General features: G+C 42.6%; 61 protein-coding genes, 1 other RNA gene, 1 riboswitch and 2 other annotated features (2 of these 65 cut by a window edge). Of the genes, 53 read left to right on the top strand and 9 right to left on the bottom strand.

Annotated elements, in window-relative coordinates; translation table 11 throughout:
• From ASE42_RS15740 to pheA, 20 genes are all read left to right on the top strand, one after another.
• On the top strand, positions 1–662 hold the final stretch of the coding sequence (locus ASE42_RS15740; RefSeq protein ID WP_056768101.1) for a valine--tRNA ligase. Its footprint begins 1,981 nt before the window's first position; the window shows 662 of its 2,643 coding nt (coding positions 1,982–2,643); its start codon lies beyond the left edge, outside the window; it ends in the stop codon at positions 660–662.
• Positions 663–727: 65 nt separating this feature from the next.
• The gene (locus ASE42_RS15735; RefSeq protein WP_056768014.1) at positions 728–2,032 is read left to right on the top strand and encodes a bifunctional folylpolyglutamate synthase/dihydrofolate synthase; all 1,305 of its coding nucleotides are present in this window, start codon (positions 728–730) and stop codon (positions 2,030–2,032) included.
• Between the two features lie 147 nt (positions 2,033–2,179).
• Complete coding sequence (locus ASE42_RS15730; RefSeq protein ID WP_034621130.1) at positions 2,180–2,911, top strand: prepilin peptidase; 732 nt, start codon at positions 2,180–2,182, stop codon at positions 2,909–2,911.
• A 157-nt stretch (positions 2,912–3,068) separates the two neighbouring features.
• A complete protein-coding gene (locus tag ASE42_RS15725) occupies positions 3,069–4,085 on the top strand; it encodes an SPOR domain-containing protein (protein WP_029706176.1) in 1,017 nt (338 codons plus the stop codon).
• A gap of 177 nt (positions 4,086–4,262) precedes the next feature.
• Positions 4,263–4,832, top strand: coding sequence for a Maf family protein (locus tag ASE42_RS15720; RefSeq protein ID WP_024423165.1), 570 nt, complete (start codon positions 4,263–4,265; stop codon positions 4,830–4,832).
• Positions 4,833–4,879: 47 nt separating this feature from the next.
• Positions 4,880–5,554, top strand: coding sequence for a RadC family protein (gene radC / locus ASE42_RS15715; RefSeq protein ID WP_034667393.1), 675 nt, complete (start codon positions 4,880–4,882; stop codon positions 5,552–5,554).
• An 89-nt stretch (positions 5,555–5,643) separates the two neighbouring features.
• Positions 5,644–6,663, top strand: a complete 1,020-nt coding sequence (locus tag ASE42_RS15710) for a rod shape-determining protein (RefSeq protein WP_007501538.1) — start codon at positions 5,644–5,646, stop codon at positions 6,661–6,663.
• A gap of 27 nt (positions 6,664–6,690) precedes the next feature.
• Positions 6,691–7,590 (top strand): rod shape-determining protein MreC, encoded by a 900-nt coding sequence (gene mreC / locus ASE42_RS15705; protein WP_024423163.1) that lies wholly within the window; start codon positions 6,691–6,693, stop codon positions 7,588–7,590.
• Positions 7,587–8,105, top strand: coding sequence for a rod shape-determining protein MreD (gene mreD / locus ASE42_RS15700; protein WP_024423162.1), 519 nt, complete (start codon positions 7,587–7,589; stop codon positions 8,103–8,105). The genes mreC and mreD overlap by 4 nt, the downstream gene beginning before the upstream one ends.
• A gap of 54 nt (positions 8,106–8,159) precedes the next feature.
• Complete coding sequence (gene minC, locus ASE42_RS15695; protein ID WP_024423161.1) at positions 8,160–8,843, top strand: septum site-determining protein MinC; 684 nt, start codon at positions 8,160–8,162, stop codon at positions 8,841–8,843.
• Positions 8,844–8,845: 2 nt separating this feature from the next.
• On the top strand, positions 8,846–9,649 hold the full coding sequence (minD, locus tag ASE42_RS15690; protein WP_017358134.1) for a septum site-determining protein MinD: 804 nt from the start codon (positions 8,846–8,848) through the stop codon (positions 9,647–9,649).
• Positions 9,650–9,868: 219 nt separating this feature from the next.
• On the top strand, positions 9,869–10,660 hold the full coding sequence (locus ASE42_RS15685) for a M23 family metallopeptidase (protein WP_034621125.1): 792 nt from the start codon (positions 9,869–9,871) through the stop codon (positions 10,658–10,660).
• Positions 10,653–11,522: a M50 family metallopeptidase gene (locus ASE42_RS15680; protein WP_024423159.1), complete on the top strand. Its 870-nt coding sequence runs from the start codon at positions 10,653–10,655 to the stop codon at positions 11,520–11,522. The genes ASE42_RS15685 and ASE42_RS15680 overlap by 8 nt, the downstream gene beginning before the upstream one ends.
• A 66-nt stretch (positions 11,523–11,588) precedes the next feature.
• Positions 11,589–11,661, top strand: a sequence feature (ribosomal protein L21 leader region).
• Between the two features lie 12 nt (positions 11,662–11,673).
• The gene (gene rplU / locus ASE42_RS15675) at positions 11,674–11,982 is read left to right on the top strand and encodes a 50S ribosomal protein L21 (RefSeq protein ID WP_003216781.1); all 309 of its coding nucleotides are present in this window, start codon (positions 11,674–11,676) and stop codon (positions 11,980–11,982) included.
• Positions 11,983–11,996: 14 nt separating this feature from the next.
• Complete coding sequence (locus ASE42_RS15670; RefSeq protein WP_034279847.1) at positions 11,997–12,335, top strand: ribosomal-processing cysteine protease Prp; 339 nt, start codon at positions 11,997–11,999, stop codon at positions 12,333–12,335.
• Positions 12,336–12,347: 12 nt separating this feature from the next.
• On the top strand, positions 12,348–12,632 hold the full coding sequence (gene rpmA, locus ASE42_RS15665; RefSeq protein WP_003216586.1) for a 50S ribosomal protein L27: 285 nt from the start codon (positions 12,348–12,350) through the stop codon (positions 12,630–12,632).
• A 256-nt stretch (positions 12,633–12,888) separates the two neighbouring features.
• Positions 12,889–13,482, top strand: coding sequence for a sporulation initiation phosphotransferase B (locus ASE42_RS15660; protein ID WP_024423157.1), 594 nt, complete (start codon positions 12,889–12,891; stop codon positions 13,480–13,482).
• Between the two features lie 21 nt (positions 13,483–13,503).
• A complete protein-coding gene (obgE, locus tag ASE42_RS15655) occupies positions 13,504–14,790 on the top strand; it encodes a GTPase ObgE (RefSeq protein WP_024423156.1) in 1,287 nt (428 codons plus the stop codon).
• A gap of 55 nt (positions 14,791–14,845) precedes the next feature.
• On the top strand, positions 14,846–15,289 hold the full coding sequence (locus ASE42_RS15650) for an ACT domain-containing protein (protein WP_008342790.1): 444 nt from the start codon (positions 14,846–14,848) through the stop codon (positions 15,287–15,289).
• Positions 15,290–15,307: 18 nt separating this feature from the next.
• Positions 15,308–16,186 (top strand): prephenate dehydratase, encoded by an 879-nt coding sequence (gene pheA / locus ASE42_RS15645; protein ID WP_056768011.1) that lies wholly within the window; start codon positions 15,308–15,310, stop codon positions 16,184–16,186.
• Positions 16,187–16,210: 24 nt separating this feature from the next.
• Here pheA and ASE42_RS15640 read toward each other — a convergent pair whose 3' ends face one another.
• Together ASE42_RS15640 and ASE42_RS15635 are read right to left on the bottom strand one after the other, a co-directional pair.
• Positions 16,211–16,753, bottom strand: coding sequence for a transcription repressor NadR (locus ASE42_RS15640; RefSeq protein ID WP_024423154.1), 543 nt, complete (start codon positions 16,751–16,753; stop codon positions 16,211–16,213).
• Between the two features lie 3 nt (positions 16,754–16,756).
• The gene (locus tag ASE42_RS15635; protein ID WP_200956600.1) at positions 16,757–17,899 is read right to left on the bottom strand and encodes an IscS subfamily cysteine desulfurase; all 1,143 of its coding nucleotides are present in this window, start codon (positions 17,897–17,899) and stop codon (positions 16,757–16,759) included.
• Between the two features lie 97 nt (positions 17,900–17,996).
• Between ASE42_RS15635 and nadB the strand changes: the two genes are divergently transcribed.
• The 5 genes from nadB (at position 17,997) to ASE42_RS15610 (ending at position 23,863) form a co-directional block, all read left to right on the top strand.
• Positions 17,997–19,568 carry an L-aspartate oxidase gene (gene nadB / locus ASE42_RS15630; protein WP_082580790.1) on the top strand — a complete coding sequence of 524 codons (1,572 nt, stop codon included), beginning with the start codon at positions 17,997–17,999 and terminating at the stop codon, positions 19,566–19,568.
• Positions 19,550–20,413, top strand: a complete 864-nt coding sequence (nadC, locus tag ASE42_RS15625; protein ID WP_056768004.1) for a carboxylating nicotinate-nucleotide diphosphorylase — start codon at positions 19,550–19,552, stop codon at positions 20,411–20,413. Before nadB ends, nadC begins: the two co-directional genes overlap by 19 nt.
• On the top strand, positions 20,400–21,509 hold the full coding sequence (gene nadA, locus ASE42_RS15620) for a quinolinate synthase NadA (RefSeq protein WP_056768000.1): 1,110 nt from the start codon (positions 20,400–20,402) through the stop codon (positions 21,507–21,509). The genes nadC and nadA overlap by 14 nt, the downstream gene beginning before the upstream one ends.
• A 131-nt stretch (positions 21,510–21,640) precedes the next feature.
• Positions 21,641–22,912 carry a SafA/ExsA family spore coat assembly protein gene (gene safA, locus ASE42_RS15615; RefSeq protein WP_056767997.1) on the top strand — a complete coding sequence of 424 codons (1,272 nt, stop codon included), beginning with the start codon at positions 21,641–21,643 and terminating at the stop codon, positions 22,910–22,912.
• 333 nt (positions 22,913–23,245) lie between these two features.
• On the top strand, positions 23,246–23,863 hold the full coding sequence (locus ASE42_RS15610; protein WP_024423149.1) for a YhcN/YlaJ family sporulation lipoprotein: 618 nt from the start codon (positions 23,246–23,248) through the stop codon (positions 23,861–23,863).
• 45 nt (positions 23,864–23,908) lie between these two features.
• Here ASE42_RS15610 and ASE42_RS15605 read toward each other — a convergent pair whose 3' ends face one another.
• The gene (locus ASE42_RS15605) at positions 23,909–24,541 is read right to left on the bottom strand and encodes a LysE family transporter (RefSeq protein ID WP_056767994.1); all 633 of its coding nucleotides are present in this window, start codon (positions 24,539–24,541) and stop codon (positions 23,909–23,911) included.
• A gap of 235 nt (positions 24,542–24,776) precedes the next feature.
• Positions 24,777–24,885: riboswitch (TPP riboswitch) on the top strand.
• Positions 24,886–25,011: 126 nt separating this feature from the next.
• On the opposite strand from ASE42_RS15605, the gene thiC reads away from it, so the two are divergent.
• Positions 25,012–26,772, top strand: a complete 1,761-nt coding sequence (thiC, locus tag ASE42_RS15600; protein ID WP_056767991.1) for a phosphomethylpyrimidine synthase ThiC — start codon at positions 25,012–25,014, stop codon at positions 26,770–26,772.
• Positions 26,773–26,807: 35 nt separating this feature from the next.
• Here thiC and ASE42_RS19120 read toward each other — a convergent pair whose 3' ends face one another.
• Positions 26,808–26,954, bottom strand: coding sequence for a hypothetical protein (locus ASE42_RS19120; protein WP_162860219.1), 147 nt, complete (start codon positions 26,952–26,954; stop codon positions 26,808–26,810).
• A gap of 190 nt (positions 26,955–27,144) precedes the next feature.
• On the opposite strand from ASE42_RS19120, the gene ASE42_RS15595 reads away from it, so the two are divergent.
• Positions 27,145–27,327 (top strand): hypothetical protein, encoded by a 183-nt coding sequence (locus ASE42_RS15595; RefSeq protein ID WP_008342761.1) that lies wholly within the window; start codon positions 27,145–27,147, stop codon positions 27,325–27,327.
• Between the two features lie 32 nt (positions 27,328–27,359).
• Here the strand turns inward: ASE42_RS15595 and ASE42_RS15590 are convergent, their stop codons facing one another.
• The gene (locus ASE42_RS15590; protein ID WP_056767989.1) at positions 27,360–28,004 is read right to left on the bottom strand and encodes a serine/threonine protein kinase; all 645 of its coding nucleotides are present in this window, start codon (positions 28,002–28,004) and stop codon (positions 27,360–27,362) included.
• Positions 28,005–28,243: 239 nt separating this feature from the next.
• Between ASE42_RS15590 and ASE42_RS15585 the strand changes: the two genes are divergently transcribed.
• From ASE42_RS15585 to yajC, 7 genes are all read left to right on the top strand, one after another.
• Positions 28,244–28,744, top strand: coding sequence for an intercompartmental signaling factor BofC (locus tag ASE42_RS15585; protein ID WP_073979823.1), 501 nt, complete (start codon positions 28,244–28,246; stop codon positions 28,742–28,744).
• Between the two features lie 148 nt (positions 28,745–28,892).
• A complete protein-coding gene (ruvA, locus tag ASE42_RS15580) occupies positions 28,893–29,498 on the top strand; it encodes a Holliday junction branch migration protein RuvA (protein ID WP_024423144.1) in 606 nt (201 codons plus the stop codon).
• A gap of 11 nt (positions 29,499–29,509) precedes the next feature.
• A complete protein-coding gene (ruvB, locus tag ASE42_RS15575; protein WP_024423143.1) occupies positions 29,510–30,514 on the top strand; it encodes a Holliday junction branch migration DNA helicase RuvB in 1,005 nt (334 codons plus the stop codon).
• Positions 30,507–30,707 carry a DUF2905 domain-containing protein gene (locus tag ASE42_RS15570; RefSeq protein WP_012010741.1) on the top strand — a complete coding sequence of 67 codons (201 nt, stop codon included), beginning with the start codon at positions 30,507–30,509 and terminating at the stop codon, positions 30,705–30,707. The genes ruvB and ASE42_RS15570 overlap by 8 nt, the downstream gene beginning before the upstream one ends.
• A gap of 34 nt (positions 30,708–30,741) precedes the next feature.
• Entirely contained in the window at positions 30,742–31,770 is a 1,029-nt protein-coding gene (queA, locus tag ASE42_RS15565; RefSeq protein ID WP_024423142.1) for a tRNA preQ1(34) S-adenosylmethionine ribosyltransferase-isomerase QueA, read from the top strand.
• A gap of 31 nt (positions 31,771–31,801) precedes the next feature.
• The gene (gene tgt, locus ASE42_RS15560; protein ID WP_024423141.1) at positions 31,802–32,947 is read left to right on the top strand and encodes a tRNA guanosine(34) transglycosylase Tgt; all 1,146 of its coding nucleotides are present in this window, start codon (positions 31,802–31,804) and stop codon (positions 32,945–32,947) included.
• Positions 32,948–32,994: 47 nt separating this feature from the next.
• Positions 32,995–33,261: a preprotein translocase subunit YajC gene (gene yajC / locus ASE42_RS15555; protein ID WP_008360993.1), complete on the top strand. Its 267-nt coding sequence runs from the start codon at positions 32,995–32,997 to the stop codon at positions 33,259–33,261.
• 48 nt (positions 33,262–33,309) lie between these two features.
• Here the strand turns inward: yajC and ASE42_RS15550 are convergent, their stop codons facing one another.
• A complete protein-coding gene (locus ASE42_RS15550) occupies positions 33,310–33,687 on the bottom strand; it encodes a TIGR04086 family membrane protein (RefSeq protein ID WP_024423140.1) in 378 nt (125 codons plus the stop codon).
• A gap of 151 nt (positions 33,688–33,838) precedes the next feature.
• Here ASE42_RS15550 and ASE42_RS15545 point away from each other — a divergent pair, with 151 nt between their 5' ends.
• Positions 33,839–34,501, top strand: coding sequence for a DUF421 domain-containing protein (locus ASE42_RS15545; protein WP_024423139.1), 663 nt, complete (start codon positions 33,839–33,841; stop codon positions 34,499–34,501).
• Position 34,502: 1 nt separating this feature from the next.
• Here ASE42_RS15545 and spoVB read toward each other — a convergent pair whose 3' ends face one another.
• Positions 34,503–36,053 carry a stage V sporulation protein B gene (spoVB, locus tag ASE42_RS15540; protein WP_056767987.1) on the bottom strand — a complete coding sequence of 517 codons (1,551 nt, stop codon included), beginning with the start codon at positions 36,051–36,053 and terminating at the stop codon, positions 34,503–34,505.
• A 116-nt stretch (positions 36,054–36,169) separates the two neighbouring features.
• Between spoVB and ASE42_RS15535 the strand changes: the two genes are divergently transcribed.
• The 8 genes from ASE42_RS15535 to dtd all read left to right on the top strand — a co-directional run bounded on the left by ASE42_RS15535 (position 36,170) and on the right by dtd (position 45,621).
• Positions 36,170–36,466 carry a post-transcriptional regulator gene (locus tag ASE42_RS15535; protein ID WP_003216788.1) on the top strand — a complete coding sequence of 99 codons (297 nt, stop codon included), beginning with the start codon at positions 36,170–36,172 and terminating at the stop codon, positions 36,464–36,466.
• A gap of 41 nt (positions 36,467–36,507) precedes the next feature.
• Positions 36,508–38,736 (top strand): protein translocase subunit SecDF, encoded by a 2,229-nt coding sequence (secDF, locus tag ASE42_RS15530; RefSeq protein ID WP_024423137.1) that lies wholly within the window; start codon positions 36,508–36,510, stop codon positions 38,734–38,736.
• Between the two features lie 187 nt (positions 38,737–38,923).
• Entirely contained in the window at positions 38,924–39,412 is a 489-nt protein-coding gene (locus ASE42_RS15525; RefSeq protein ID WP_024423136.1) for a cation:proton antiporter regulatory subunit, read from the top strand.
• 101 nt (positions 39,413–39,513) lie between these two features.
• Complete coding sequence (locus ASE42_RS15520) at positions 39,514–39,864, top strand: lipopolysaccharide assembly LapA domain-containing protein (RefSeq protein ID WP_024423135.1); 351 nt, start codon at positions 39,514–39,516, stop codon at positions 39,862–39,864.
• A gap of 81 nt (positions 39,865–39,945) precedes the next feature.
• Complete coding sequence (gene recJ, locus ASE42_RS15515; RefSeq protein ID WP_056767985.1) at positions 39,946–42,270, top strand: single-stranded-DNA-specific exonuclease RecJ; 2,325 nt, start codon at positions 39,946–39,948, stop codon at positions 42,268–42,270.
• A 23-nt stretch (positions 42,271–42,293) separates the two neighbouring features.
• The gene (locus ASE42_RS15510) at positions 42,294–42,806 is read left to right on the top strand and encodes an adenine phosphoribosyltransferase (protein WP_024423133.1); all 513 of its coding nucleotides are present in this window, start codon (positions 42,294–42,296) and stop codon (positions 42,804–42,806) included.
• 142 nt (positions 42,807–42,948) lie between these two features.
• Complete coding sequence (locus ASE42_RS15505; protein WP_024427858.1) at positions 42,949–45,159, top strand: RelA/SpoT family protein; 2,211 nt, start codon at positions 42,949–42,951, stop codon at positions 45,157–45,159.
• Positions 45,160–45,177: 18 nt separating this feature from the next.
• Complete coding sequence (dtd, locus tag ASE42_RS15500; protein WP_024427859.1) at positions 45,178–45,621, top strand: D-aminoacyl-tRNA deacylase; 444 nt, start codon at positions 45,178–45,180, stop codon at positions 45,619–45,621.
• A gap of 97 nt (positions 45,622–45,718) precedes the next feature.
• Here the strand turns inward: dtd and ASE42_RS15495 are convergent, their stop codons facing one another.
• The gene (locus tag ASE42_RS15495) at positions 45,719–47,299 is read right to left on the bottom strand and encodes an SH3 domain-containing protein (protein ID WP_024423130.1); all 1,581 of its coding nucleotides are present in this window, start codon (positions 47,297–47,299) and stop codon (positions 45,719–45,721) included.
• Positions 47,300–47,436: 137 nt separating this feature from the next.
• Between ASE42_RS15495 and ASE42_RS18990 the strand changes: the two genes are divergently transcribed.
• From ASE42_RS18990 to ASE42_RS15480, 5 genes are all read left to right on the top strand, one after another.
• Positions 47,437–47,607 (top strand): YrzK family protein, encoded by a 171-nt coding sequence (locus ASE42_RS18990; protein ID WP_003216250.1) that lies wholly within the window; start codon positions 47,437–47,439, stop codon positions 47,605–47,607.
• A 58-nt stretch (positions 47,608–47,665) separates the two neighbouring features.
• Positions 47,666–47,904, top strand: a binding site (T-box leader).
• 73 nt (positions 47,905–47,977) lie between these two features.
• The gene (gene hisS, locus ASE42_RS15490; protein ID WP_056767982.1) at positions 47,978–49,252 is read left to right on the top strand and encodes a histidine--tRNA ligase; all 1,275 of its coding nucleotides are present in this window, start codon (positions 47,978–47,980) and stop codon (positions 49,250–49,252) included.
• Between the two features lie 18 nt (positions 49,253–49,270).
• Positions 49,271–51,049 carry an aspartate--tRNA ligase gene (aspS, locus tag ASE42_RS15485; protein WP_024423128.1) on the top strand — a complete coding sequence of 593 codons (1,779 nt, stop codon included), beginning with the start codon at positions 49,271–49,273 and terminating at the stop codon, positions 51,047–51,049.
• 77 nt (positions 51,050–51,126) lie between these two features.
• Positions 51,127–51,307, top strand: a non-coding RNA gene (ssrS, locus tag ASE42_RS18825) — 6S RNA.
• 92 nt (positions 51,308–51,399) lie between these two features.
• Complete coding sequence (locus ASE42_RS15480; protein WP_024423127.1) at positions 51,400–52,164, top strand: ThiF family adenylyltransferase; 765 nt, start codon at positions 51,400–51,402, stop codon at positions 52,162–52,164.
• Between the two features lie 33 nt (positions 52,165–52,197).
• Here ASE42_RS15480 and ASE42_RS15475 read toward each other — a convergent pair whose 3' ends face one another.
• Positions 52,198–53,463 carry a replication-associated recombination protein A gene (locus tag ASE42_RS15475; protein ID WP_056767979.1) on the bottom strand — a complete coding sequence of 422 codons (1,266 nt, stop codon included), beginning with the start codon at positions 53,461–53,463 and terminating at the stop codon, positions 52,198–52,200.
• A gap of 208 nt (positions 53,464–53,671) precedes the next feature.
• On the opposite strand from ASE42_RS15475, the gene cymR reads away from it, so the two are divergent.
• From cymR to ASE42_RS15450, 5 genes are all read left to right on the top strand, one after another.
• On the top strand, positions 53,672–54,091 hold the full coding sequence (gene cymR, locus ASE42_RS15470) for a cysteine metabolism transcriptional regulator CymR (RefSeq protein WP_024423125.1): 420 nt from the start codon (positions 53,672–53,674) through the stop codon (positions 54,089–54,091).
• Positions 54,092–54,109: 18 nt separating this feature from the next.
• On the top strand, positions 54,110–55,252 hold the full coding sequence (locus ASE42_RS15465; RefSeq protein WP_044331688.1) for a cysteine desulfurase family protein: 1,143 nt from the start codon (positions 54,110–54,112) through the stop codon (positions 55,250–55,252).
• 94 nt (positions 55,253–55,346) lie between these two features.
• A complete protein-coding gene (mnmA, locus tag ASE42_RS15460; protein ID WP_024423123.1) occupies positions 55,347–56,465 on the top strand; it encodes a tRNA 2-thiouridine(34) synthase MnmA in 1,119 nt (372 codons plus the stop codon).
• Positions 56,466–56,524: 59 nt separating this feature from the next.
• Complete coding sequence (locus tag ASE42_RS15455) at positions 56,525–57,178, top strand: tetratricopeptide repeat protein (RefSeq protein ID WP_056767976.1); 654 nt, start codon at positions 56,525–56,527, stop codon at positions 57,176–57,178.
• Between the two features lie 19 nt (positions 57,179–57,197).
• Positions 57,198–57,671, top strand: the 5' end (the start) of a protein-coding gene (locus ASE42_RS15450) for an ATP-dependent RecD-like DNA helicase (protein WP_056767973.1). The gene runs 1,911 nt beyond the window's last position; the window shows 474 of its 2,385 coding nt (coding positions 1–474); the start codon lies at positions 57,198–57,200; its stop codon lies off the right edge, out of view.

Raw genomic sequence — 57,671 nt, 5'->3', positions numbered from 1 at the left:
AAGACGAAGCAGCGAAGAAAACAACTCGTTCGATCCTTGCGTATGTATTAGATCAAACGATGAGACTTCTACATCCGTTTATGCCGTTCTTAACAGAAGAAATCTGGCAGCATCTACCGCATGAAGGTGAGTCTATTACTGTAGCGGCATGGCCTGAAGTGAAGCCGGAGCTTTCCAACGAACAAGCTTCTGCTGATATGAAGCTGCTTGTTGAACTAATTCGTTCTGTTCGTAACATTCGCAGTGAAGTGAACACGCCAATGAGCAAACAAGTTGAGCTTTACATTAAAGCATCTACATCTGATGTTCAGGAACGTTTAGAGAAAAATCGTTCTTATATTGAGCGCTTCACGAACCCAAGTGTTCTTGAAATTGGCACAAATGTCCCAGTTAGTGATAAAGCGATGACGGCTGTCATTTCTGGAGCAGAACTCATTCTGCCGCTTGAAGGCTTAATCAACTTAGATGAAGAAATTGCTCGTCTGCAAAAAGAGCTTGATAAGCTGACAAAAGAAGTGGAACGAGTACAGAAAAAGCTTGGCAATGAAGGCTTTATGAAAAAAGCGCCTGAAAGTGTCGTAGAAGAAGAGCGTGCGAAAGAACGTGATTATGTCGCAAAACGCGAAGCTGTTCAAAAGCGTATTGAAGAGCTGAAAGCATAAGGTTAAAAAGACGGCTCCTAATGAAATGGAGTCGTCTTTTTTGAAAATTTCGTATGAAATGAGAGATGACATTGTTTACAACCTATCATGAAGCGATTGAGTGGATTCACAGCAGACTGGCCTTTGGCGTAAAACCGGGTCTTGAACGAATGAAATGGCTGATGAACAGACTAGGAAATCCGGAACAAAGCATAAAAGCAGTACATGTTGCAGGTACAAATGGTAAGGGATCAACCATTGCGTTTACGCGTTCTGTTTTACAGGCAGCCGGCTATTCAGTCGGAACTTTCACCTCCCCATTTATACTAACGTTCAATGAAAGAATCAGCGTGAACGGAGCGCCTATAGAGGATGAAGAATGGCTGAGTTTGGTGAATGAGATCAAGCCTTTTGTTGATGAATTAGATCAAACAGAGCTTGGCGCAGCAACAGAATTTGAAATCATTACAGCATGTGCATTTGCTTATTTTGCTCAAGTGCACCAAGTAGACTTTGTCCTCTTGGAAACAGGGCTTGGCGGAAGGCTTGATTCTACAAATATTGCTGTGCCTATCTTAACAGCGATTACGTCGATTGGTCATGATCATATGGCCATTTTAGGTGACACACTTGAACAGATTGCAGCTGAAAAAGCGGGCATTATCAAAAAGGGTATTCCGATGATCACGGCAGTTCACCAGCCTGAAGCTCTTGCTGTCATTCAAAACACAGCCAAAGAAAAGAATGCCGAATGTATTTCATTACATGATACTTGTATCTTTGATGAGCAGCAGCCGACAGAAACAGGGGAACGTTTCACGTTACGCACATCAAAAAAGCAGTATCCGCAGCTTGAAACAGGATTAATTGGAACGCATCAAAGGCAAAATGCTTCTCTTGCTGTTTTACTCATTGAATGGCTGGAGCAACAAGGCTATATTAGCGTGACAGAAGAGCAAATATATGAGGGCATTCGGCAGGCAGTTTGGGCTGGGAGATTTGAAAAGATTAAAGATCAGCCTCCAGTGTATTTAGACGGCGCTCATAATGAAGAAGGGATCGACCGTTTAATTGAAACCGTACAAGCTCATTTTTCTAGTAAACAGGTGCATGTATGTTTTAGTGCTTTAAAAGATAAGCCGTACAAGCAAATGATTCAAAAGCTTGATGCTGTAAGTTCTTCTATCCATTTTGTTTCATTTGATTTTCCAAGAGCCGAATCAGCTGAAAAGCTTTATGTATGCAGTCAATTAGACGCAAAGTCGTATGATGATGACCCTCGTACAGTGCTTGAGTTCATTCAGAAAAAAAGTGATGATCCTTCAGCAGTGATTCTTGTGACAGGCTCTCTTTATTTTATTTCAGATATACGAAATCGTATGATCGGGTAACAAAAAAACGCAAATGGCTTCAATGCCTTTTGCGTTTTTTTCTTTTGATACGCAGAAGGGAAGTAAAATCATATTTTTGCTATGTGCACAATGAATACGGTCATGGTAAAATCCGGTCTATCTTATTCTCGGAAGGGGTCACGATATATGATAGGCATTTTTGTGTTTCTTGCGGGCGTCACCATGGGGTCATTCTTTCATCTAGTCGGTGAAAGGCTGCCACTGAAGCGGTCTATTCTTTTTCCTCGTTCTCACTGCACAGCCTGTAAACAGCCGCTTTCCTTGCGCGAGATGATTCCGCTAGTTTCGTATGCATTATTGAGGGGGACTTGTAAACATTGCGGCACTCGGTTGCCAATGCTATATCCACTGATTGAGCTGCTGTCAGGCAGTCTTTTTTTGCTCATGTATAGAATCGCTGGTATTTCGTTTGAAGGTCTTTTTCTTGTGATTCTTTGTAGTTTATTTGTGATTGCTGTCGTGAGCGATCTCCTTTATATGAGGGTGCCAAACGAGCTGTTTCTCTTCTTTTTCCCTCTTTTCGTCATATACCGCACGCTTGAACCTCTTCTTATTTGGTGGGAAGGAGCGGCTTCGCTTCTTTTTTGCTTTCTCTTGTTTTATAGTTTAGATCGTTTCAAGCCAAATAGCATGGGTGGAGCTGATATGAAGCTGTTCGGTGTGCTTGCATTTTGCTTAGGATTCAAGCCATTCCTTCTCATTCTTTTCCTCTCGTGTATCGCTGGAATCGTCTATGCGAAGGTTTTTTCTTTTCGATTAGATGAGCCATTTCCCTTTGTTCCTGCGATCTCTTTTTCTTTTTGGCTGTATCTCTATGGAGTTCATGTCATGCTCCCGTTCGCCGGGTCGATCGGTTGAAAAAATTGGCGAACACTTTTTTTCCGTGCCGACAAAAGTCTTGTTCTTTTTTTTATCCGCTATGTTAAAGTGTGAAACAGAAAGAAGGACGGGTTACATTCGCGCTGATTCATTGGACAAAAAGGTCTTTCTTACAAACAATGTCAGAAAGCGGGGAATGACAGTGAAAAAAAGGCAGGCAAAAAAACAAGGGTTAAAAGTCAATATTAATGGCAAAGAAGAAATGCTTCATGAAGATGACCACCAGCCGCCAAAACAGCAAGAGGATGATCAAGTGACGTTTTCGAATTGGGAGGAAAAAAGGCAGTCAGAACAGGAGACAGCTGCTTCCGAGGAAGAACCGGCTAAACCGAAAGAAGAAGACTTCCAGTGGGATGACGCAGCTGATCATATTTATCATTCTGACCCCAAAGTCGTCACACCTTATCAAAAGAAAAAAGGCTCCTTTGACCAGAAGTTCGGTAAAAACCGCGGCCCGTTTAAAAGAGTGATGACAACGATTGTGTTTGCAGTGGTTCTTGGGACAGGCCTTGGTGTGTTTGCACTTAGCTTAAGTCAAGATGGTACTCAGAATCCATCAGGGGGAGATATCAGCGTTTCAGCGTCCGGAAATCAATCATCAATGAAAGCGGGCGGGGATGCGCCGCCAGCAGATACTGCTGATGAATCAAAAGAGAATAAGGATGAAAAAAGCGCCTCTGGCAGTTTTTCAACCTATGTCGTACAGGCTGGAAAGTTTTCCTCTGAAAAAGGAGCAGATGAATTAGTTGGCAGTTTAAAAGAAGCAGGATATGCGGGGAAAAAGGTCTCGATGGATGATGGCTATTATGTCATTGCCGGGCTTGCGACAGAACAGGGCATGACAAGTGCTGTTGGGAAGAAGCTGATTGATCAGCACTTTGAGGCGTGGGGAGGCAAGGAGCTCTCATTTCAAGTACCGGAGGAACTGACTAGTTTAATAGAAAAGGCATCTGTTTTATCCTCTAAGGTCATTGCAGGGGATGATGTGGATCAAAAGGACGTTGCGCAGCTAATCTCTGAGCTTGAAAGTGCCAAAACAACGGACGCACCAGCTAAAAGCAGTTTGCTGAAAGCGGTGCAGCTGTTAAATGAACCTACTGCTGAAAACGGGTGGAAATCTCAGCAGGCACTGCTTGATCAATTAAATACGTAAAATCATATTTTAAGAAACCAAACTAGTCAAAAAATGACTAGTTTTTTTCTTTTGCATCCAACATAATGATGAAGGAACATGAAAAATGAATTTTCGTAAATTGTCGGTAAGATGTACATTTGATAGGATGAATGGGTATCTTACTTCTTAGGCTAAACCCTGAAAGGATGAACAAACATGAACCAATTGATTCTCGCATCTCAATCCCCTAGAAGAAAAGAATTGCTTGATCTAGCAGGGTTTTCTTATGACATTCAAGCAAGTCAATTAAAAGAAGAAATAAATCGAAACTTTTCTCCTGCAGAGAACGTCCAATGGTTGGCAGAACAAAAAGCAAGTGATATTCAAAGATTATATCCCGAAGCTGTGATTATTGGTGCAGATACGATTGTTGCAATTGACGGCAAATGTCTTGGGAAACCAAAAGACAAGGAAGAAGCGGCCTCAATGCTTCAATTATTGTCAGGAAAGACACATCAAGTCTTGACGGGTGTCACGATTCAGTCAGAGAATAGAAAAGAAACATTTTATGAACAGACAGAAGTGACGTTTTGGACACTTACGCAAAATGAAATAGACCGCTATATCGAAACGGGAGAACCGCTTGATAAAGCGGGAAGCTATGGCATTCAAGGAAAAGGCGCACTGTTTGTTCAAAAAATAGATGGTGATTATTTTTCCGTTGTAGGTCTCCCTATTGCCAAAACAGTTAGAGTGCTCGAAACATTTGGAATCACCCCTTTTTGATGACAGGAAGGAATCTAAAAGGAGTGGGCATCATGAACGATTTCCCTATGTTGCTAAAGCATTTTCCTCAAGATGAAAAGCCGAGAGAACGATTGATCAAATATGGTCCCGGCAGTCTGTCAAACCATGAACTTGTTGCGATTCTTTTAAGGACAGGCACAAAAAAGGAATCAGTTCTTCAAATTTCTGCAAGACTTCTGCAAACATTTGGCGGTCTTCGCTCTGTAAGAGAAGCCTCAATTGAAGAAATGTCGAAGATTCGAGGAGTTGGAAAGGCGAAGGCGGTCTCTCTTTTAGCTGCTTTAGAACTCGGCACTAGATTACACCATCAAACGACGGACAACCGCTATGTGATCCGCACACCAGAGGATGGGGCAAACTTTGTGATGGAAGATATGAGGTTTTTACAACAGGAAAATTTCGTTTGTCTTTATCTCAATACTAAAAATCAAGTCCTTCATAAACATACCGTGTTTATTGGCAGTTTGAACTCATCCATCGTTCACCCGCGTGAAATTTTCAAAGAGGCCTTTAAACGGTCCGCTGCTTCATTTATATGTGTGCACAACCATCCATCAGGAGATCCGACGCCGAGCAGGGAAGATATTGAAGTCACACAGCGACTTTTTGAATGTGGAAAGCTGATTGGAATACAGCTGCTTGATCATCTTGTCATAGGTGATCAAAAATTTGTGAGTTTGAAGGAAAAAGGGTATTTGTAACACTTTTTTTTTCAATGTTTTACGATATAATAGAGTTTATGAGTTTTTCCCTAAGGGAATTTTGGTTTAAGAAAGGAAGATACATACATATGTTTGGAATTGGTACAAAAGACCTTGGAATAGATCTTGGCACAGCGAATACGCTTGTTTTTATTAAAGGAAAAGGCATTGTTGTAAGAGAACCTTCGGTCGTAGCCTTGGAAACTGATACGAAGTCTATAGTGGCAGTCGGAAATGATGCTAGAAACATGATTGGCCGTACACCTGGTAATGTTGTGGCACTACGCCCAATGAAAGACGGTGTCATTGCAGATTACGAGACGACAGCAACAATGATGAAATATTACATTAATCAAGCATTAAAAGGCAAAGGGCTTTTTGCTCGTAAACCTTACGTCATGGTATGTGTACCATCTGGTATTACAGCTGTAGAAGAGCGTGCAGTCATTGATGCAACAAGACAAGCTGGTGCACGTGACGCATACCCTATTGAAGAACCATTTGCTGCGGCAATCGGTGCTAACCTTCCTGTATGGGAACCAACAGGAAGTATGGTTGTGGATATTGGCGGCGGTACAACAGAAGTAGCGATTATTTCTCTTGGCGGCATTGTGACATCACAATCAATCCGTGTGGCAGGAGATGAGATGGATGATGCGATCAGCAGCTACATCCGTAAAACGTATAATCTAATGATCGGTGATCGTACATCAGAAGCGATTAAAATGGAAATCGGTTCTGCGCAGCCTGACGTACATGATGAGATGGACATTCGCGGACGTGACCTTTTAACAGGTCTGCCAAAAACAATCTCTATTACGGCAGAAGAGATTGCAAAAGCGCTTCGCGATACGGTGGAAACAATTGTCGATGCAGTGAAAATGACTCTTGAAAAAACCCCGCCTGAGCTCGCAGCAGATATTATGGACCGCGGAATTGTTTTAACAGGAGGCGGTGCATTACTGCGTAATCTTGACAAAGTCATTAGCGATGAAACGAAAATGCCAGTCATTATTGCAGAAGACCCGCTTGACTGTGTGGCAATCGGGACAGGGAAAGCACTAGAACATATTCATTTGTTCAAAGGAAAATCAAAAGATAATCGATAATCGGGCGTAATTAAAGAGGTGTAAGACATGCCGCAGTTTTTTATGAATAAAAGATTAATGTTGCTCCTTGTCTGTGTCATCGTACTGGTGGCCATGATTGGTTTTTCAGTGAAAAGCGGCAGAGGTGCTTCATGGCCGGAAAAATTAGTGGGGGATACGACAGGCTTTTTTCAAGGTGTCTTTCATAAACCATCACAATTTATTGCCGGTATTTATGGGAACGTACAAGATTTAAAGAACACATATGATGAAAACGAGCGTCTTCGAAAAAAACTTGATGGACAAACTCAATATGAGGCGAAACTTCAAGAACTAGAAGATGAGAACAAAAAGCTTCGCAAACAGCTTGGCTATGTGAACTCTATTCGTGACTACACGCCAATTCTATCAACTGTTATCGCAAGAAATCCTTCTCTTTGGGATAGCTTTGTGATGATTGATAAAGGGAAAAAACAAGGCGTGGAAAAAGATATGGCAGTCACAAATGAAAGTGGCGCATTAATTGGGAAGATTGAAAGTGATAAGCTCAACAATTTTACTTCGACTGTAAGATTGCTAAGCTCTACTGACCAAAATAATAGAATTTCAACGAAAATTTTTGCGAAAAAGGGCAAAGAAGAACTCAATGGAATCATTAACGGTTATGACAGCAAGAAAAAAATGCTGACTATGAATATTCTGAAATCCGATGCAGATGGGGATGTCAAAAAAGGAGATCTTGTTGAAACATCTGGAGCAGGGGGCGTATTCCCGCAAGGCTTAACGATTGGTAAGGTAAGTGAAATCGAGCCAGACCATTACGGCCTGACAAAGATCATTTACGTAGAACCAGCGGCTGAACTCAACAATTTAGACCGTGTGATTGTGGTGAATCGCAGCACAAGTACAGCAGATGCATCTGAATTGACGAAGGAGGAAGGCTCGTGAAACGTGTCCTTCTTGCTTTCGTCATGTTGTTTATCTTCGTATTTGACAGCATTTTTGTTGATTTAGTGAAGCTCCCATTTGTTTCAGAGAATCAAATTTTAGCTCCTCATTTCATTTTACTCGCACTTGTATTTATGACTGCTTTTGTGAATCAAAAATATGGTGTGATTTACGGATTTATCTTTGGACTTTTATATGATATTTCATATACAGGCATACTTGGTGTTCATATGTTTGGCTTTGGGGCGCTTTGCTATTTGTTAGCAAAAGCCTTTAAAGTTCTGCAAACGAATATGTTAGTCGTTGTCTTTCTGTCGATTATTGCTGTTTCCGTGATGGAGTTTTATGTATACGGCGTTCAAGCGACAATTCAACCAGGGATTATGCCGTTTAATACGTATGTCATCGAACGCTTTATTCCAACGATTCTTTTAAATACTGCTGCGTCTCTCATACTTGTTGTGCCGTTTAGGCTCTTTTTCACCCACGTGAAACAAGGACTGATCGACGAATAAAAGCAGGAGTTTGTCCAATTACGGCGAAATGAGTATGTTGTTGAGGTGAGCATCTTGAAAACTCAAAAACAGCAATATGTGACGATAAAAGGTACAAAAAACGGATTAACATTACAGTTAAATGATGACTGTTCGTTTGATGACCTTCTTTCCGGCTTGCGAGAGGTTCTATTACTTGAGCAATATACAGATGGAAGAGAAGGACATAAGGTCAATGTGCATATTAAGCTTGGTTTTCGGTATTTAACAGAGGATCAGGAGACGCGTTTGACTGAAGCGGTGTCTGAAAATGAACATCTCGTCATCCACTCCATTGAAAGTGAAGTCATGTCAACTGAAGAGGCGAGACGATTAAAAGCAGAGGCTGAAATTACATCTGTAGCAAAAATTGTGCGCTCTGGACAGGTGCTGCATGTCGAAGGAGATCTTTTATTAATAGGAGATGTCAATCCTGGCGGAACGATTCGCGCAGGAGGAAATATTTTTGTGCTTGGCGCTTTAAAAGGTGTGGCGCATGCTGGATGTAATGGCAACAAACAGGCTGTTATTGCGGCATCTCATATGATTCCAACACAGCTTCGCATCGCACAAGTTTTTAACCGCGCGCCAGACCAAAAAGAAGATGGAAATGAAATGGAATGTGCTTATTTAGATATAGATGGCAATATGATCATTGAACGCCTGCAGCAATTGGCTCATATAAGACCTAATCTGACAAGGCTTGAGGGAGGAATGTGAAATTGGGCGAGGCTATTGTGATTACCTCAGGAAAAGGCGGCGTTGGCAAAACAACAACATCTGCAAACTTAGGCACAGCACTAGCAATTCAAGGGAAAAAAGTGTGTCTAGTTGATACCGATATCGGCCTTCGGAATCTGGATGTCGTGATGGGGCTAGAAAACCGCATTATTTATGATCTAGTCGATGTAGTAGAAGGAAGATGCAAAATTCATCAAGCGCTTGTAAAAGATAAGCGTTTCGAGGATCTTTTGTATCTTTTACCTGCTGCTCAAACAAGTGATAAAACGGCTGTAGAGCCGGAACAGATCAAAGAATTAATTCAATCATTGAAACAAGACTTTGATTATGTTGTTATTGACTGCCCTGCTGGAATTGAGCAAGGCTTTAAAAATGCTGTATCCGGTGCAGACAAGGCCATTGTCGTGACGACGCCTGAAATCTCAGCTGTGAGAGATGCGGACCGAATCATCGGTTTGTTAGAACAAGAAGATATCGAACCGCCTCGTTTGATTGTCAATCGTATTCGTACACACATGGCGAAAAATGGCGATTCAATGGATGTAGATGAAGTGGTACATCACTTATCGATTGATCTACTTGGCATTGTAGCGGATGATGATGATGTGATTAAGGCTTCAAACAATGGTGAACCGATTGTTATGGATGCTAAAAACAAAGTATCGATTGCCTATCGCAATATTGCCCGCCGCGTACTAGGCGAATCTGTTCCGCTTCAATCTTTTGAAGAAGAAAACAAGGGAATGTTTGCAAAGCTCAAAGCATTTTTTGGTGTAAGAGCATAATCACTGAACCGTGATAGAAAACCTTTGCAGTCTAGGAAAGACGGCTACCTTTACGAAGCGAATTTGACATTCGTGAGTACCGGAGCGCAGACCTGACACCGAATGCGAGGGTTTGTCTGCACGCTGAGACCGATTCGATGAGAATCGGTCTTTTTGTTGCATATCAGATGGGGTTGTCACATAAAATGTACAAACTGTTTGTATGTAAAGGGTGATCTCATGAAAAGAGTGGACGAGTACCGAAAGAAAATCGCGCAGCGCCGCAAAATGATGCAGCCAGCTGCTCCCCCTAAGAAGACGGCTTTCAAGAAAAAAGAAGATATCCCGCCATGGGTTATGCTGACAGAGGAAGAAAAGCATTCTGGCTCGACCTCCTATGAATCGGCGTCCCATCAGCCAAAGAAATATCGTCATCCCTTATTTAACCCGAATACCTTTGTGCTTAAATGCTTATTATCAGCGTCCCTTGTTTTGATTGCAGCCATTTCATTTAAAGGTCAGACAGGTCCGTTTCAACAGCTGAAGCCGATGATTACTCAGACTTTTGAGCAAGATTTTCAATTTGCTGCTGCTAACCGCTGGTTTGAAAAAACAGTTGGACATCCGCTGGCTTTTTTAACAGAGAAAAAAGATGGCCAAAAGGACGTACAAGCGAATCAAGAACTAGCTGTTCCTGCCTCTGGTAAAGTGCAGGAATCCTTTACGCAAAATGGAGCAGGTGTCAAAGTGGAGACATCCGCTGAAGCCATTGATAGTATGAAGGAAGGCTATGTGGTCGAGGTGAAAAAACAAAGCGATACAGGGCTTACCGTTGTAGTGCAGCATGCAGATAACAGCTATAGCTGGTACGGTCAATTAAAGAAAGCCGATGTGGCCTTATACGATTTTGTCGATAAGGGTGAAAAAATTGGCCAGATTTCGCTTGATGATCAAGGGAAGGGCACGTATTACTTTGCCATTAAGCAAAATGAACAATTTATCGATCCTATTCAGGTGATGACCTTTGAATAGATGGCTGCTCATGCTGACGAAAATTCACATCCATCCGCTGCTGTGGATTGTGATGGCGTTTGCGATTCTGTCAGGTCAAATCAAGCCGCTGCTTTGTCTGCTCGTGATTGTTTGTGTCCATGAACTTGGACATGCAGCGGCTGCCTGCTATTATCATTGGCGCATTCGGCGGATTTTTTTACTGCCATTTGGCGGAACGGTGGAAGTAGAGGAACATGGGAACCGTCCGTTAAAAGAAGAGCTGGCGGTCATTTTGTGCGGGCCGCTTCAGCATGTACCGCTCCAGCTCATGGCATGGCTTTTCATGGAGGCTTCTCTTATCTCGCACGATGTCTTTACCATGTTTACCTTTTATAATATGGCGATTTTCCTTGTGAATCTTTTGCCCGTTTGGCCGCTTGATGGCGGAAAATTATTCTTTTTGCTCTTATCTGTTTTTTACCCTTTCCAACGCGCACATGCCCTAGCAATAAAAGGCTCACTTGTCTTTTTCGGTCTATTGACAGGAGGGTTACTTTTATTTGCACCGCTGCAATTCAATGGCTGGGTGCTGCTTACTTTTTTAGCTTATTCACTCGTGATGGAACACAGGCAGCGGCATTACGTCAGGGTTCGCTTCTTACTAGAACGGTATTACGGTAAAAAAGAGCAGAAGGTAGAAAAACTGATTCCGCTGAGAGCAAGTGCAGAGGAAAAAGTATACGAAGTGATGGCACGATTTCAAAGGGGCTGCAAGCATCCGATTATTATTGAAAGAGATGGCGTGAAGATGAGCCAGCTTGATGAAAATGAACTGCTCCATGCGTATTTTTCAGATCGCAGAACCACCTCCTCAATGGAAGAGCTTCTTTTACCGTACTAATAGTGAAAATACATTGACATTCTGCGTCTAGTTTGATATATTTTTTAATGTTATGGATATGTAGCACCCGTGCTACAACCGCGCGGAGCAGGTGTAAAGTGCCTATGGCCCCCTGTATTCGGCGAGTCTGAGTTTATTAGGAGGTGCAGAGATGTACGCAATTATCGAAACTGGTGGTAAACAAGTAAAAGTTGAAGAAGGTCAAACTGTTTATGTTGAAAAACTAGCTGCTGAAGCAGGTGAAACAGTAACTTTCGAAAACGTATTGTTTGTCGGCGGAGACACTGTCAAAGTGGGTAACCCTTCAGTTGCTGGAGCAACAGTAACGGCTAAAGTTGAAAAACAAGGTCGCGGTAAGAAAATTACTGTGTTCAAGTACAAACCGAAGAAAAACAACCACAAGAAACAAGGTCATCGTCAACCTTACACTAAAGTTGTTATCGAAAAAATCAACGCTTAAGGCGTGTGAGTGATATGATCAAAGCAACCATTACTCGGTCATCAGCAGATGAAAGCATTACGTCTTTTCAGATGACTGGACATGCCGAGTTTGCTGAAAAAGGTCAGGATCTCGTTTGTGCAGGTGTATCTGCTGTTGTTTTCGGCTCAGTCAATTCAATTATTGCACTGACAGGATTAGACCCACTGCTTGATATTGGTGAAGAAGGCGGCTACTTCTCTTTTGAACTGCCGGCTGATACAGATCCAGTATCCTTTGAAAAAGCCCAGCTGCTTTTAGAAGGCATGGTCGTTTCCTTAGAGACAATTGAACGAGATTATCACGATTATGTGAGAATATCAACAAAAAAATAGGAGGTGAACTTCATGCTTAGATTAGATCTTCAATTTTTCGCATCTAAAAAAGGGGTAGGTTCTACAAAGAACGGACGTGACTCTGAGTCTAAACGTTTAGGCGCTAAACGTGCTGATGGTCAATTCGTAACTGGTGGTTCTATCCTTTATCGTCAACGTGGAACGAAAATCTATCCAGGTGAAAACGTTGGACGCGGAGGCGACGACACTCTTTTCGCTAAAATCGACGGAACAGTTAAATTCGAACGTTTCGGTCGTGACCGTAAAAAAGTGAGCGTATATCCTGCGGCACAATAATTGCTAAAAACTCCGGTCATTGACTGGAGTTTTTTCACTTTTTACAAGCAGTACCGAAGATGATAAAAGAAGATGCACTCCATAAATATCAAAGAACGTTTGCTGACTTTGCCTCATTTTCTCCTATACGATCAGAAAAAACAACCTTTCCTCACATAACTAGTGTTTTTCTATGCTGTCTTCTCTGTTATAATTCAGGGAGACATATTGATGATAAGACTCCTAAAAGAGAGACCAAACGATTGGGAGTGCGATAATGGAAGAGATACCAAGTAAAGAAAATGAAAAATTAACTCACGTTGCATTAACAAATGAGTTGATCTATCTGCTCAGTCGTTCCAGACACGACTGGATGAATAAATTACAGCTGATCAAAGGCAACTTGACATTAGAAAAATATGACCGCGTGTTTGAAATTATAGAAGAAATGGTCATTGAAGCACAGCATGAATCCAAACTCTCAAATTTAAAAATTCCCCAATTGGCCTATTACTTTCTAACATTTAATTGGGAGTCGCATTTTATCACCTTAGAATATGAAGTGCTTGGTGAAACCCGAGACTTATCAGCATATGAATCGCAGCTGCTAACGGTATCACAGGAGTTGTTTTCGATATTCGATCAATCAGTTTGCCAAAAAACTGAAAATCATTTAACGGTCACTTTCCAAACAGATCATGAAGAAAATGATGTGATCTTATATTTTGATTTCAAAGGAAAATTAACAAGTTTGGATGCGTTAAATGCGTTTCATGACGCAAACTATCCATGTATGAGTATAACGCAATTTCATGTGACGCCTCATGAGTCCATGATTGAGCTTTGTTTGAGGCAAGAACGAGATATGTGATGCAGAGAAACGGAGGAAGTTATGTTTGTAGATCAGGTTAAAGTGTATGTTAAAGGCGGTGACGGCGGAAACGGTATGGTGGCGTTCCGTCGTGAAAAATATGTACCAAAGGGCGGCCCAGCAGGCGGCGACGGCGGAAATGGTGCAGATGTTGTATTTGAAGTAGACGAAGGACTTAGAACGTTAATGGACTTTCGTTATAAGCGCCATTTCAAGGCTGACCGCGGCGAGCACGGAATGAGTAAAAACCAGCACGGCCGAAATGCGGAAGAAATGATTGTCAAAGTTCCGCCGGGTACGGTTGTGACAGATGCAGAGACGGAACAAGTACTAGCTGACTTGACAGAGCATGGGCAGCGGGCTGTAATTGCCAAAGGCGGACGTGGCGGACGTGGGAATTCACGCTTCGCAACACCAGCAAACCCTGCACCACAGCTGTCTGAAAACGGTGAGCCAGGTAAAGAACGTGACGTCATCTTAGAATTAAAAGTACTTGCAGATGTTGGACTTGTTGGTTTCCCAAGTGTCGGGAAGTCAACGCTGCTCTCGATTGTCTCTTCTGCGAAACCAAAAATTGCGGATTATCATTTTACAACGCTTGTACCGAACCTCGGGGTTGTTGAAACAGACGATAACCGAAGCTTTGTTATGGCGGATCTGCCAGGACTGATCGAAGGAGCGCATGAAGGCGTTGGCTTAGGTCATCAATTTTTACGTCATATTGAGCGTACACGTGTCATTGTCCATGTCATTGATATGTCTGGACTTGAAGGGCGTGACCCATACGAAGACTACGTGACGATTAATGAAGAGCTTGAGCAGTACAATATGAGATTGACAGAGCGTCCGCAAATCATTGTTGCGAACAAAATGGACATGCCAGATGCAGCTGACAATCTAGAGGCATTTAAAGAAAAATTAACGGATGACTATAAAGTGTTCCCGATTAGTGCGATCACAAGAGAAGGGCTTCGTGAGCTCTTATTTGAAATCGCCAATCAGCTTGAAACAACACCGGAATTCCCGCTCTATAATGAAGAGGAGCTGTCGGATAACCGCGTGATGTACAGGTTTGATGAAGGCGATGCACCATTTGAGATCTCTAGAGATCCTGATGGCACATTTGTCTTAACGGGTAAAGCACTTGAGCGTCTGTTTAAGATGACAGACTTCTCAAGAGATGAATCTGTTAAACGATTCTCTAGACAGCTGCGTGGAATGGGTGTCGATGATGCCTTGCGTGAGCGTGGAGCAAAAGATGGCGACATCATTCGTCTGCTTGAATTTGAATTCGAATTTATTGATTGATCAAAAGGAGGGTCCAGACCATGGGCTCTCCCGTTTTTAAAAGGGGAGAAAACAGGTGAAAGAAGAAACGTTCTATTTAGTAAGAGAGGATGTACTTCCAGATGCGATGCGAAAAACGCTTGAAGTCAAAAAGCTTCTCGATCGCAAAAAAGCGGATTCAGTTGCCGATGCTGTTCAAAAAGCGGATTTAAGCCGCAGTGCTTTTTATAAATACCGAGATGCTGTTTTTCCATTTTATACAATGGTGAAAGAGCAGATCATCACATTGTTTTTCCACCTTGAGGACCGGTCTGGGGCTTTATCAAGACTGCTTCAAATTGTGGCTGACTCTGGCTGTAATGTGTTATCCATTCACCAAACGATTCCGCTGCAAGGAAGAGCGAATGTCACCTTATCAATTAGTACAGCTGGTATGGCAGATGATATCAACACCGTCATGAATCAATTAAGAAAGCTTGAATTTGTCGAAAAAGTCGAAATTCTAGGTTCTGGGGCGTAAAAGGAGAGATCATAGCAGATGAAGCAATTAACTGTAGGTTATTTTGGACCAGAGGCAACATTTACTCATTTGGCCGTATGCTCTTGTTTTCCAAAAGATGCGGTGCAGCGTGCCTATGCAACGATTCCGCAATGTATGGATGCTGTGTCAAAAGGCGAAGTCGATTTGGCGGTCGTTCCACTTGAAAATGCACTCGAAGGCTCTGTGAACTTAACGATTGATTATTTAATTCATGAAGAAGCGCTGTCCATTGTGGGGGAGATGACAGCACCAATTCGGCAGCATTTGCTTGTCCACCCAGCAAGAGCGGAGAGCTGGGAGACGTTAGATGTCATTCAATCGCATCCTCACGCGATTGCCCAGTGTCATCAATTTCTGAAAAAGCAGTACCCTCATATTCCTCATCGGCCAGTGGAGTCAACTGGCTATGCAGCAAAATACATCAGTGAGCATCCAGACGAAGCTGTCGGGGCTATTGCCAATGAAATTGCCGCAAAAACGTATGGTTTGACGATTGCAAAAAAAGACATTCATGATTATCCGCACAACCATACACGCTTTGTGATTTTACATAAAGATCCTAACGCATCGTTCCCAATGAATTCTGGTTTCTCATCAAAGCCAAAAACGACCATTGTGGTCAGTCTGCCTAAGGATGACCAATCAGGCGCATTGCACCGCGTGCTGTCTGCTTTTTCTTGGCGGAATCTTAACTTGTCAAAAATTGAATCTCGTCCGACAAAAACAGGTCTTGGACATTATTTATTTATTATTGACATTGAAAAAGAAATGGATGATGTCCTCGTCCCTGGTGCGATTCAAGAATTAGAAGCGATTGGCTGTGAGGTCAAGCTGCTTGGCAGCTATCAAACATATGAATTAACGAATGAAAAATAGTGTCCCGTGCAGGACACTATTTTTTTAGTCTTTTATTAAAAACCCAGCATCATCCAGCGCTTGAATGGCTTGGTCAAGCTGCTTTTGGCTGTAAGAAGTGAGAGTATGCAGATGCACGCCGTCTGTTAGTTCTGACAAGTAGGACGCGCCGGTGTTAGAAATATGATGGACAAAATCAGCAACTTGTTTCCGTGTACTGACGCGAATAGAGGCCGTTAGTTCACCATAAACAGGGTGTTCAATGATCACATCTTTCACTGTCACTCCAAAGTCTACAATCAAGGTCAGTTCCTCTTCTGTACGAGCAGGATCATGTTTGCAGGCAATGATTTGTTCAATTTCTCTTTCTGGCGCATGCTGCGCTGCCATATACACATAGCCTTGGCTTGTGGCAATAATGGGTTCGTTTTTTGCTTTTAATAATGAAATATCTTGTACAATGACTTGCCGAGAGACAGCCGCCTTTTTAGCTAAAAAGCTTCCAGTAAGCGGTGTGTCTGTTTCTTTCAGCCACTCTAAAATGGCGTTTCTTCTTTCTTCGCCAATGAGTTTCCTCTCTTGCTCCACGTCCTAAGCTCCCTTCTTCTCCTTTTGCAAATGCTCAAATGTATGCAAAAGCTGATCGATGTCATCTTTTGATGACTGATATCCAAATGATAGTCGAATAAATTGTAGGGCATCACGATCTGATACACGCAATGCCTTCACAGCAGGGGAAGGATGGTGATAACCGGAAGCACATGCGCTTCCAGTAGATAGACAAATCCCATGCCGGTTACATGCTAACATTACATATTGTCCTTCAAACCCTTCAAAAAAACAACCAATAATATGAGGAAGCGTGCGGCGATTGTCATTGTCCTGAAGCGTACGAACTGGCAGCTGTCTTATTTTTAACTGCTGAAGAAAATAATCACGCAGCTGCTTATCTAATTTTTGCTGTTCATCCAGCCTAAGCATCGCTTGTTCACTTGCGGCAGCAAAAGCACCGATACATGGAACGTTTACTGTCCCTGGACGTAAGCCATTTTCCTGAACTGCTCCTGTATATAAAGGTTTCCAAGAAACATGAGCGCCCATATAAACGGCACCAGCGCCTTTAGGAGCATACACTTTATGACTTGAGATGGACACAGCATCGACTCCAAGTTCTTTGATGGACACACGAATCTTTCCAAATGTTTGCACAGCATCTGTATGAAAAAGAATGTTCCTTTCTTTTAAAAGAGGCGCTAATTCAGCAAGCGGCTGGATAATTCCTGTTTCTGAATTAGCATGCTGAATAGATACTAGTCCTGTTTCAGGCAATAATGCTTTTTTGAGAATGTCCTTTGTTATGATTCCATCCTGATTCGGTTCAATGATCGTGACTTTTACACCAAGACGCTCTAAGCTGCTAACTGCATAATGAACAGAAGGATGCTCAACTGAAGTTGTGATCACATGCTGTTGATGTGCTGGCAGTCCATTGATGATCGATTGAATCGCAAGGAGATTGGATTCAGTTCCACCGCTTGTAAAATAGATCCCATCCGGTTCACCCTCGATCATGGCAGCGAGTGATTGTCTGCTGTAAGTCAATATGTCATTTGCTTTTCCCCCAGCATCATGAAGGCTGCTTGCGTTTCCGTAGAAATTTTTGCTTAGCTGTTCAAAAACATGCAGCGCTTCCTCTGAAACAGGTGTAGAAGCTGCGTAATCTAAATAAACCAACCCATCCATCTCCCGTGTGAAAATTTTTTCTTGTATTTATTTTAGTGTTGTGTAATGATATGTGTCAAGACAGGTGTAAATGACAGGAGGGGCGAGGGTGTCATCAATCAAAAAAGTTATTGTGGTGGGGTCAGGCATTGCAGCGCTTTCCTTTGCAAAAACCATTTCGAAAAGCTGCCAGGTCATCATGATGACAAAAAAACAATGTTCATCTAGTAATTCCATGCTGGCACAAGGAGGAATCGCTGCTGCCTTTTCAGCACATGATTCAGCTGAGCAGCATGTGCAAGATACACTAGCTGCCGGCTGTGATCACAATGATGAAAGAACCGTACAAGAAATCGTTAGACTTGGAAAACACCTTGTGGAGCAGCTCGTAGCAGAAGGCTGTCCATTTGATCAAGATGAGGCAGGAGAGCCGCAATTAGGCAAAGAGGGAGCACATACCACTCATCGCATCTTGCATGCAGGAGGAGATCAATCAGGTAAAACCCTTGTACAGTTTCTGAAAAGTCAGCTCGGCTCACATATTCATTTATACGAATATCATCATGTCATTGATCTATTGATTCATGAAGGGACATGTACGGGTGTTGTATGGAAAGACGAGACAGGACACGTACATACGATGACCGCAGATGCCGTTGTTTTATCAACTGGCGGCTGCGGCTCCCTGTATGAGACAAACACAAATGATCCTTCTATAACAGGAGACGGACTGATGATGGCCTATCGAGCCGGGGCACAATTAGTGGATCTCGAATTTGTTCAATTCCATCCAACTCTTTTAACAATCGCTGGAAAAGCAGTTGGCCTCATTTCAGAGGCAGTACGGGGAGAGGGAGCTTATTTAGAAGATGAAACAGGCAGGCGGATCATGAAAGGTATTCACCCACAAGCTGATTTAGCACCTAGAGATGTGGTCGCTAGAGCTATTTTTCATGAGCAGCAATTAGGTCATCAATTGTATCTTAACATCCATGATATCCCGCATTTTTCAGCTCGTTTTCCCGCCATAGCTCAGATGTGCCAGCGTGCAGGCGTTGATATGGAAAGCGGCAGGCTGCCAATTTCCCCCGGTATGCACTTTTTAATGGGCGGCATCAGCGTCAATGAATATGGAGAAACGACTGTTCCAGCGCTATTTGCCATTGGAGAAGCGGCCTGTACTGGCTTACACGGTGCGAATCGATTGGCGAGTAATTCTCTTCTGGAAGGTCTCGTGTTAGGCAGCAAAGCGGCACAGAGAATTGAACAACTGCCTAAACAGAAAGAAACAAGTCCACCTTTTTCCATTCAAGAAATATGGATGGTCCCAATGATTTCAACATCTCAACTGAGACAATGGATGACCACATTTGCGGCCATTGTGAGAGATGAAAAAGGCTTGCAGACTTTACTCCATTCGTTACAACGTGTCAATTTTCAGCAAATTAATGTGAAGGATATCACAAATGAACAGATCGAATTAAGCAATCAATGGGCATTGGCGGTTTGCCTTGCCAAATCTGCATTACTCCGTACAGAAAGCAGAGGCGGCCATTATCGAATGGATTATCCAGAGCGGAGCGACGCGTTGTGGCAGGGCAGGCAGATTGTTCATGAAAAAGGTCAAATTCATATCATGAAAAATGAAAGGATCGGTGCCAAATGGAACGTTTACAGTTAAAACAAATGCTCACTCATTTTTTTACAGAAGATATTGGCTTTGGAGATGTATCAGCAGATGCCATCTTTGGAGACAAGAAGAGAACAGCTTTTATCATTGCGAAACAATCTGGTGTATTGGCAGGATCACAAGTGATTGATCTAGGGTACGGCCTGTTGAATGAACAGATTCAAACGGAGCTGTATTTTCAAGAAGGTGATTGGATTCATTCAGGCGCTGTACTGGCGAAAATAAAGGGCCCAGTTAACGACTTATTAAAGGGAGAGAGGGTCATTTTAAATCTTTTGCAGCGAATGACAGGTATCGCCACCTTAACACATGAGGCGGTGCAGCGATTAGGCGACCCGTCTATTACGATTTGTGATACGAGAAAAACGACACCCGGCCTGCGTATGTTAGAGAAATACGCAGTGAAGACAGGCGGTGGAAAGAATCATCGCTTTGGCTTATCGGATGGGGTGATGATTAAAGATAATCATATTGCCGCATGCGGTTCTATTCGTGAAGCTGTAGAGAAAGCAAGAGCATATGCCGGTCATATGGTGAAAATTGAAGTGGAAATTGAATCAGAAACGCAGCTTATAGAAGCCATTGATGCAAAAGCGGATGTCATTATGTTTGATAACTGCTCTCCGGACGAGGTGAAACGTTTTAAACAAATGACACCAGAGTCCATTCTGACAGAGGCTTCAGGAGGCATCACGCTAGAGACATTGCCAAGCTACAGGGGCACAGGAGTCGACCTTATTTCACTTGGCTTTCTGACACATTCTGCTCCAGCATTTGATTTTAGTATGAATATGGAATTCAGTCATAAAGGGGGAACAACTCATGTCCATGCTTAATGTATTAGCCAATCAACATGCAGTCATGATGCCAGATGAATATAAACACCGCTCTGATGATGAGATGAAGCAGCGAGTGTTAGACATTAAGCGGGCTTTTGGCTCAAAGCTTTTTATACCAGGCCACCATTATCAAAAGGATGAGGTCATTGAATTTGCAGATGCAACAGGAGATTCATTGCAGCTGGCACAAATAGCGGCTGACAATCACGAGGCTGAATACATTGTATTCTGCGGTGTTCATTTTATGGCAGAAACGGCAGATATGCTGTCAAACAAGAATCAGAGCGTTGTATTGCCAGATATGAGGGCAGGCTGTTCCATGGCAGATATGGCGAACATGAAACAAACAGACAGAGCATGGGAGCAGCTCACTAATTTGTTTGGGGATACAATACTTCCGCTTACGTATGTCAATTCAACAGCAGACATTAAAGCATTTGTTGGCAAACATGGCGGGGCAACAGTGACTTCATCAAATGCTAAAAAAGTACTCGAGTGGGCGCTGACACAAAAAGAGCGGATTCTATTTCTCCCTGATCAGCACCTAGGGCGTAATACAGCATTTGATTTAGGGATTCCTCTAGAAGAAATGGCTGTGTGGGATCAGATAGAAGAAAAGCTTATCACCGATCAGCCGCTTTCCCGGATCAAGATGATTTTATGGAAAGGCCATTGCTCCGTACATGAGAAGTTTACCGTTCGGAATATAGAAGACATGAGAAAAAAAGACCGTGACATTCAAATTCTTGTCCATCCTGAATGCACGCATGAGGTCGTAAGGGCTTCTGACCTAGCAGGTTCAACGAAATTTATTATTGATACGATCAAACAGGCGCCAGCAGGAAGCAAATGGGCGATTGGAACAGAGATGAATTTAGTCAAACGGATCATAGCGCAGCACCCAGATAAACAAATTGAATCCCTTAACCCAGATATGTGTCCATGTTTGACTATGAACCGGATTGATCTGCCTCATTTGTTATGGTCACTGGAAAGCATTGAGAAGGGTCAGCCGGCCGGGTTGATACAGGTCAATGAAGACATCACGAAAGACGCTTTGCTTGCACTCGAGAAAATGCTCGCCATTAAATAATGAATCAGCCCCTCCTATCAGAAAACAAGTTTTTATCATATCGGCTTGTAAATAGGCATAAATTTATGTTGAAACATATTGTACTTCTGACATAACCGTTACGTTCACGTTTTGCATAGGAGGGGAAAACGTTGAAAATTCATATTGTGCAAAAAGGAGACTCCCTTTGGAAAATTTCAAAGAAATACGGAGTCGACTTTCAAGAATTGAAAAAACTAAATTCACAGCTCAGTAATCCTGATTTAATCATGCCGGGTATGAAGATTAAAATTCCATCTAGTGGTGTTCCTGTAAAAACAGATCATCACAAAGCAAAAGAAATGCCAAAAACGAAAGAACATCCGTATGTGAAAGAAAAGCCAAAAGATGTCGTGCAAGTGCAAGATACGAAACCGAAGGAAAAGCCAAATGAACCGGTACCATATGTACCGCCAGTGCCAAAAATCGAGCAGCCAGTTTTTCCGCAAGTGGATGTGAACTATTATCAGACCAATCTCTACCAGCCATTCACACCTCCTCCCAAAAAAGATCATCACGAGAAAAAAGATCACGTTCATGAGAAGAAAGATCATGTTCATGACAAAAAGGATCACAAGGATCATTTTCATCATGAAAATAAAGACCACAAAGATAACAAGGGTCATGTCCATCATGAAAATAAGGAACATAAAGATCACAAGGACCATTTTCATCATGAAAATAAAGGTCATCTAAAAGATGAAGTGGCAAAGGGGTATGATCCGTTTATTCATATTCCGCATCAAAAAGAGGAGGGAAAAGACATGGAGCATGGCAATTATCCGAACCTTCCTAACTTCCCGCAAATGCCAAATGTGGGAGGGGCAGCGGTAGGGGGAATGGCTGAAAATAACGAGCATCATCACCAGCATCATCATCATGAACCATATGATCCTTATTTTGGTTATGGCCATGGTCATTACATGCCGGCGATGTATCCATATCCGCAGCAAATGGTGCCGGCATCGCCAATTTTACCGGGATCGGGCTTATGTTATCCTATCCATCCATATTATCACCATCATATGATGCCATATCCATACCCGGCTCATCCTTATTATCCTGCGTATCAAGCGCCTGCTTACTACGGAGAAAATCATGAGCACCATGCAAACGACGAACATCACTGGCATCACCATACGCATCCAAACGCCAATGCAAATGCCAACGCAAATCAAGGCTTTTTTCCAAACGTTTCAAATGCAGCATATGGCAAGGAAGATTGCGGATGCGATGATGGCATGAAGCATCATCAGCCTTGGCCAGGACATTATCCGAATCCTGTTCCTTATGGCCAAATGGGGGCTTATCCAGCTCAGCCTTACATGCAGCCATATCCAGGTCAATCCGTTTTTGCAAGGCCGGAGGAAGAAGAAGAAGATTAATGACAGAAGGAACGATCTCAATCGTTCCTTTCAGCGTGTAGACAAACCCTCGCATTCGGTGTCAGGTCTGCGCGCCGGTACTCACGAATGTCAAATTCGCTCCGTTCCGGTGCTCGCCCTTCCTAGACTGCAAAGGTTTTCTATTACGCTGAAAAGAAGACAAATGGCTAAAATCAAAAACATTTTAGCCATTTGTCACCAATCAGAAGGAACGATCTCAATCGTTCCTTTTTTTGTTTATAACTGACAGCTTGATTTTTTTCCTAACTGTACATGCTAAAACAGAGCCTGTTTCGCGCTCATGAGATTGAATTTGTACAGGGGGTTTTTCGTTTGAGACAAAAATGGCAAAAAACAATCGCATTAGTGCTTCTTCCTATTGGTTTAACGGCATGTGGTGCAAATAATAACGCAGGTGTCGATACACGTCATAATCAATCAGGCCAGCCGGTTGGTTATCATTCGAATCAACGAGCGGAAGACAACAACCAAGATCATCAAGGACCAGTTTCTGAACTCATGGAGGGAATGAACGGGAGAAATACAACAAATGTTGATTACCGTACACGTCCTCAAGCTGATGATCGAATGCCTCTCACAGGTGGAGATGGACGCTACAGTCATGGAGATATGAACTATCATAACCAAATGTCGTTCTCAGGCTACGATAAACAAGAGAACATCCAGCGTTCAAGAAAAATTGCCAACCGCATCAATAAAATGAATCACGTGGCAGACTCTCAAGTCATGGTGACGGATGAGAATGTGTATATTGCCATTAAATCAGATGGCCGCCTGACGTCAGAAGGCGTATCACAAGTAGAAGAAGCAGCGACTCGTTATGCGGATGGAAGAGCAGTCCAAGTCATAAAAGATGAAGGTGCGTTCACACGCTTTAGAGACATGAGAAGAACGCAATTTGAAACAGGCCAAACAGGCATGACCCGATAGTTTGACACAAAAAGGCTAAAGTTCATTACGAACTTTAGCCTTTTCTTAAAAATAAACCTTGATGCCTATATAAAATTCGTAAAAGAAATAACAGCCAAACCCTAGTAATAAAATACCAGCAATAATGGATGTCCACTTGATCATCGTTCGATTCATCACTTTTCTTGTTAAGGATACAAGTGTGAGAAGACCGATGTCATGAAGGAGAATCCCTGCCAAAATACCGCCGGCAGCCAGCATAAATTCAGATGAATCTGTTTTTGTATACGCATCCGCAAGTACAGCACCAAAAACAGAAACCCAGAACACAAGATTTCCAGGAGATACCGCCACGAGCAAGCCGTTTCGATATGTTTTTGCGAATGATTTATTGACCTTTTCTCCTGCTAAATGGATATCTTGATCCGCATTTTTAATGGAATCGTATGCGAGAATCATTAAAAATACAGCTCCGATCAGCCAGAGCGGGATTTGAACAAACGGCAAAGATAAAAACTGAGCAAATCCAGCATATAAAGCCATAATAAGTAATAAGTCTATGGTCATACCGCCTGCTCCGACAGTTAAACCATGAAAGAATCCGTTTTTGAGTCCCTGTTTTGTCATTTCAACCGTGATTGCTCCAACAGGCAGAGCAATTGAGAATCCTACGACGATAAATGTGAGAAATGTTTGCAATCGACTAGAACTTCCTTTGAATAAATTGTATAAAAATTCTCCGTTTAGATTAATTATACATAATAGGAGAAAAGGATCAATGTTTATTTCAGATTTGATTGAAATGATAGAGATAGATGATGTATAGAAGACTGTATATCAACATGATCCATAACGCTTGTAGGGGAAAGGAACTATTTTCCTGAATCTTCTTTTCTTCATGATGTCTCTATGCTACACTGATGTGGAAATCAATAAAAGTGACTAGGGGTGCCCGTAAATGGGCTGAGAGAGAAGCATAAGCTTCTTAACCCTTTGGACCTGATCTGGCTCGTACCAGCGTGGGGAAGTTAAAGATGATGCATGTATCCTATCAATGATATGCATGTTTATTTCTGACGACGAAACCAGGTTCTTTAAATAGAGCCTGGTTTTTTGCTGGTGCTGATTCCATCCTGTCCGGTGACAAGAAGAAAAGGAGAGAACAGCAAATGAAGGAAAAGAAAAGTGTCCCATCCAACCAATCATTATTATCCAGCTTTGACGGCAGCAGAAAGGTGTATGAGAAAGGATCAAGGCCCGATATCTTAGTGCCGAAAAGAGAGATTGTGCTCTCACATACTGTGACAGAGGCGGGCGACATAAAAAATGAACCAGTCCGAGTATACGATACGAGTGGACCATACACTGATGAGAACGTTCATATTGACGTCACAAAAGGATTAAAGCGTCTTAGGGCAGCATGGATTGAAGAAAGAGGAGATACAGAAAGCTATGAAGGGCGTCATGTAAAACCGGAAGATAACGGATATCGGTCAAGGGAGAAGGAGTCCTTCCATTCTGTCCAAACTGATTTTCATCATAAGCCGCTCCGCGCGAAACAAGGAGCGCGCGTAACGCAAATGCATTATGCCAAAAAAGGCATCATTACGCCTGAAATGGAGTTTATCGCAATAAGAGAAGAGCTAAGCCCTGAGTTTGTTAGAGAGGAAGTAGCGAGCGGAAGAGCCGTTATTCCTTCGAATATTAACCATCCAGAAAGTGAACCAATGATTATCGGAAGGAATTTTCATGTCAAAATCAATGCGAATATTGGCAATTCAGCTGTAACATCATCCATTAATGAAGAGGTTGAAAAAATGACATGGGCGATCAGATGGGGGGCAGATACAATGATGGATCTGTCTACTGGAAAGGATATTCATACAACGAGAGAATGGATCATTCGGAATTGCCCAGTTCCAGTAGGAACCGTTCCTATCTATCAGGCCCTTGAAAAAGTGAATGGAGTCGCAGAAGATTTGACGTGGGATGTGTACAGAGACACATTAATTGAACAAGCAGAACAAGGTGTAGATTATTTTACAATTCATGCGGGCGTGCTGTTAAGATATATTCCGCTTACAGTTGATCGGGTGACCGGAATTGTTTCAAGAGGCGGTGCGATTATGGCAAGATGGTGTCTTGCTCATCATCAAGAGAATTTCCTCTACACGCACTTTGAAGATATTTGTGAAATTATGAAAACGTATGATATCGCCTTTTCACTTGGAGATGGACTTAGACCAGGCTCGATTGCTGATGCCAATGATGAGGCGCAGTTTGCAGAGCTGGAAACGTTAGGTGAGTTAACAGAGATCGCTTGGAAACATGATGTGCAGGTGATGATTGAAGGGCCCGGCCATGTCCCAATGGATAAAATTAAAGAGAATGTGGACAAGCAAATGGACATTTGCAAGGAAGCCCCATTTTATACGTTAGGGCCTCTTACAACAGATATTGCGCCGGGGTATGATCACATTACATCCGCCATCGGTGCGGCCATGATCGGCTGGTACGGCACAGCCATGCTATGTTATGTAACGCCAAAAGAGCATTTAGGTCTGCCGAATAAAGAAGATGTGAGAGAAGGCGTAATCGCCTATAAAATTGCCGCACATGCGGCTGATCTAGCAAAAGGACATCCTGCGGCTCAAAAGCGCGATGATGCTTTATCGAAAGCGAGATTTGAATTTAGGTGGCGGGACCAATTTAACCTGTCACTTGATCCAGAAAGAGCCTTGGCGTTCCATGATGAAACATTGCCTGCCGAAGGCGCTAAGACCGCTCATTTTTGCTCGATGTGCGGACCGAAGTTTTGCAGTATGAAAATTTCTCATGATATCCGCAATCAATCTGAAGAAGTGAAAAGAGAGATGGAAAAGAAGGCGAAGGAGTTTGTCAGCCAGGGAAGTCAAATTTATCAGCCCTAAAAAAAGAACCTCGCACGATGCTGTGCGGGGTTTTATCAAACGGCTGAGAAGGCTTTTCTTAAAAGGTGAAAAAATGCCTTTACTGCATATGCCATCATGTCCACACTCGGAATGAGGGCATCTATTAAATGAAAAAAGACTGTTTTTCTTTCTGGAGATGTTCGTTTCTTTTTCTGCTTCATCAAGGGCAGCCTCCTTTTTAACTAATATACTTCTTTGCAGATTTGAGAGATAGATGTTTGTGTGAATTTAAACAAAATTTAAACTTCTTGGGTTTGAATGGAAACAAGGAGGGGAAACGAGTTCAATAGAGAATGAATGAAAAGAGCTGATCTATTTGACCAGCGAACAAGAAGAGTGGAAGGTGATCTTATGATGAAAGTATTTAAGGTAACATTTCATATGAACAATGGGGAAGTGCTTGATTTCGAGCTCAAACGTCCAGCTACCTATGATGTGTATAAAAAAATTGAAGAAGCCAATCATTGGTTTAAGCTGAATAATGAAATCATTAACCTATTAAACGTCAATAGTATCCATGTAGAAACAGAATAACGCAGAAAGCCGCTCGTAGAGAGCGGCTTTCATTATGCAGAAAAATCATTTCGATTATTAAGCTGCCCGCGGGACAGCCAGTTCTTTTTATACAAGTAAGCAATAACTTCAAGCCACAGACGCGGTGCTTTTTTAGGGAAAAAAGGTTTTTGGTAATAGGCATAAGCGGCTTTTAAATCATCCCATTGATGACATGCTTTCGTTTGCGTGAACCTGGCAACGTCAATGACCCTGATCCGCCCTTCTTTTGTTAAGATCAGATTGCGCAGATGAATATCAGAAGGATTCAATCCTTTCTCGCGCGCTTCCTCCAGCGCATCATCGACTTGTTCAATCATTTGTTTTTTAATAGGAATTCCTTTTGTAAGGCATTCATAGAATGTGTAGCCTTTAATATATTCCATTAAAATATACTGATCCCCAGACTCATAAATCTCAGGGTAGTAAGACGAACCAGAAAGTTTTTCGTAAATGGCAGCCTCTTTGCGGGCAATATGCTGATAAGAAGGGAAAAAGACTTTTAGTGCCATTTTCTTGCCGTCTTTTTTGTATAAAAAGACATAGGCACTTCTTCCTTTGCCGCACAGTTCAAGCTCTGCCGGTTTATAGGCAAGCTTATGAAAACGTTTCTCTTCATGATACTGAATCGATTCGGCTAATTTTTTGACATCTGACATTGACTTCACCTTCTTTGGTTTCAGTTTATGCGGCTGAAAAACGAATGATGAAAAAACCGTGTCATTCGATAAAGCAATGGATTGTATAAAACATAACATTTACGAATGAAGGATACAACGAAAGACTCTTAACATACATTTGACTCATCGATTTGGTTAATGTTTAGAAAAATGGGTCAAACTACATATGTCATGCATCGATCTCATGTTCTAAAGAGGTGTAAATAGTGAAAGTGAAGATGAAATGTTTCGTTACAGGACTTATCATGACAAGTGTGCTTTTTTTCGCTGCGGATATGGAAGGAAAAGAACACTTGCAAAAGCAGTCAAACTCTATTACCGTCCAGCTTGAAAAAGTCTATCTAGACGGCGATGTGAGTATTGAAAGACACCGGGCATCATTAGAAGACAAAGACACATTCTGGGCGCAGTATAAAGGCTGGACGCTGGTAGAACAAAAAGAGGATTTTGCCCTTTTTAGAAAGCAAATTGATGATATCTCTCCATTAAGTAAAGCAAATGGATATATCGGATTATCAGAGGACGGTGTGATTTCTACGTTTCATGGAAGGCCTGACGGCTGGGCGGAGCCTATTCATCTCTTTTTTCAAATTGATACGTCCCGTTTAGAAAGCCATGTGGAAAAGCAGCTTGAGCAAGGCATTCCTTTTCGAACTAAGGATGAATTTGAGCATGTGCTTGAAGTCATGAAGCCTTATCGAAATGAAATATCGTTTTAAAGTGTGTAACAGCTTGCTGGTGTGAAGACCGCAAGCTGTTTTTCGTGGTTTCATCATAAAAATGTACTGAGCGAACGTATGTTAACTTTTATTGCGGTTTTCTCTTCGATTTATGTTACAATGAAGAACAGTCAAAGAGGTGAAAACGGTGATAGAGTTTGTAAAAGGGACCATTGATTATGTGTGCCCGCAATATGTTGTCATTGAAAACGGCGGAGTGGGATATCAAGTCTATACCCCAAACCCGTTTATCTATCGAGTAAATAAACAAGAAACGATTTATACGTATCATTACATAAAGGAAGACGCCTTTTCGTTATACGGTTTTCAAACACGAGAAGAAAAAGCGCTGTTCACAAAACTGTTAAATGTCACAGGAATTGGGCCAAAGGGTGCACTCGCGATTCTTGCTTCCGGTGATCCTGGCGCTGTCATTTCAGCGATAGAACGTGAAGATGAAGCCTTCCTGATTAAATTCCCTGGTGTGGGCAAAAAAACAGCACGTCAAATCATTCTGGATCTAAAAGGAAAACTGGCAGATGTGGTGCCAGAAATGATTGGCAACTTATTTAATCACGAGGACCACATTCAGGTCGAAACGCAGCAAACTGCATTAGATGAAGCGCTTGAAGCCTTAAGTGTCCTTGGATACGGTGATCGTGAAATCAAAAAGGTTCTTCCATTATTAAAAGAAGAAAAGAATCTCACAACCGATCAATATGTGAAAAAAGCTTTACAAAAAATGTTGAAATAGGGTGATGTCTCATGGATGAACGGCTCGTCTCAACTGAAGCAGACAACCATGAATCAGCCATTGAGCAAAGTCTGCGGCCACAGACACTTAGCCAATATATCGGTCAGCAAAAAGTAAAAGACAACCTCAGCGTATTTATTGAAGCTGCCCGCATGCGGCAGGAAACGCTTGATCATGTCCTTTTATATGGACCTCCTGGACTTGGGAAAACAACGCTTGCATCGATCATTGCCAATGAAATGAATGTTCAGCTGCGTACAACGTCAGGACCAGCGATTGAGCGTCCTGGTGATTTGGCAGCCATCTTAACATCTCTAGAGCCAGGTGATGTATTGTTTATTGATGAAATTCACCGCTTGCAGCGCTCAATTGAAGAAGTGCTGTACCCAGCAATGGAGGATTTTTGTTTAGATATTGTTATTGGAAAAGGAGATACAGCACGCTCTGTACGGCTTGATTTACCGCCATTTACGCTTGTAGGTGCAACGACTCGTGTCGGGCTGTTAACAGCGCCGCTTCGTGATAGGTTTGGGGTACATGCAAGATTGGAATACTATGAGCAAAGAGATTTGGCTCACATTGTGGCAAGAACAGCCGAGCTGTTTGAGATTGGGATCGATATTCGCTCTGCCGAAGAGATTGCGAGACGTTCCCGGGGAACACCGAGGGTTGCCAATCGTTTGCTCAGAAGAGTAAGAGATTTTGCGCAGGTGCTTGGGAATCATGCCATTACGCAGGACATTGCGGAAGATGCCCTTGAGCGTCTTCAAGTCGACAGGCTAGGCCTCGATCATATAGACCATAAGCTCCTTTTAAGTATGATCGAAAAATTTAGAGGCGGTCCTGTTGGGCTTGATACGATCTCAGCGACAATAGGAGAAGAATCACATACGATTGAAGATGTGTACGAACCGTACTTACTGCAAATTGGTTTCCTGCAAAGAACGCCAAGAGGACGGGTCGTCACAAGAGAAGCGTATGAACATTTTCAAATGGAGGTTCCGATTCGTGACTGAATTCCCTAAAATATTAATGATTTTAGGTGGTGTCCTTTTTGCCGCAGGATTAGTGTTCCAATTGGTTGGTAAGCTTCCAGGTGATATTTTTGTGAAAAAAGGGAATGTAACGTTCTTTTTTCCTGTCATTACCTGCATTGTCATTAGTATCGTACTGACCATATTACTGAATATCTTTGGACGGATGAAATAACGTTAACTAGTTAACTACAGAATAGGTGAAGGAAATGAAGCTAGAACTATTTGATTTTGATTTACCAGAAAGATTAATTGCACAAGTGCCGCTTGAAAAAAGAGATGCATCAAGACTGATGGTCTTAAACAAACAAACGGGTGCGATTACACATGATACATTCTCACAAATCATCGATTATTTTCAAAAGGGTGATTGTCTCGTTCTAAACAACACGCGCGTTCTGCCTGCACGTCTGTTTGGGATGAAAGAGGATACAGGTGCCAAAGTTGAACTTCTTCTATTGAAACAAGAAGAAGGAGATAACTGGGAAACACTTGTCAAACCAGCCAAACGGGTGAAAAAAGGGACGGTTATCACGTTTGGTGATGGACGGCTCCAAGCTGTATGTACAGAGGAAATGGAACATGGCGGAAGAAAAGTCGAGTTTCAATATACAGGCATTTTTTATGAAGTGCTTGAATCCCTTGGTGAAATGCCGCTGCCTCCATATATTAAAGAGCAGCTTGACGACCGTGAACGCTATCAAACCGTTTATTCAAAAGAGGTTGGCTCCGCTGCTGCGCCAACTGCCGGTCTCCACTTTACAACCGAGCTGCTGGATGCGCTGAAAGCGAAAGGTGTACACATTGCTTTCATTACGCTGCACGTAGGGCTTGGCACGTTTCGTCCGGTAAGTGCAGAACGTATTGAAGAACACGAAATGCACGCAGAGTTTTATGAAATGAATGAAGAAACAGCTGATGAGCTTAATCGCGTTCGCAAGGAAGGCGGACGGATTATTTCAGTCGGCACAACGTCGACAAGAACGCTTGAAACCATTGCAAGTGCACATGATGGTGAGTTCAAAGCCTCAAGCGGCTGGACGTCGATCTTTATTTACCCTGGCTACACATTCAAGGCAATTGATGGCATGATCACGAATTTCCATCTGCCAAAATCCTCGTTAATTATGCTTGTCAGCGCATTAGCTGGACGAGAGCACGTACTAAAAGCCTACAATGAGGCTGTGAAAGAGGAATACCGATTCTTCAGCTTTGGCGATGCCATGCTGATTCAATAACATTATACAACGAAGACAGGAGGGCTCATTTTTGTCGCAATTACCGATACGTTATGAGTTCATTAAATCATGCAAACAGACAGGTGCACGTCTTGGCCGCGTTCATACACCGCACGGCTCCTTTGAAACACCTGTATTTATGCCAGTAGGTACACTGGCTACAGTCAAGACAATGGCGCCTGAAGAATTAAAGGCAATGGATGCAGGCATCATCTTAAGCAATACGTACCACTTATGGCTCCGTCCAGGTCACGATATCGTAAAAGAAGCAGGCGGTCTGCACAAATTTATGAACTGGGATCGAGCCATTCTAACTGATTCAGGCGGATTCCAAGTTTTTTCATTGAGTGAATTTAGAAAAATTGAAGAAGAAGGCGTTCACTTCCGTAATCATTTAAACGGAGACAAGCTGTTCCTATCTCCTGAAAAAGCGATGGACATCCAAAATGCACTTGGCTCTGATATTATGATGGCATTTGATGAATGCCCGCCGTATCCTGCAGAGTACGATTACATGAAACGTTCTGTGGAGCGGACAAGCAGGTGGGCAGAGCGCTGTCTAACAGCGCACCAGCGTCCTGAAGATCAAGGGCTGTTTGGGATTGTCCAAGGCGGAGAATACGAAGAGCTTCGAAAACAAAGTGCAAAAGACCTTGTTTCACTTGATTTCCCAGGCTACGCCATCGGAGGCTTATCTGTAGGGGAACCAAAAGATGTGATGAATCGTGTACTTGAATTTACAACACCATTCTTACCAGCAGACAAACCGAGGTACTTAATGGGTGTCGGCTCACCAGATTCCTTAATTGACGGCGCCATTCGCGGTGTAGATATGTTTGATTGCGTACTGCCGACGCGAATTGCAAGAAACGGTACCTTAATGACAAGTGAAGGCCGTCTTGTTGTGAAAAATGCAAAATATGAGCGTGACTTTAGACCAATCGATGAAAACTGCGACTGCTATACATGTAAAAACTATACACGCGCCTATATTAGACATTTAATTCGAACAAATGAAACGTTTGGAATTCGATTAACAACTTATCATAATCTTCATTTTCTGTTAAAATTAATGGAGCAAGTGAGAGAAGCTATCCGTGAGGATCGTTTAGGTGATTTTAAAGAAGAGTTTTTTGAGCGTTACGGCTTTAACAAACCGAATGCGAAAAACTTTTAACGCATAAACGAAAGGCTTTACAATGCTTTAGAAAGGGGTGAAATAGAATGGATGGTGGTATGGGTTCAATCATTATGATTGTTGTCATGTTTGCTGTGCTTTACTTCTTGTTAATCCGTCCACAGCAAAAGCAACAGAAAGCTGTGCGTCAGATGCAGCAATCTTTATCAAAAGGCGATAAAATCGTCACAATCGGTGGTTTACACGGTGAAATCGACTCAATTGATGAATCAAAAGTGGTCATCAAAACAAGCGAAAACAACCGTTTAACTTTCGATCGTCGTGCTATTAGAGAATTAGCTGACAAAGGCTAATCCTCTGATACATAGCCATAAAAAAAGAGCGATATGACCGCTCTTTTTTTATTTGCCTCGAAGATTGACGCCAATCATTCCCCCCAGCATACAAATACCTAAAAATGCTCCATGATAGATAAACTGCTCTGGTGAAAACGTTTTTCCAAACCCCAAATATTGAAATAAAAAGACAGTGAGAGAAAAAATGATAGATGTGACCGCACCAATCAGCCAGCCGCGCTCCTTTGCTTTCCCGCCAGAAATGATGCCTCCTAATAAAAGGGCAGCAAAGGACAAAATCATAATCATCCATTTAAATGATGATTCCTGCATACTTGTGAATGTAAGCATGAGCGACACAAGTAAACTGGTGACAACCATCACGATAAAAATGGCAATTAAGCCGGATAAAATGCCTTTTCCAATTTGTTTCGTTTCCTGCATGTAGATTCGTCTCCTCTCCAATTGAACGAAGCTTGTCTTTTACTAAAATGTATTCACAGTGAAGAAAAAATAGACATGTTTCAGACGTTTCTTTTCTACATAAATAAAGTGTTTTGACACAAGCTATGTTGGAGAAGGAGGGTTACATCACATGCAGGACATCTTGATCATTTCCATGAGAACCATCATCTTATATTTTCTTATTTGGTTTATATTTCGCTTAATGGGCAAAAGGGAAATTGGCGAGCTGAGCATTTTAGATCTAGTCATTTTTATGATGATCGCAGAAATTGCAGTTCTCGCCATAGAAGAAGTAGAGGATAACATGTTACATACGGTATGGCCAATCCTGCTGTTAACCTTCATTCAAATCACACTTGCCTACCTCTCATTAAAATTTCAAGGTGTCCGGCGCTTTCTTGATGGAAAACCGGCCCTGCTTATCATCAATGGGAAAATAGACGAAGGTGCAATGAGAAAACAGCGATACAATTTTGATGACCTGCTCATTCAATTAAGAGAAAATAACATCGACAGCATTCAGGATGTCTCTTACGCCATTTTAGAGCCGTCTGGAAAGCTCGCCGTCGTCGAAAAAGAAAACAAGCGCAAACATGCAGCGCTTGAGCTTCCACTTGTTGCGGATGGTGTGGTGCAGCATGACCACCTAAAGCAAATCAATCAAAATGAACAGTGGCTGAAAGATGAGCTTGCTAAAAGAGGCTATCATGATATCGAACAAATCTCTTACTGCAGCTTTAATCAAAAAACATTTTATATTGATTTGAAAGATGAAGTGATCAAAAAGAGATGAGCTAAAACAGCTTCCCAATGAACGGGATGCGGCGCAGCTCTTCTCGTTTCACTAGACCTAGGCAGATTAATAGAATGACATACAGCGTGCACGTAACAAAAATGAGCGTCACAAGTTCAATAGGAGCAGAAAAGAGTCCATTTACTTGAGATTTCAGCCAAAGGCTGACAGCACCTGTACCGATAATCACAAGGACGCATAGTCCATATTCCTTTAATGGTAAATGAATAGGCAGCACCTTTCCAACAGTTGCCGCATGGAGCAGTGTGACAAGGATGATACCGATTAATATCGCAAGTGCAGCGCCCATAATGCCAAAGCCTGGCTGTGAAGCAAGAACAAAAATCATCCCTGTTTTTACAATAGCGCCAATCAGGCTGTTGGTCATCGCCGCACCAGCTAAATTGAGTGCTTGAAGCACGGCTTGAAGGGGCCCCTGAAAATAATATAGAAGGAAAAATGGCGCCATGAATTTCACATAAATGGCCGCGTGCGATGAACCATACATAAAGAGCGTTAAATCTTCGGCGTAAACGAAAAGAATAATACATGAAATGCCTCCGCTGAGTAAACATAGGCGCATCGCCTGCTTCAGGCGGTATTCGACCGTTTTACGTTTGTTTTGCTCCATTCCTTCACTGATCGCCGGAACTAATGCAGTGGAGAGTGAATACGTAATAAAACTAGGCAGTGTCAAAAGGGTCAGAGCAAGCCCGGTCAACTCCCCGTACTGTCTTGTCGCCTCTACAGCCGCATAACCAGCAATAGCAAGACTTTGCGCGACAACGATCGGCTCTAAAAACCACGAAATATTCCCGATAAAACGGCTGCCTGTTGTTGGCAGGGCAATGCTCATCAGCTGTTTAAATGTGTCCTTCCCGTCATGAATCGCTTTAAAAAATCGTTTTCGAATACGAATGGTCTTTTTATAGCGAAAGGCGATCAGTAAGTAAGCAAGGGAAATCATCTCTCCAATCACAGATGACACCATCGCACCTGCTGCCGCAAATTCAATCCCGTAAGGAAGGAAAGCCGTTGTACATACCGCCACTAGAGAAATTCTTGCGACCTGCTCCAGAACTTGAGACATCGCAAGCGGACTCATTTGCTGTCTGCCCTGGAAATAGCCTCTTAACACACTGGAAATGGCGATGACTGGTACGACAGGTGTAATAGCCAGCAGTGGATAGACCGTTCTAGGGTCTGTCAGCATATTTTCTGCCATGATGGGCGCAAACCATAAAAAGAGCGGCGTGAAAATCAGACTGAGTGTTCCTGTTATCGCAAGGGACATGACCAGAATACGTTTTGTTTTCTGTTTGTCACCCCTGGCTTCTGCTTCTGCGACAAGCTTACTAATGGCGACAGGCAGTCCGAATTGTGTGAGCGTCACGGCGAGAAAAAAGGTTGGTGCAGCCATCATATAAAGCCCGACCCCTTCTTCGCCAATGAACCTCGCAATGACAATTCGATTGACAAAACCCAATATTCTCGTGATAAAACCTGCTAAAATTAAAATAATGGTCCCCTTTAAAAACGTTTGCTTCGTCAAATCACAGATCACCTGCCTTCTCAAACGACATAGAATCATATACAATAAGATATGCGTGTATATCGTCCAAGCATGACAAGTCTCTCGATAAAAAACTGAAAAGGGGGAGCTACGCAATGACACAACACCCAGCTGCTATTTACAAAGACCATTTAAAGCCTTTTCTGTTCAGTAAGCTTGAAGAATTCATCGTTTTGGGCTATAAAGATGTAGATTTAGAGGAATTATGGTCATACTTAGAGAATAAGAAGTGGAAGAAAAAACAAGAGTATCCGATTCATGAAATGGTTGCAGATATTTTATCTGTGAAAATAGGCGAATTTATGAACTATGCAACCGTTCAGTCGTTTAAAACGTCTGCTTTTTTGGACAGTGAAGATGGCAAGAATATGCTTGATGAACTGTTGAAATAAGCCATCTTAATGGATTTAGGTGTTTAAGGAGGAAATACATAATGAAAAAAGGGCGCATTCTTGCGTTTTTCTTAGTGGTTCTGTTAATCGGAACTGGCGTGGGCTTACTGACAAAGCCTGTTGCGAAAGATATGACGCTAGGGCTGGATTTACAGGGTGGATTTGAAGTCCTGTATGAAGTACATCCAGTGAAAAAAGAGGACAAGATCACAAATAGTGTTCTCGTTAGTACTGTGGAGGCTCTTAACCGAAGAGCGAACGTGCTTGGTGTAAGTGAGCCGAACATCTCGATTGAAGGCAACAACCGTATCCGCGTGCAGCTTGCGGGGGTAAAAGATCAAAACAGAGCAAGGGAAATTCTTTCCACTGAAGCGCAGCTATCCTTCAGAGATACGAATGATAAAGAACTCCTTAACGGGGCTGACCTAGTCGAAAACAGTGCAAAACAAACATTCAGTCAAACGAATGAGCCAATTGTGACGGTTAAACTAAAAGATGCGAAAAAATTTGGTGACGTCACAAGAAAAGTAGCAGCGATGGCACCAAATAATCAGCTTGTCATTTGGCTTGATTACGACAAAGGAGATTCCTTCAAAAAAGAAGTCTCAAAATCAAACCACAAGTATGTATCTGCACCAAATGTGAATCAAGAGATTAACAGCAGTGACGTACAAATTGAAGGGAAATTTACTGTCCAAGAGGCAAAAGACCTTGCAAGTATTTTAAATGCTGGTGCATTGCCAGTAAAATTAACAGAAAAATATTCCACATCTGTAAGTGCACAGTTTGGTGAACAAGCACTGAACGAAACAGTGTTCGCAGGAATTGTAGGAATCGCATTTATCTTCTTATTCATGCTGTTTTATTACCGATTACCTGGTCTTATTGCAGTCATCACACTCTCAGCTTATATCTACATTACGCTGCAAGTGTTTGACTGGATGGGTGCGGTCATGACACTGCCTGGAATTGCTGCACTGATTCTAGGGGTAGCGATGGCTGTCGATGCCAACATTATTACTTATGAGCGGATCAAAGAAGAGCTGAAGCTCGGCAAATCTGTCCGGTCTGCTTTTAGATCAGGGAACCGCAGATCATTTGCGACCATCTTTGATGCCAACTTAACAAGTATTATTGCCGGCGGAGTGCTGTTCTTCTTCGGGACAAGCTCTGTAAAAGGATTTGCAACGATGCTCATCCTCTCAATTTTAACAAGCTTTATCACAGCTGTTTTCCTATCAAGATTCCTTCTTGGACTGCTTGTAGAGAGCCGCGCGCTCGACCGCAAAAAAGGCTGGTTTGGTGTCCGCAAAAAAGACATCATGAATATCCACGAAACAACAGAAAATACCGAACCGAAAACGCCATTTGATAAATGGGATTTCGTCAGCAAACGTAAAGGCTTTATGATTTTCTCAATAGCTGTTACCATTGCGGGAATCATCGTCCTTTCGATCTTCAAGCTTAATGCTGGTATTGACTTTGCTAGTGGAACGAGAATTGATGTTCAAAGCGATCACAAGCTGACAACTGCACAAGTAGAGCAAGACTTTAAAAAGCTTGACCTTGAAGCAGACAGTGTTGTGCTATCGGGGCAAAATGAAAATCAGGCAGCGGTTCGATTTGTCGGTGTGCCGAATAAAGAAAAAATTGCTGAAGTAAAAGATTACTTCAAAGATAAATACGGCACTGAGCCGAACGTAAGTACAGTATCACCGACTGTCGGAAAAGAGCTTGCCCGTAATGCGCTATATGCCGTCATCATTGCTTCAATTGGGATCATTATATATGTATCCATCCGCTTTGAATATAAAATGGCGATTGCGGCGATTGCCTCATTGCTGTACGATGCATTCTTTATTGTCGCCTTCTTTAGTATTACGCGCTTAGAGGTGGATGTCACCTTCATTGCCGCGATCCTCACAGTCATTGGATACTCGATCAACGACACGATCGTTACCTTCGACAGGGTTCGTGAACAAATGAAGAAACGTAAACCGAAAACCATTGAAGATCTATCGTACATTGTGAACTTAAGCTTACAGCAAACCTTTACGCGATCTGTCAACACGGTGCTGACTGTAGTTGTCGTTGTTATCGCACTGCTTATCTTCGGATCAGCGTCGATTACAAACTTCTCCATCGCCTTACTTGTCGGCTTATTAACAGGGGTATACTCATCCCTTTACATCGCGGCACAAATTTGGCTGATGTGGAAAGGCCGTGAGCTGAAAAAACCAGCTAAGATAGATACAGATCAAGATATTTAATCTAGAAAGACTGCCTTTTCGGCAGTCTTTTTCTATCGTTTTTTCCCGAAAAGTAGACGCTTTGAAAAAACATTTTGGGTTTCATTGATCTTGAAATGGTCTTTTGCTATAATGACTTACGTTTAGACCAGTATAGAAAGCAAGTGTCTGTTTAGGGCATTTGGCTTTATTCATTGGAGGGGCTGTTATGAAGGTTCGGGAAACTGAACTGCCAGGTATCGGTCATAAAGCCGAAATGATCACAAGAAATAATGAGAAGCTTGCCATCATTACACATGATGACGGCAGAAGAGAAATGTATCATTTTCAGGAGGACGACCACGAAGAAACGATTTCTGGCATCCTGCTAAACGATGAAGAAGCAAGACAAATCGCGGCTATTTTAGGCGGCATGGTCTATAAGCCGAAAGCGCTTGAAACCGTGGAGGTAGCCATTGATGAACTAGTGATTGAATGGTTTAAAATTGAAAAGAATGCACCAGCTGTTCAGAAAAGCATCGGTGACCTCAATGTTCGCCAAAACTATCAAGTAACAGTCATCGCCATTGTGAGAAAATCACATGAGAAGATTTTAAATCCAGGACCAGATACCATTATCGAAGAAGGGGATACCCTTGTCATTTCTGGAGAAAGAAAAGAATTAAAGAATCTGATTAAAGAAAAACTCAGCAGCTGATCATGCCCATGCTGATAGGTTTTCTTCCACTGCTTTCTTTCGGTGTTTAAAAAAGGCAGTGAAAAGGGAAGAATAAAAGAAAAAGCTTGGGGGATTTGTAGATGAACAAACAACAATGGACCATCATACTCGCATTTATTTTCGTATTAATTGTCTCAGTATTTGCCGTGATTAATGTACGGCCTGTCGAGGTACACTACTTATTTGGAACGGCTGAATGGCCGCTGATCCTTGTCATTATCGGTTCTGTTTTAATGGGCGGACTGATTGTGGCATTTGCAGGAATCTTCCAAATTGTGAAACTGAAACGTGAACTAAAGGCATTAAAAGCTGAGCGTGCAGCCGCTGCACCTGCTGCTTCGACGAAAAAGGCAGACAAAGACCTTCAAAAAAAATCTCATGTCACGCCTTTAAAAGAACAGCCAGCATCATTTGACCGGAAGGAAAAATAATCTTCCAGCACAATTTCATAAAATAAAAATTGAAACCCCTCAGGCCACTCTAGTATAATAGTGTGGTTGAGGGGTGAATTTATGTTATTATCCAAAATGCGCTGGGAATATGAACATCCAAGCGAAGAAAAAGTGAAATCACTCTCTGAAAATCTGAATATTTCAGCGCTGACTGCATCGCTTCTCGTAAAAAGAGGACTTGAAGAAGTAGAAGAGGCGAGGTCTTTTTTATTTGATCAAAAAGCCGAATTTCATGATCCATTCCTATTAAAAGGAATGAAAGAAGCAGTAGAGCGCATCAACAAAGCGATCGAAGAGCAGGAATCGATTGTGATCTTCGGAGACTATGATGCAGATGGTGTGACAAGTACGTCTGTACTTTTACATACATTAAAAGAGCGGTCTGCGATAGTAGACTTTTATATTCCAGATCGATTTAAAGAAGGCTATGGACCTAATGAACAGGCTTTTCGATATATCAAGGAGCAAGGAGCATCGCTTGTCATCACGGTCGATACAGGCATTGCTGCTGTAAATGAAGCACGTATTGCAAAAGAAATAGGGTTAGACCTGATCATTACAGATCACCATGAACCAAGTGAGGAGCTGCCTGAGGCACTGGCCATTGTCCATCCTAAGCAGCCTGGCTGTGAGTATCCCTTTAAAGAACTTGCTGGTGTAGGTGTCGCGTTTAAAGTGGCGCATGCACTTCTTGGAGAGCTGCCAGTTCAGCTGTTAGATCTTGCAGCAATCGGGACAATCGCGGATCTTGTACCGCTTCATGATGAGAATAGATGGCTCGCCAAAAAAGGACTTCTGCAGCTTCGGCAGTCGAATAGACCGGGGCTGAAAGCGTTATTGAAAGAAGCGGGAGCCACTCTAGAAGAAGCCAATGAGGAAACGGTCGGCTTTCAAATTGCGCCAAGGCTGAATGCTGTTGGGCGAATTGAACAGGCAGATCCAGCCGTTCATCTTCTGATGACTGAGAATAAGGATGAAGCGGAAGAGCTCGCTCGTTTTGTACAGGAACTGAATAAAGAACGACAAAAGATTGTCAGTACGATCACAGAAGAAGCCATTCAAATGGTGGAAGAGGCAGGTGATGACCAGTCTGCGATTGTTGTAGCGAAAGCTGGCTGGAATCCGGGCGTTGTCGGAATTGTTGCCTCTAAATTGACGGATACTTTTTCTCGTCCGGCGATTGTGCTTGGAATAGATGAAGAGACGCAAATGGCAAAAGGATCAGCCCGGAGTATTCCTGGCTTCGATCTATTTTTCCATCTAAGCAAATGCCGCGACATCCTGCCGCATTTCGGCGGGCATCCGATGGCAGCAGGGATGACACTTCGAGCGGATGATGTATCTTTACTAAGGGAAAGATTAAATCAATATGCAAATGAAACATTGACGGAAGAAGATTTTATTCCAATTCAGCGGGTCGATGCCGTGTGCAAGGTAGACGAATTGACGGTTCAAGCGATTGAAGAAGCGGGGATGCTGTCACCATTTGGTATGTCAAACCCAAAACCGTTCATTATGATTGAAGATGCGAAGCTTGAAGATATCCGAACGATTGGGGCAAATCACAACCATATTAAAATGTCTCTGAAAGACGAAGACACACTGCTTGACTGTGTTGGTTTTCACCAAGGGAAATTAAAAGAGGAAATTGTTCCAGGAAGCCGCATTTCTGTGATTGGAGAAATGTCTGTCAATGAATGGAATAACCGGAAGAAGCCCCAGCTGATGTTAAAAGATGCACGAGTTGATGAATGGCAGCTGTTTGATCTGCGCGGGAAAAAGGATTGGGAGAAGAAAGTTTCGACACTTGATTCAGAAAAATCATTGGTTGTCTGTTTTGATGAAGCAACAAAACAGGACGTCGATCTCCCCATTCATCATGTTCATGCAGAAAATGTATCATCGTTTAATGTACAAGGAAAGTATGTGGTCTTTGCGGATGTTCCCGCAGATGAGCAATTGCTGAAGCAGCTTTTAGAAAATCAAAAGCCTGCGAGAATTTATACGGTTTTTCAAAGAAAAGAAGATCATTTTATGTCTTCTTTCCCAAGCCGTGACCAATTCAAATGGTTTTATGGGTTCTTGTTTAAACGGGGAAGTTTTCCTATCAAAGAACAAGGAATGGAGCTTGCCAAACATAGAGGCTGGACAAAAGATACAATCATTTTTATGACAAAGGTGTTTTTTGAACTCGGTTTTGTTAAAATAGAGAATGGTGTGCTGTCAATAGTACTTGATGCCCCTAAAAAAGATTTAACGGCGTCAGCGTCCTATACAGCAAAACAACGATTGATGGAACTCGATCAAACACTAACATATTCCTCAGCTAAAGAGCTGAAGGAATGGCTGAATAGCATGATGAGCGAAGTCTCACCTGTGCTTTGACGTACGAGGAGGAAAAGGAAAAGATGGATTTAAAACAATATGTGACAGTTGTACCTGACTACCCAAAGGAAGGTGTACAATTTAAAGATATTACAACGTTAATGGATAAAGGCGAAGTGTACCGTTATGCAACGGATCAAATCGTTGAATACGCGAAGGAAAGAGACATTGATCTCATTGTTGGACCTGAAGCGCGTGGATTCATTATTGGCTGCCCTGTAGCATACGCACTTGGTGTAGGTTTTGCACCGGTTCGTAAAGAAGGAAAGCTTCCTCGTGAAGTCATTAAAGTCGATTACGGCTTGGAATATGGTAAAGATGTATTAACGATTCATAAAGATGCGATTCGTCCTGGTCAGCGTGTCCTGATTACAGATGACTTACTGGCAACTGGTGGAACAATTGAAGCGTCCATCAAGCTTGTAGAGGAATTAGGCGGCGTTGTGGCAGGGATTGCATTTTTGATTGAGCTGACGTATCTGGACGGCAGAAAGAAGCTTGACGGCTACGACATCATGACGTTAATGCAATACTAATGGAGTTTTTCGTAAAAAGCACTCAGTAAGAAGGGTGCTTTTTTCCTATCAAAAATCTTTTAGCGGACTTCTTCTCTTTACATCTATCGAATTTTTCTTGATAATAAACTACAATACAGTTTTCATTTAAAAAGGTGATTCCATGGCGAACGAACAAGTTTTAACGGCGCAGCAGGTCATTGACAAGGCAAGAGAATACCTGTCCGCTGAACATATTCAATTTATAGAGCGAGCATATGAATATGCTGAAAATGCACACAAGGAGCAATACCGGAAATCTGGTGAGCCCTATATTATCCATCCAATTCAAGTGGCGGGTATTCTTGTTGACCTTGAAATGGACCCATCAACCATTGCAGGCGGTTTCCTGCACGATGTAGTTGAGGATACAGATGTGACATTACAGGATTTAAAAGAGCATTTTAACGAAGAAGTAGCAATGCTTGTTGATGGTGTCACAAAGCTCGGGAAGATTAAATATAAATCACAAGAAGAACAGCAGGCCGAAAACCATCGAAAAATGTTTGTTGCAATGGCGCAGGATATCCGCGTGATCTTGATTAAGCTGGCAGACCGCCTTCATAATATGAGAACGCTCAAACATCTTCCGCAGGAAAAGCAGCGGAGAATTTCAAATGAAACACTTGAAATCTTTGCACCGCTTGCACACAGATTAGGGATTTCAAAGATTAAGTGGGAGCTTGAAGATACAGCACTCCGCTATTTAAATCCGCAGCAATATTACCGGATTGTGAATCTGATGAAGCGCAAACGAGCGGAACGTGAGGAATACTTGGACGAGGTCGTCAATGAAGTGAAAGATCGCGTGTCTGAGGTGAACATCAAGGCTGAATTTTCCGGCAGACCAAAACATATTTATAGTATTTATCGCAAAATGGTCTTGCAAAATAAGCAGTTTAATGAAATTTATGATCTGCTTGCCGTTCGTATTTTGGTTGACAGCATTAAAGACTGTTATGCTGTGCTCGGGATTATCCATACGTGCTGGAAGCCGATGCCAGGCAGGTTTAAGGATTATATTGCGATGCCAAAGCCGAACATGTACCAGTCTCTTCATACAACGGTGATTGGGCCAAAAGGCGATCCGCTTGAAGTTCAGATCCGTACAGTGGAAATGCATGAAATTGCAGAATACGGGATTGCGGCACACTGGGCATACAAAGAAGGAAAAGAGTCAGCAGAATCAACGGAAGAAGCGGTCTTCCAGAAGAAGCTCTCTTGGTTTAGAGAAATTCTTGAGTTCCAAAATGAGTCCACAGATGCAGAAGAATTTATGGAGTCGTTAAAGATTGATCTTTTCTCTGATATGGTGTTTGTGTTTACACCAAAAGGAGACGTCATTGAACTGCCGTCGGGCTCAGTTCCGATTGATTTCTCTTACCGGATTCACTCGGAAATTGGGAATAAAACGATCGGTGCCAAGGTCAATGGCAAAATGGTCACACTCGATCACAAACTAAAAACAGGTGACATTATTGAAATTCTGACATCAAAGCACAGCTACGGGCCAAGTCAGGATTGGGTCAAACTTGCCCAAACCTCCCAAGCGAAGCACAAGATCAGACAGTTTTTCAAAAAACAGCGCCGTGAAGAAAATGTCGAAAAAGGCCGAGAGCTCGTGGAAAAAGAAATTAAAAACCTTGAGTTTGACGTCAAAGACATTCTGACAGCTGAAAACCTGCAAAAAGTGGCTGACAAATTTAATTTTTCAAACGAAGAGGACATGTATGCAGCTGTTGGATATAACGGCATTACTGCACTGCAGGTCGCCAATCGTTTAACGGAAAAAGAAAGAAAACAAAGAGACCAAGAAGAGCAAGAGAAAACCGTTCAAGAAGTGACGGTGGAACCAAAGACGTATCACGGGAAAAAACGGGAAGCTGGCGTAAGGGTCAAAGGGATTGATAACCTGCTTGTCCGCTTATCTAAGTGCTGTAATCCTGTTCCTGGTGATAGCATTGTCGGTTTTATTACGAAGGGCCGAGGTGTATCTGTTCACCGCGAGGACTGTCCGAACGTAAAGACAGGAGAAGCACAGGAGCGGTTAATTCCGGTCGAGTGGGAGCATGAGCAGCCTGCTCAAAACCGTAAAGAATACAATGTGGAAATTGAAATATTAGGATATGATAGACGCGGCTTACTCAATGAGGTGCTTCAAGCAGTCAACGAAACCAAAACGAACATCTCCTCTGTTTCTGGGAAGTCTGATCGTAACAAAGTGGCGACGATCCATATGGCGATCTTTATCCAAAATATTAACCATTTGCACAAAGTGGTCGAACGCATTAAGCAAATCAAAGACATTTACTCTGTTCGCCGATTCATGAATTAGAAAGGAAGTATATCGTCTATGAGGCTTGTTGTGCAGCGTGTGACAAATGCATCTGTTAAGGTAGAAGAAGAGATCACAGGTGCCATCAACGAAGGTTATATGGTGCTTGTTGGTGTCACACACGAAGATACAGAAGAAGATGTGCTCTACTTAGCTGAAAAGCTTGCACATTTACGTATTTTTGAAGATGAAAACGGGAAAATGAATCGTTCATTATTGGACATAAAAGGAAGCGTTCTGTCTGTATCTCAATTTACCCTTTATGGTGATACGAGAAAGGGCAGACGGCCGAATTTTATGAAAGCCGCCAAGCCGGATGCAGCCAATTCGCTTTACGAATGTTTCAATAAAACCCTTAGAGAAAAAGGCATCCATGTCGAAACTGGCCGTTTTGGTGCGATGATGGACGTGTCATTGACCAATTCAGGACCGGTCACGATCTTGATGGACAGCAAAGAATAGATTCTCTTTAGACTGTAGATGAACTCATGCGGGAGTTTGTTTAGAGTCTTTTTCTTTTGCGGTCAAACAAAAAAGAGGCGCAGTGGCCTCTTTCTTTTTAACGGAAATATTGTTTTAATCCTTCAGTCATTCCTTCTGTGACTCGTTCTTGGTAAGAGGCGCTATAAATGATCGCTTCCTCCTGTGGATTGCTTAAGTACCCGAGTTCATATAAAAGGGAAGGGCGTTTGTTTTCTCTTAAAACAAAGTAATCTCCGAATTTGACACCCTTATCAGGGATTTGAGAGCGTTTTGCGACTTCGGAATGAACGCTTGACGCTAACTGCTGATCTTTTGCTGCATGATAATAATACGCAGTACTTCCTCTAACACTTTGGTCCATAAAACTATCATAATGAAGACTAATAAATGCATCTGCATTTCGATAATGAGAGGTTGCCACCCTTGATTGCAGGCTGATAAAGGTATCATCACTTCTTGTTAGATATACATTTGCACCAGAAGCCCTTAATTTGCCTGCCAGTAAATTAGCGGTTTTGATGGTGATGTTCTTTTCAAATGCACCGTCTGCGCCAATCGTGCCGCTGTCTTTTCCGCCATGACCAGGATCAAGAACAATCGTTTTTCCTTTTAAAGAACCAGTTCCAGACGATGAATCCTGCTGAGGTCTTGGCGCTTCGCTGCTATTTTTCTTCGTTTGAACGACCCAGCTCGCCACGTAGCCAGTTCCGCCGTTTGATAGTGTCACCTCGTACCAGTCACCTTGCGTCCGAACAATTTGATAGGCAGCTCCTTTTGTTGCTCTTTCTGCAATCCCAGCAGAGGTAGAAGCGCTTTTTCGAATGTTGGTGCCGTCATAGACAATGTATGCTTTTTGCTCAGAAGCCGAAGAGGATGAACTCTTTTCAGGTGCAGAGCCTGCTCCTTTGCCTGTGACAATGTAATAGCTTGCAACCCAGCCTTTTACGCCTTTCCCCTCAATTTCATACCAGCCGTTCTGCTCTCGCAAAATGGTGATCTGTGTGTTGCGGGCAAGTGAAGCGATGACTTGTGCATTTGGTGCGGCCGATTGTCGTACATTCAAGCTCGATACGCCAACTGTGCCTGTCTCGTTAGAGCGAGAGGACTCGCCGGAACTTGATTGAGAAGTTTTCTGCCCCCCTGAAACATAATCAGAGTGAACCCAGCCTTCTGCTTGTTTATACGAAATTTTCGTCCATTCGCCGCTTGTCTCGAGCTTTTTAGCGGTAGCGCCTTGCGGGAAAGTACCAATCACTTGATAGGAAGTCCCAGGGCCTGTCCGGATGCGAAGATCGGAAGCTGTCGATGTAATTGTACTGCCTCCAGCCGTGCTTTGACCTTGCGCCTTTGGCTTCGCGGATTTTTGAGCGCCGGATGATGTGGTAATCAGCCATGAGACGACCCAGCCTTTTTGTCCGTTTGATAATTGGATCTGCACCCATTCTCCTTGTTCAGTGAGAATAGGATAACTTTCGCCGCGTTTCACAACAGCTGCAATTCCATAGCTTAAACCAGGGCCCGTTCTCACATTGATTTCATCTGTTGCGACAACAGCTTGATCTGTTTGTGCTGTAGCATGTGTCATAGGCAAAGAACTCGCGATGAGAACAAAACAAGTAAGCAGCATCATCATTTGATTGTGTTTTTTCAGATTCAAAACGGTGTTTTCCCCTCCCTTGTAAAACCGATGAATGTTAATTCGTTATGTAGTGGATGAATTCCTTGCAGTTTTCCTAATAAAAATGAATCAATCTGTTTATACTAAATAAAAATGTGATAAAAGGATGTACAAACATGAGATTAAGCAGAAAATTAGGACGAGTGCAATATAATGGACATCGTGATATCGACCGCTGGCAGCACGACGAAATGGATCAGCCAGGCTTCCTTGAAGAGACCGCATCTGAATACGGATGTACGTCAAAAGAAGAGCTGGAAAAGAAAAAGAGGCACGGCAAGGGTTGACAGAGTGGCAGCACCGACCTTATTATAATATAAATCAACACACTTGAAAATTTAAAATGTGGAACTGATGATAGAGAATAGTAGGGTAAATTGCGTGAGCAGAGAGGACTCGCCTGAGGCTGAAAGCGAATCCGCATGGCATTTATCACGAAAGAACACTCTGTAGGTTTCCTGCTGAACGCTCTGAAAATGAGTCAATAGGCGGAGAACGTGAATCTGCGTTAAGGATTTGAGCGGGAACATGCTTATTCATGTTCCAACTAGGGTGGCACCACGGGTATAACTCTCGTCCCTACTATACACATAGTAGAGGCGGGGGTTTTTTATATGTCCACATAAAAAATGAATGATGGTCGTAGGAGGACGAAAAATGAGTTTTAATATTCCAAGAGGCACACAGGATATTTTACCTGGAGAGTCAGAACGCTGGCAGTATGTTGAACAAATTGCGAGAGATACATGTGCAGCCTTTCAATACAAAGAAATCCGCACACCGATTTTTGAGCATACTGAGCTGTTTGCACGGGGAGTAGGCGAATCAACTGATATCGTTCAAAAAGAGATGTACACATTTGAAGACAAAAAAGGACGCAGCATCACACTTCGTCCAGAGGGAACAGCTTCAACTGTACGCTCTTATGTTGAAAATAAATTGTTCGCACAGCCGGCTCAGCCAACAAAGCTTTATTACATCGGACCAATGTTCCGCTATGAACGTCCGCAAACCGGAAGATATCGTCAATTTTATCAATTTGGGATAGAAGCGATTGGTTCCAAGGATCCTGCTATTGATGCAGAGGTCATTTCGCTTGCGATGAGTGTGTATGAGAAAGCAGGTCTTTCTAACTTAAAGCTCGTCATTAACAGCCTTGGTGACAAGGAGAGCCGTGCAGACTACCGCACAGCACTGGTCAAGCACTTTGAGCCAAGAATTGAGGAATTCTGTCACGACTGTCAAACGCGTTTACATCAAAATCCGCTGCGTATTCTTGATTGTAAAAAGGATCGTGATCATGAACTGATGACAACCGCTCCATCCATTCAAGATTACTTAAATGAAGAATCACGGACGTATTTTGAAAAGGTCAAACAATACTTATCAGATATAGGCATTGAGTATGTCGTCGATCCAAATTTAGTGCGCGGTCTTGATTACTACAATCACACAGCATTTGAGATCATGAGTAATGCAGAAGGCTTTGGTGCGATTACAACATTAGCCGGCGGCGGCCGTTATGATGGACTCGTTGAAGGAATTGGCGGTCCTGAATCACCAGGGATCGGATTTGCGATGAGTATTGAACGTTTCTTATCTGCGATCGATGCTGAAGGAATTGAGCTTCCTCTCCAAGATGGTATTGATCTATACATTGCTGCTCTCGGAGATGAAGCGAAGGATTATTCTGTTTCATTATTAAACCGTCTGAGAAAAGAAGGTATCTCAAGTGAAATGGACTATACAGGGAAGAAACTAAAAGGACAATTTAAAGCGGCTGATCGATTAAAAGCCAAATTTGTTGCAGTTCTTGGTGAAGATGAGCTAGCGCAGCAAATTGTGAATGTGAAAGATACAACAACGGGTGAACAAATTGAAGTGAAGCTTGATGAGCTGATTCAAATGTTGAAGGCCCACCAGAAAGCGTAAAGAAGGAGTGGAATGTTTGTGTTTGGTAGAACTTTTTATTGTGGAGAAGTAACAGAAGACCAAATTGGTCAGTCAGTTGTATTAAAAGGATGGGTTCAAAAAAGGCGTGACCTAGGCGGATTAATCTTTATTGATTTGCGCGACCGTACAGGGATTGTACAAGTTGTCTTCAATCCAGACTTATCAAAAGAGGCGCTTGAGACAGCAGAATCAATTCGTAATGAATATGTCCTTGATATTAAAGGAACGGTTGTCGCAAGAGAAGAAGCAACGATCAATCCAAATTTAAAAACGGGCAAAATTGAAATTCAAGTCGAAACGGTCACCGTTTTAAATGAAGCGAAGACTCCTCCATTTGTGATTTCAGATCAAGCAGACGAGGTATCAGAAGATGTTCGTTTAAAATATCGTTACCTGGATCTTCGCCGCCCTGCAATGTTTGAAACAATGAAAATGCGACATGAAGTCACAAAAGCATTCCGCCATTTCTTAGACGACAACGGCTTTCTAGACATTGAAACGCCAATTTTAACGAAAAGTACGCCAGAAGGTGCGCGTGACTATCTTGTTCCAAGCCGTGTACACGAGGGAGAATTTTATGCACTGCCTCAGTCTCCGCAATTATTTAAACAATTGCTGATGGTTTCTGGGATGGACCGTTATTATCAAATTGCCCGCTGCTTTAGAGATGAAGATTTGCGTGCTGACCGTCAGCCGGAATTTACACAAGTCGATATTGAAATGTCCTTCATGAGTCAAGAGGACATCATGACGCTTGCTGAAGAGATGATGGCGAAGGTGATGAAAGATGTCAAAGGTGTAGACCTTACATTGCCATTACCTCGTATGACATATGATGAAGCGATGAATTCCTATGGATCCGATAAGCCGGATACTCGCTTTGAGATGAAGCTGGTGAACATTTCAGACACGGTAAAAGACTCCGATTTCAAAGTGTTTAGCGGAGCTGTGAAAAATGGTGGAGCTGTGAAAGCCATCAATGTCAAAGGGGCTGCAGCGAACTACTCAAGAAAAGACATTGATGCACTTGGTGCATTTGCAGCGAACTACGGTGCAAAAGGTCTAGCTTGGCTAAAAGCAGAAGGGACTGAATTAAAAGGTCCGATCGCTAAATTCTTTGATGAAGCAAAGCAAGCTGAATTAAAAGAACAGCTGCAAGTTGAAGAAGGCGACCTTTTACTCTTTGTTGCAGATAAGACGTCTGTTGTCCATGATGCGCTTGGTGCACTTCGCTTAAAACTTGGTAAAGAGCTTGAACTGATTGATGAGTCTGTATTTAATTTCTTATGGGTTGTCGATTGGCCGCTGCTTGAAAAGGATGAAGAAGAAGGCCGCTTCTATGCTGCCCATCATCCATTCACAATGCCGGTTCGCGATGATCTTGAATTAATTGAAACAAGCCCAGAAGACATGAAGGCCCAGGCTTACGATCTTGTGCTGAATGGCTACGAGCTTGGCGGAGGTTCTATTCGTATTTTCGAAAAGGACATTCAAGAAAAGATGTTTGGCTTACTTGGTTTTTCAAAAGAAGAGGCTTACGAACAATTTGGCTTCCTGCTGGATGCGTTTGAGCATGGTGTTCCTCCGCATGGCGGAATCGCGCTTGGGCTTGACCGTTTAGTGATGCTGCTTGCAGGCCGCTCTAACTTAAGAGATACGATTGCATTCCCTAAAACGGCAAGTGCGAGCTGCGTTCTTACAGATGCCCCTGGCCATGTAAGCGAGGCGCAGCTTGATGAGCTGAGTTTAGCGATTAAAACAAAAGTAAAACAGTAAAATAGGCGCATGTTTATAGGTATGTAAACGCTTGAAAAAGAAATATGCCTATGATATGCTTTCATCAATCAATAAATAAAGTCCTGATACGTACGGTGGTTACCTAGTTTTGACCGAACATTTTTTTATACGGGAGCTTGCCTTTCCTTTCTGCATAAATGCCTCTTTAGAGGACTTATAAAGTCAGGAAGAAAGCACCCACCTGCATGGTGCGGGGTTCAAAACGAAGGAAATGCTGGCGGCGTCATCGGGACTTTTTTGTGTTTTTTTCTTTTAGAGAAGGATGACGGAGAAGTCTGAATATGATATGATTCTTTCGATTCATTTTAAATAAAGGTGGAGTGAGGCACTTGTTACATCAGTTTTCAAGAAACGAGCTTGCCATTGGCAAGGAAGGCTTAAATATACTAAAAAACAGTACAGTTGCAGTGCTTGGTGTGGGCGGCGTTGGTTCATTCGCAGTAGAGGCACTCGCGCGTTCAGGCGTTGGCCGTATTGTTCTTGTTGATAAAGATGATATTGATATTACAAATGTAAACCGTCAGCTTCCAGCATTGCTATCAACAGTTGGCCAGCCAAAGGTTGACTTAATGCAGGCGAGAATCGCTGATATTAATCCAGAATGTGAAGTTGTTGCGCTGAAGATGTTTTATACAGAGGAAACATACGAGCAATTTTTTGAGTATCCGCTTGATTATGTCATTGATGCCTCAGATACCATTCACTATAAAATTCATTTAATGAAAGAGTGTCTGAAACGAGGTGTGAACATCATTTCAAGTATGGGAGCTGCGAACAAAACAGATCCGACACGCTTCAAAATTGATGATATTTCAAAAACACATACCGATCCTATTGCAAAAGTTGTGAGAACACGTTTGCGTAAGGAAGGGATTCGTAAAGGAATTGAAGTCATTTTCTCTGATGAAAGTCCAATTGTCATTCGCGAAGATGTCAGAAAAGAAGTTGGAAATGATGAAGCGAAGATTCGCAAGGCGCAAATGCCGCCATCATCTAATGCATTCGTTCCGTCTGTTGCCGGACTGATCATGGGTGGTCATGTCATTATGAAGCTTTTAAAAGATATTCCGATTACACGTGTGAAGGATAAATAAACAGCCCGCCTGCTAACATGCAGGGGGCTTTTTTTATTTCTGGCGTTTTAAATTTTCATAGACCTGTTTCAATGCACCTTCAAATTTTCCGGTTTGTTTCGGTACATAGTATTGCTTGTTTTTCAGCGGATCAGGTAAATATTGCTGCTTCACCCAGCCGTTTTCGTAATCATGTGGGTATAAGTAATCGACGCCTCTTCCGAGTGCTGTGGCGCCTTTGTAGTGAGCATCCTTTAAATGAACTGGAACTTCTCCAATTTTCCCTGTACGAATGTCACCAAGTGCTGCATCAATCGCCTTATATGCCGAATTAGACTTAGGAGAAAGACACAGCTCAATCACTGCGTTCGCCAGCGGAATTCTTGCTTCTGGGAAACCGATTCTTTCTGCTGTTTGCACTGCGCTTAACACGCGGGGGCCTGCCTGCGGACTGGCTAAGCCAATGTCCTCGTAAGCCATCACGAGTAATCTCCTTGTAATGCTTTCAAGGTCTCCTGCTTCGATCAGTCTGGCAAGGTAATGCAGCGCCGCATCTGTATCAGATCCTCTAATGGATTTTTGAAAAGCCGAGAGGACATCATAATGAGCATCACCATTCTTGTCATGTGAGAAGCTCTTCTTTTGTAAACATTCTTCTGCTGCGGCAAGAGTAATTGTGATATGCCCTGTCTCATCAGCTTTTGTCGATAAGACAGCGAGCTCGAGTGCATTTAAAGCAGAACGCACGTCTCCTCCGCATCCATTGGCAAAATGATTCATCGCTTCATCGTCCACTGTCACCTTATAGCCGCCAAGCCCGCGATGTTCATCCTGTAAGGCTCTTGTTAACGCAGCTTTGATTTGCTCTGTTTCAAGCGGCTTCAGCTCGAATATTTGTGTCCGGCTTCGAATGGCAGGATTGATCGCATGATAGGGATTAGCCGTTGTTGCCCCAATTAAAATGATCATGCCATTTTCTAAATAAGGAAGAAGAAAATCCTGCTTTCCTTTATCAAGCCGGTGGACTTCGTCTAAAATAAGGATCACCTGGCCGCTCATTTTTGCTTCAGCGGCGACAGCTTCCATATCCTTTTTGTTATGAATGACCGCATTCAATGTACGAAAAGCAATGCTTGTACTGCCAGCGATCGCGGTTGCAATCGATGTTTTGCCGATGCCCGGCGGTCCGTATAAAATCATCGAGGATAAATGTTTTGCCTCGACCATTCGCCTAATAATTTGACCTTCTCCAACAAGATGCTCCTGCCCAATAATGTCTTCAATATGACTTGGGCGCATCCGGTACGCTAAAGGTTTCATAATTATCTCTCCTATAGCAATGTCTTGTTTGTATAGAGTACCGAAATTTCTTCAAATAGAAAAGGGATTCGTCCTTCTATCATGCTCAGAACCCGTAAATGAAAGTTGGCTGAAAGTATGATATAATTGCTTTTGGTCTATATATCAGCGTATATGAAATCAGAAAAATAATTGATGACATAGAATAGAAAACGCAGAGGTGTTTAACTTGAAAATATCAACTAAAGGCAGATATGGTCTGACGATCATGATCGAATTAGCCAAAAAACATGGCGAAGGCCCTACATCATTAAAATCAATCGCTCAAAACAATGATTTGTCTGAGCATTATTTAGAGCAGCTTGTATCACCACTCCGCAATGCCCGTCTTGTAAAAAGTATCCGCGGAGCGTATGGCGGCTATGTTCTTGCACATGAACCAAACGAGATCACAGCAGGTGATATTATTCGTGTATTAGAAGGACCCATTAGTCCTGTTGAAGTCATCGAAAACGAAGAACCAGCAAAGCGTGAACTATGGATTCGTATTCGTGATGCAGTAAAAGACGTACTAGACAATACAACTCTTGAAGACTTGGCAAGCTACACAGATGACGGGGATCAAGACTCGTATATGTTCTATATTTAGATCAGAGGTGTACCGGAAATGGAACGAATCTATTTAGATCATGCGGCCACAACGCCGATGGATCAGCGTATTGTGGACAAGATGATGCCGTACTTTACAGAGATATTTGGCAATCCCTCTAGTATTCATTCATATGGGCGCGAGGCAAGAAAGTGGCTCGATGAAGCAAGAGAAGTCATTGCAGGAGAATTACACTGTAAACCGCAGGAGATCATCCTCACAAGCGGTGGAACCGAGGCGGACAACCTGGCAATTACAGGTGTTGCCATGGCAAGACAGCATGAAGGAAAACATATCATCACAGTGAAAACAGAGCATCATGCGGTGCTGCATACATGTGAACGCCTAGAAAAACTAGGATTTGAAGTGACATATTTAGATGTGGACGAAACAGGATTGATTCATCTTGATCAATTAAAACAAGCATTGAGAGAAGATACGATTCTTGTGACCGTCATGTACGGCAATAATGAAACAGGTGTGATTCAGCCAATCAAAGCCATTGGCGAACTTCTGCGTGATCACACGGCTCATTTCCATACAGACGCAGTGCAGGCGTTTGGCACAGTGCCTATTGATGCAGCAGATCTCCATATTGATCTTTTATCTGCTTCTGGCCATAAGCTGAATGGTCCGATGGGAACAGGTTTTTTATATGTAAACGAAGGCGTGAAGCTTTCTCCGCAAATATTCGGAGGCGAACAAGAAAGAAAGCGCCGTGCTGGCACTGAAAATGTGGCAGGAATTGTTGGGCTTGCAGAAGCTGTTCAATTAACGAAGCAAAATAGAAGAGAAAAAGCGATGCATTATGGTAAGCTCAAAGAAACCATGCTGCAAGTATTTGAAGAGGAATCTCTCAATTTCTCTATCAATGGACATCCGAAAGAGACATTGCCGCACATTTTAAATGTTCATTTCCCGGGCGTCTCCATTGAATCGCTGCTTGTGAATTTAGATATGGAAGGAATTGCTGTTTCAAGCGGATCGGCATGTACGGCTGGATCTGTCCTTCCTTCGCACGTGTTAAGCGCCATGTATGGCGAAGAAGCAAAAGAGCTGACGTCCTCAGTCAGAATAAGCTTCGGTCTTGGGAATGAAGAGGATCATGTGAAGCAGGCGGCACGTAAGATAGCGGCTGTTGTCAAACGCCTAGCCAAATAAATGCTTCCTTTTGTTCGTGTGTGAAAAATGAAACAGCGAAGCACCTGAAGAACGAAACGCGCATGTTGTTTCATTGAAATTGGAGTTGATGAAGATGACAAAAAGACCAGAAGATACAAGAGTTGTGGTCGGTATGTCCGGAGGAGTCGATTCATCAGTTGCCGCTCTTATGTTAAAGGAGCAAGGCTATGATGTCATCGGCATATTTATGAAAAACTGGGATGACACTGATGAAAATGGTGTTTGCACAGCAACGGAAGACTATGAGGATGTCATCCGCGTATGTAACCAAATTGGAATCCCTTATTATGCAGTGAATTTCGAGAAGCAATATTGGGACAAAGTGTTTCAATATTTTCTTGATGAATATAAAGCGGGCAGAACGCCAAACCCAGATGTCATGTGTAACAAAGAAATTAAGTTCAAGGCATTCCTTGAGCATGCACTTTCACTTGGTGCGGATTACTTGGCAACAGGACACTATGCCCGTGTTGACAGAACAGGCGATGAAGTCAAAATGCTGCGAGGTCTTGATGCAAACAAAGACCAAACGTATTTCTTAAATCAGCTGACTCAGGAACAACTTGATAAAGTCATGTTCCCAATCGGTGATTTAGAGAAAAAAAGGGTTCGTGAATTAGCTAAAGAAGCAGAGCTCGCAACAGCAGCGAAAAAAGATTCAACTGGTATCTGCTTTATCGGAGAAAGAAACTTTAAAACGTTCCTTAGTCAATATTTGCCTGCACAGCCTGGTGTGATGCAGACAATGGACGGAGAAGTAAAAGGGGAGCACGATGGACTGATGTATTACACGATCGGTCAGCGCCAAGGACTTGGCATTGGCGGCAGCGGTGATCCTTGGTTTGTCGTTGGAAAAGACTTGGAGAAAAACATCTTGTTTGTTGAACAAGGCTTCCACAATCCACTTTTATACTCTGAAAGCATTTCAGCCGTTAATATTAGCTGGACTCGTCCTCATATTGTCGGAGAAAACGGTGAATTAACTTGCACAGCAAAATTCAGATACCGTCAAGAAGATCACCATGTGAAGGTCAAAATGACAGGTGAGCAAGAAGCGATGGTTATCTTTGATGAACCTGTTCGTGCTGTTACCCCGGGACAAGCGGTTGTTTTTTATGATGGCGACGAATGTCTTGGCGGCGGTACAATTGACGATGTCTTCAAAGATGGTCAAAAGCTGTCGTATGTGTAGCATGTTTCAAAACCTCAACGTCGCTGTTGAGGTTTTTTAATGAAAGGATGAGAGAGCGAATGAATCATAACGAAATCGGCATAGAAGCCTTGAATCAAGGGAATATCGAAAAAGCAGCTGAAGCTTTTACAAAAGCGATCGAAAAAAGCCCGAAGGATCCGGTTCCATATATTAACTTTGCGAACTTACTTTCAAGTATCAATGAATTTGAACGTGCTTTAAACTTTTTTCAAAAAGCAATTGAACTTGATCATACCGCAGCTGCAGCCTATTATGGAGCAGGAAATGTATATACATTAAAAGAAGACTTTATGAAAGCGAAAGACTATTTTGAACAAGCACTAAAAGCCGGCATGGAAAATAGTGATTTGTTTTATATGCTCGGGCAGACGCTCATCAAATTAGAGCAGCCAAAGCTTGCGATGCCATATCTTCAGCGTGCCGTTGAACTAAACGAAGAGGATAATGAAGCAAGGTTTCAATTTGGCATGTGTTTAGCCAATGAACACATGCTGGAAGAAGCGGTGACAACTTTTACTGAAGTCATCACGCGTGATCCGCAGCATGCAGATGCCTTTTATAATTTAGGGGTTGCGTATGCGTACTTAGAGAAAAAAGACGAAGCACTTGAGATGCTGGGTAAAGCCATTGACGTGCAGCCTGACCATATGCTGGCACTACATGCACAAAAGCTGATTCAAGAGGCAGAATAGATGGAAGGAGGGAAGACCTGTGCAGGAACATCCAGATCAAATGAAGCTTGAGGACGAACCGTTTTTAAAGGGGACCATTCAAGCCGTTATTTTCCATAATGAAAGTAATTTATACTCGGTGTTAAAGGTAAAAGTCATTGAAACATCGGAAAACTTAGAGGGAAAAACAGCATCTGTCACAGGCTACTTCCCAGCACTTCATGAGGAGGAAACCTACACTTTCTATGGCAAAGTGACAAGCCATCCGAAATTTGGTGAACAGTTTCAGGCCACTCATTTTCAAAAGGAAGTGCCGACAACGAAGCAAGGAATCATTCATTATCTCTCAAGTGATTTATTTGAAGGGATAGGGAAAAAGACGGCTGAAGAAATCGTGGGGAAGCTTGGTAATCAGACGCTTCATAAGATTATGCGTGACCCAGCTGTTTTGTATGATGTACCGCGCTTATCAAAAAAGAAGGCGGATAAGCTTGCCGCAGCGCTTCAGGAGCAT

This window comes from Bacillus sp. Root920 (assembly GCF_001429445.1).
GTDB lineage: Bacteria > Bacillota > Bacilli > Bacillales > Bacillaceae > Bacillus > Bacillus safensis.
The sequence above is the reverse complement of the archived record's forward strand: the minus strand, read 5'-3'. Positions and strand labels throughout refer to the sequence as shown.

Coding starts and splice junctions, on each gene's coding strand:
- ASE42_RS15735 (WP_056768014.1), top strand. CDS start 728: ATGACATTGTTTACAACCTATCATGAAGCGATTGAGTGGATTCACAGC.
- ASE42_RS15730 (WP_034621130.1), top strand. CDS start 2,180: ATGATAGGCATTTTTGTGTTTCTTGCGGGCGTCACCATGGGGTCATTC.
- ASE42_RS15725 (WP_029706176.1), top strand. CDS start 3,069: ATGACAGTGAAAAAAAGGCAGGCAAAAAAACAAGGGTTAAAAGTCAAT.
- ASE42_RS15720 (WP_024423165.1), top strand. CDS start 4,263: ATGAACCAATTGATTCTCGCATCTCAATCCCCTAGAAGAAAAGAATTG.
- radC (WP_034667393.1), top strand. CDS start 4,880: ATGTTGCTAAAGCATTTTCCTCAAGATGAAAAGCCGAGAGAACGATTG.
- ASE42_RS15710 (WP_007501538.1), top strand. CDS start 5,644: ATGTTTGGAATTGGTACAAAAGACCTTGGAATAGATCTTGGCACAGCG.
- mreC (WP_024423163.1), top strand. CDS start 6,691: ATGCCGCAGTTTTTTATGAATAAAAGATTAATGTTGCTCCTTGTCTGT.
- ASE42_RS15685 (WP_034621125.1), top strand. CDS start 9,869: ATGAAAAGAGTGGACGAGTACCGAAAGAAAATCGCGCAGCGCCGCAAA.
- rplU (WP_003216781.1), top strand. CDS start 11,674: ATGTACGCAATTATCGAAACTGGTGGTAAACAAGTAAAAGTTGAAGAA.
- ASE42_RS15670 (WP_034279847.1), top strand. CDS start 11,997: ATGATCAAAGCAACCATTACTCGGTCATCAGCAGATGAAAGCATTACG.
- rpmA (WP_003216586.1), top strand. CDS start 12,348: ATGCTTAGATTAGATCTTCAATTTTTCGCATCTAAAAAAGGGGTAGGT.
- ASE42_RS15660 (WP_024423157.1), top strand. CDS start 12,889: ATGGAAGAGATACCAAGTAAAGAAAATGAAAAATTAACTCACGTTGCA.
- obgE (WP_024423156.1), top strand. CDS start 13,504: ATGTTTGTAGATCAGGTTAAAGTGTATGTTAAAGGCGGTGACGGCGGA.
- pheA (WP_056768011.1), top strand. CDS start 15,308: ATGAAGCAATTAACTGTAGGTTATTTTGGACCAGAGGCAACATTTACT.
- nadC (WP_056768004.1), top strand. CDS start 19,550: ATGGAACGTTTACAGTTAAAACAAATGCTCACTCATTTTTTTACAGAA.
- nadA (WP_056768000.1), top strand. CDS start 20,400: ATGTCCATGCTTAATGTATTAGCCAATCAACATGCAGTCATGATGCCA.
- thiC (WP_056767991.1), top strand. CDS start 25,012: ATGAAGGAAAAGAAAAGTGTCCCATCCAACCAATCATTATTATCCAGC.
- ASE42_RS19120 (WP_162860219.1), bottom strand. CDS start 26,954: ATGAAGCAGAAAAAGAAACGAACATCTCCAGAAAGAAAAACAGTCTTT.
- ASE42_RS15595 (WP_008342761.1), top strand. CDS start 27,145: ATGATGAAAGTATTTAAGGTAACATTTCATATGAACAATGGGGAAGTG.
- ASE42_RS15590 (WP_056767989.1), bottom strand. CDS start 28,004: ATGTCAGATGTCAAAAAATTAGCCGAATCGATTCAGTATCATGAAGAG.
- ASE42_RS15585 (WP_073979823.1), top strand. CDS start 28,244: ATGAAATGTTTCGTTACAGGACTTATCATGACAAGTGTGCTTTTTTTC.
- ruvB (WP_024423143.1), top strand. CDS start 29,510: ATGGATGAACGGCTCGTCTCAACTGAAGCAGACAACCATGAATCAGCC.
- queA (WP_024423142.1), top strand. CDS start 30,742: ATGAAGCTAGAACTATTTGATTTTGATTTACCAGAAAGATTAATTGCA.
- yajC (WP_008360993.1), top strand. CDS start 32,995: ATGGATGGTGGTATGGGTTCAATCATTATGATTGTTGTCATGTTTGCT.
- ASE42_RS15550 (WP_024423140.1), bottom strand. CDS start 33,687: ATGCAGGAAACGAAACAAATTGGAAAAGGCATTTTATCCGGCTTAATT.
- ASE42_RS15545 (WP_024423139.1), top strand. CDS start 33,839: ATGCAGGACATCTTGATCATTTCCATGAGAACCATCATCTTATATTTT.
- ASE42_RS15535 (WP_003216788.1), top strand. CDS start 36,170: ATGACACAACACCCAGCTGCTATTTACAAAGACCATTTAAAGCCTTTT.
- secDF (WP_024423137.1), top strand. CDS start 36,508: ATGAAAAAAGGGCGCATTCTTGCGTTTTTCTTAGTGGTTCTGTTAATC.
- ASE42_RS15525 (WP_024423136.1), top strand. CDS start 38,924: ATGAAGGTTCGGGAAACTGAACTGCCAGGTATCGGTCATAAAGCCGAA.
- ASE42_RS15520 (WP_024423135.1), top strand. CDS start 39,514: ATGAACAAACAACAATGGACCATCATACTCGCATTTATTTTCGTATTA.
- recJ (WP_056767985.1), top strand. CDS start 39,946: ATGTTATTATCCAAAATGCGCTGGGAATATGAACATCCAAGCGAAGAA.
- ASE42_RS15510 (WP_024423133.1), top strand. CDS start 42,294: ATGGATTTAAAACAATATGTGACAGTTGTACCTGACTACCCAAAGGAA.
- ASE42_RS15505 (WP_024427858.1), top strand. CDS start 42,949: ATGGCGAACGAACAAGTTTTAACGGCGCAGCAGGTCATTGACAAGGCA.
- dtd (WP_024427859.1), top strand. CDS start 45,178: ATGAGGCTTGTTGTGCAGCGTGTGACAAATGCATCTGTTAAGGTAGAA.
- ASE42_RS18990 (WP_003216250.1), top strand. CDS start 47,437: ATGAGATTAAGCAGAAAATTAGGACGAGTGCAATATAATGGACATCGT.
- hisS (WP_056767982.1), top strand. CDS start 47,978: ATGAGTTTTAATATTCCAAGAGGCACACAGGATATTTTACCTGGAGAG.
- ASE42_RS15475 (WP_056767979.1), bottom strand. CDS start 53,463: ATGAAACCTTTAGCGTACCGGATGCGCCCAAGTCATATTGAAGACATT.
- ASE42_RS15465 (WP_044331688.1), top strand. CDS start 54,110: ATGGAACGAATCTATTTAGATCATGCGGCCACAACGCCGATGGATCAG.
- mnmA (WP_024423123.1), top strand. CDS start 55,347: ATGACAAAAAGACCAGAAGATACAAGAGTTGTGGTCGGTATGTCCGGA.
- ASE42_RS15455 (WP_056767976.1), top strand. CDS start 56,525: ATGAATCATAACGAAATCGGCATAGAAGCCTTGAATCAAGGGAATATC.